Annotated in this window: 50 protein-coding genes and 1 tRNA gene (2 of these 51 running past the window's edge); 40 read left to right on the top strand and 11 right to left on the bottom strand. The window is 35.8% G+C overall.

Annotated elements, in window-relative coordinates:
- Positions 1-317 carry the final stretch of a DNA cytosine methyltransferase gene (locus P177_RS02695; protein WP_036151578.1) on the top strand. The gene continues 709 nt to the left of window position 1, outside the view, so only the last 317 of its 1,026 coding nucleotides appear in the window; its start codon lies beyond the left edge, outside the window; the stop codon is at positions 315-317.
- A gap of 109 nt (positions 318-426) precedes the next feature.
- Here P177_RS02695 and P177_RS02690 read toward each other — a convergent pair.
- A tRNA-Leu gene (locus tag P177_RS02690) sits at positions 427-506 on the bottom strand.
- A gap of 194 nt (positions 507-700) precedes the next feature.
- Here P177_RS02690 and P177_RS02685 point away from each other — a divergent pair.
- From P177_RS02685 to pth, 3 genes are all read left to right on the top strand, one after another.
- Positions 701-1,642: a ribose-phosphate pyrophosphokinase gene (locus P177_RS02685; RefSeq protein ID WP_036151576.1), complete on the top strand. Its 942-nt coding sequence runs from the start codon at positions 701-703 to the stop codon at positions 1,640-1,642.
- A gap of 41 nt (positions 1,643-1,683) precedes the next feature.
- The gene (locus P177_RS02680; protein WP_036151573.1) at positions 1,684-2,307 is read left to right on the top strand and encodes a 50S ribosomal protein L25/general stress protein Ctc; all 624 of its coding nucleotides are present in this window, start codon (positions 1,684-1,686) and stop codon (positions 2,305-2,307) included.
- Between the two features lie 86 nt (positions 2,308-2,393).
- Positions 2,394-3,023, top strand: coding sequence for an aminoacyl-tRNA hydrolase (gene pth, locus P177_RS02675; protein ID WP_036151571.1), 630 nt, complete (start codon positions 2,394-2,396; stop codon positions 3,021-3,023).
- On the opposite strand, the gene P177_RS02670 is transcribed toward pth, so the two are convergent.
- Positions 3,020-3,670: a hypothetical protein gene (locus P177_RS02670; RefSeq protein ID WP_245232993.1), complete on the bottom strand. Its 651-nt coding sequence runs from the start codon at positions 3,668-3,670 to the stop codon at positions 3,020-3,022. The genes pth and P177_RS02670 overlap by 4 nt on opposite strands.
- 32 nt (positions 3,671-3,702) lie before the next feature.
- Complete coding sequence (locus P177_RS02665; RefSeq protein ID WP_036151568.1) at positions 3,703-7,467, bottom strand: zinc-dependent metalloprotease; 3,765 nt, start codon at positions 7,465-7,467, stop codon at positions 3,703-3,705.
- Between the two features lie 53 nt (positions 7,468-7,520).
- On the opposite strand from P177_RS02665, the gene P177_RS02660 reads away from it, so the two are divergent.
- From P177_RS02660 to P177_RS02580, 17 genes are all read left to right on the top strand, one after another.
- Positions 7,521-8,447, top strand: coding sequence for a bifunctional riboflavin kinase/FAD synthetase (locus P177_RS02660; protein ID WP_036151566.1), 927 nt, complete (start codon positions 7,521-7,523; stop codon positions 8,445-8,447).
- Between the two features lie 2 nt (positions 8,448-8,449).
- Positions 8,450-9,781: an HTTM domain-containing protein gene (locus tag P177_RS02655; protein ID WP_036151564.1), complete on the top strand. Its 1,332-nt coding sequence runs from the start codon at positions 8,450-8,452 to the stop codon at positions 9,779-9,781.
- A gap of 80 nt (positions 9,782-9,861) precedes the next feature.
- A complete protein-coding gene (gene serS / locus P177_RS02650; RefSeq protein WP_036151561.1) occupies positions 9,862-11,133 on the top strand; it encodes a serine--tRNA ligase in 1,272 nt (423 codons plus the stop codon).
- Positions 11,134-11,378: 245 nt separating this feature from the next.
- Positions 11,379-12,920, top strand: a complete 1,542-nt coding sequence (locus P177_RS02645; protein WP_036151559.1) for an amidase — start codon at positions 11,379-11,381, stop codon at positions 12,918-12,920.
- Between the two features lie 103 nt (positions 12,921-13,023).
- Positions 13,024-13,866, top strand: a complete 843-nt coding sequence (locus P177_RS02640; protein WP_036151557.1) for an endo alpha-1,4 polygalactosaminidase — start codon at positions 13,024-13,026, stop codon at positions 13,864-13,866.
- Between the two features lie 44 nt (positions 13,867-13,910).
- Positions 13,911-14,237 carry a DMT family transporter gene (locus P177_RS02635; RefSeq protein ID WP_036151555.1) on the top strand — a complete coding sequence of 109 codons (327 nt, stop codon included), beginning with the start codon at positions 13,911-13,913 and terminating at the stop codon, positions 14,235-14,237.
- A 115-nt stretch (positions 14,238-14,352) separates the two neighbouring features.
- Positions 14,353-16,140, top strand: coding sequence for a tetratricopeptide repeat protein (locus tag P177_RS02630; protein ID WP_036151548.1), 1,788 nt, complete (start codon positions 14,353-14,355; stop codon positions 16,138-16,140).
- A gap of 75 nt (positions 16,141-16,215) precedes the next feature.
- Positions 16,216-16,848 (top strand): DUF4286 family protein, encoded by a 633-nt coding sequence (locus tag P177_RS20510; RefSeq protein ID WP_084684604.1) that lies wholly within the window; start codon positions 16,216-16,218, stop codon positions 16,846-16,848.
- 20 nt (positions 16,849-16,868) lie between these two features.
- Positions 16,869-17,735, top strand: a complete 867-nt coding sequence (gene rsmA, locus P177_RS02620; RefSeq protein WP_036151546.1) for a 16S rRNA (adenine(1518)-N(6)/adenine(1519)-N(6))-dimethyltransferase RsmA — start codon at positions 16,869-16,871, stop codon at positions 17,733-17,735.
- Positions 17,722-19,074 carry a magnesium transporter gene (gene mgtE / locus P177_RS02615; protein WP_036151544.1) on the top strand — a complete coding sequence of 451 codons (1,353 nt, stop codon included), beginning with the start codon at positions 17,722-17,724 and terminating at the stop codon, positions 19,072-19,074. Before rsmA ends, mgtE begins: the two co-directional genes overlap by 14 nt.
- A gap of 95 nt (positions 19,075-19,169) precedes the next feature.
- Complete coding sequence (locus tag P177_RS02610) at positions 19,170-19,535, top strand: cupin domain-containing protein (protein WP_036151542.1); 366 nt, start codon at positions 19,170-19,172, stop codon at positions 19,533-19,535.
- 10 nt (positions 19,536-19,545) lie between these two features.
- Positions 19,546-20,490, top strand: a complete 945-nt coding sequence (locus tag P177_RS02605; protein WP_036151541.1) for a 2-hydroxyacid dehydrogenase — start codon at positions 19,546-19,548, stop codon at positions 20,488-20,490.
- Between the two features lies 1 nt (position 20,491).
- Entirely contained in the window at positions 20,492-20,947 is a 456-nt protein-coding gene (locus P177_RS02600; RefSeq protein WP_036151539.1) for a DUF1801 domain-containing protein, read from the top strand.
- 6 nt (positions 20,948-20,953) lie between these two features.
- Positions 20,954-21,340 (top strand): VOC family protein, encoded by a 387-nt coding sequence (locus tag P177_RS02595; RefSeq protein ID WP_036151537.1) that lies wholly within the window; start codon positions 20,954-20,956, stop codon positions 21,338-21,340.
- Positions 21,341-21,396: 56 nt separating this feature from the next.
- Positions 21,397-21,792 carry a TM2 domain-containing protein gene (locus P177_RS02590; RefSeq protein WP_036151530.1) on the top strand — a complete coding sequence of 132 codons (396 nt, stop codon included), beginning with the start codon at positions 21,397-21,399 and terminating at the stop codon, positions 21,790-21,792.
- Between the two features lie 79 nt (positions 21,793-21,871).
- A complete protein-coding gene (locus P177_RS02585) occupies positions 21,872-22,195 on the top strand; it encodes an ArsR/SmtB family transcription factor (protein WP_036151528.1) in 324 nt (107 codons plus the stop codon).
- A gap of 10 nt (positions 22,196-22,205) precedes the next feature.
- Positions 22,206-22,706, top strand: coding sequence for a GNAT family N-acetyltransferase (locus tag P177_RS02580; RefSeq protein WP_036151526.1), 501 nt, complete (start codon positions 22,206-22,208; stop codon positions 22,704-22,706).
- Here P177_RS02580 and P177_RS02575 read toward each other — a convergent pair.
- The 3 genes from P177_RS02575 to P177_RS02565 form a co-directional block, all read right to left on the bottom strand.
- On the bottom strand, positions 22,703-24,529 hold the full coding sequence (locus tag P177_RS02575; protein ID WP_036151524.1) for a GNAT family N-acyltransferase: 1,827 nt from the start codon (positions 24,527-24,529) through the stop codon (positions 22,703-22,705). The genes P177_RS02580 and P177_RS02575 overlap by 4 nt on opposite strands.
- A gap of 80 nt (positions 24,530-24,609) precedes the next feature.
- Positions 24,610-25,857, bottom strand: coding sequence for an aspartate kinase (locus tag P177_RS02570; RefSeq protein WP_036151522.1), 1,248 nt, complete (start codon positions 25,855-25,857; stop codon positions 24,610-24,612).
- A gap of 36 nt (positions 25,858-25,893) precedes the next feature.
- Positions 25,894-26,376, bottom strand: coding sequence for a GNAT family N-acetyltransferase (locus P177_RS02565; RefSeq protein ID WP_036151520.1), 483 nt, complete (start codon positions 26,374-26,376; stop codon positions 25,894-25,896).
- Positions 26,377-26,484: 108 nt separating this feature from the next.
- On the opposite strand from P177_RS02565, the gene fbp reads away from it, so the two are divergent.
- Positions 26,485-27,495: a class 1 fructose-bisphosphatase gene (gene fbp, locus P177_RS02560; RefSeq protein ID WP_036151518.1), complete on the top strand. Its 1,011-nt coding sequence runs from the start codon at positions 26,485-26,487 to the stop codon at positions 27,493-27,495.
- Between the two features lie 49 nt (positions 27,496-27,544).
- Here fbp and P177_RS02555 read toward each other — a convergent pair whose 3' ends face one another.
- Positions 27,545-27,967, bottom strand: a complete 423-nt coding sequence (locus P177_RS02555) for a tellurite resistance TerB family protein (RefSeq protein WP_036151515.1) — start codon at positions 27,965-27,967, stop codon at positions 27,545-27,547.
- 103 nt (positions 27,968-28,070) lie between these two features.
- Here P177_RS02555 and P177_RS02550 point away from each other — a divergent pair, with 103 nt between their 5' ends.
- From P177_RS02550 to P177_RS02530, 5 genes are read left to right on the top strand one after another with little or no spacing between them, the layout of a single operon-like run.
- The gene (locus tag P177_RS02550; protein ID WP_036151513.1) at positions 28,071-29,096 is read left to right on the top strand and encodes a ligase-associated DNA damage response exonuclease; all 1,026 of its coding nucleotides are present in this window, start codon (positions 28,071-28,073) and stop codon (positions 29,094-29,096) included.
- Positions 29,093-30,706 carry an ATP-dependent DNA ligase gene (locus tag P177_RS02545; protein ID WP_036151509.1) on the top strand — a complete coding sequence of 538 codons (1,614 nt, stop codon included), beginning with the start codon at positions 29,093-29,095 and terminating at the stop codon, positions 30,704-30,706. The genes P177_RS02550 and P177_RS02545 overlap by 4 nt, the downstream gene beginning before the upstream one ends.
- A 50-nt stretch (positions 30,707-30,756) precedes the next feature.
- On the top strand, positions 30,757-33,228 hold the full coding sequence (locus P177_RS02540) for a ligase-associated DNA damage response DEXH box helicase (RefSeq protein ID WP_036151507.1): 2,472 nt from the start codon (positions 30,757-30,759) through the stop codon (positions 33,226-33,228).
- Positions 33,229-33,280: 52 nt separating this feature from the next.
- Positions 33,281-33,991 carry a ligase-associated DNA damage response endonuclease PdeM gene (gene pdeM, locus P177_RS02535; RefSeq protein ID WP_316930771.1) on the top strand — a complete coding sequence of 237 codons (711 nt, stop codon included), beginning with the start codon at positions 33,281-33,283 and terminating at the stop codon, positions 33,989-33,991.
- Between the two features lie 57 nt (positions 33,992-34,048).
- Positions 34,049-34,852, top strand: coding sequence for a hypothetical protein (locus P177_RS02530; protein ID WP_036151502.1), 804 nt, complete (start codon positions 34,049-34,051; stop codon positions 34,850-34,852).
- Here the strand turns inward: P177_RS02530 and P177_RS02525 are convergent.
- The gene (locus tag P177_RS02525; protein ID WP_036151499.1) at positions 34,849-36,198 is read right to left on the bottom strand and encodes a dihydrolipoyl dehydrogenase family protein; all 1,350 of its coding nucleotides are present in this window, start codon (positions 36,196-36,198) and stop codon (positions 34,849-34,851) included. The genes P177_RS02530 and P177_RS02525 overlap by 4 nt on opposite strands.
- Before the next feature lie 125 nt (positions 36,199-36,323).
- On the opposite strand from P177_RS02525, the gene mfd reads away from it, so the two are divergent.
- The 6 genes from mfd to P177_RS02495 all read left to right on the top strand — a co-directional run bounded on the left by mfd (position 36,324) and on the right by P177_RS02495 (position 43,493).
- Positions 36,324-39,692, top strand: coding sequence for a transcription-repair coupling factor (gene mfd, locus P177_RS02520; RefSeq protein WP_036151497.1), 3,369 nt, complete (start codon positions 36,324-36,326; stop codon positions 39,690-39,692).
- Entirely contained in the window at positions 39,692-40,018 is a 327-nt protein-coding gene (locus P177_RS02515; RefSeq protein ID WP_036151496.1) for a TerB family tellurite resistance protein, read from the top strand. Before mfd ends, P177_RS02515 begins: the two co-directional genes overlap by 1 nt.
- Positions 40,019-40,117: 99 nt before the next feature.
- Positions 40,118-41,131 (top strand): 3-dehydro-L-gulonate 2-dehydrogenase, encoded by a 1,014-nt coding sequence (yiaK, locus tag P177_RS02510; protein ID WP_209435178.1) that lies wholly within the window; start codon positions 40,118-40,120, stop codon positions 41,129-41,131.
- A 240-nt stretch (positions 41,132-41,371) separates the two neighbouring features.
- Positions 41,372-41,701, top strand: a complete 330-nt coding sequence (locus P177_RS02505; protein ID WP_036151492.1) for a hypothetical protein — start codon at positions 41,372-41,374, stop codon at positions 41,699-41,701.
- Positions 41,702-41,710: 9 nt separating this feature from the next.
- The gene (locus P177_RS02500; RefSeq protein WP_051941683.1) at positions 41,711-42,043 is read left to right on the top strand and encodes a tellurite resistance TerB family protein; all 333 of its coding nucleotides are present in this window, start codon (positions 41,711-41,713) and stop codon (positions 42,041-42,043) included.
- A 130-nt stretch (positions 42,044-42,173) separates the two neighbouring features.
- Complete coding sequence (locus tag P177_RS02495; protein ID WP_036151490.1) at positions 42,174-43,493, top strand: TlpA family protein disulfide reductase; 1,320 nt, start codon at positions 42,174-42,176, stop codon at positions 43,491-43,493.
- On the opposite strand, the gene P177_RS02490 is transcribed toward P177_RS02495, so the two are convergent.
- The gene (locus P177_RS02490) at positions 43,490-44,149 is read right to left on the bottom strand and encodes an aspartate kinase (protein ID WP_036151486.1); all 660 of its coding nucleotides are present in this window, start codon (positions 44,147-44,149) and stop codon (positions 43,490-43,492) included. The two genes, P177_RS02495 and P177_RS02490, sit on opposite strands and share 4 nt — an antisense overlap.
- A gap of 88 nt (positions 44,150-44,237) precedes the next feature.
- Entirely contained in the window at positions 44,238-44,597 is a 360-nt protein-coding gene (locus P177_RS02485) for a YraN family protein (protein WP_036151484.1), read from the bottom strand.
- A gap of 185 nt (positions 44,598-44,782) precedes the next feature.
- On the opposite strand from P177_RS02485, the gene P177_RS02480 reads away from it, so the two are divergent.
- From P177_RS02480 to metG, 3 genes are all read left to right on the top strand, one after another.
- On the top strand, positions 44,783-46,276 hold the full coding sequence (locus P177_RS02480; protein WP_036151482.1) for a DUF1800 domain-containing protein: 1,494 nt from the start codon (positions 44,783-44,785) through the stop codon (positions 46,274-46,276).
- An 11-nt stretch (positions 46,277-46,287) separates the two neighbouring features.
- A complete protein-coding gene (locus P177_RS02475) occupies positions 46,288-47,991 on the top strand; it encodes a DUF1501 domain-containing protein (RefSeq protein ID WP_036151479.1) in 1,704 nt (567 codons plus the stop codon).
- A 442-nt stretch (positions 47,992-48,433) separates the two neighbouring features.
- Complete coding sequence (gene metG, locus P177_RS02465) at positions 48,434-50,521, top strand: methionine--tRNA ligase (protein ID WP_036151475.1); 2,088 nt, start codon at positions 48,434-48,436, stop codon at positions 50,519-50,521.
- Between the two features lie 77 nt (positions 50,522-50,598).
- Here metG and P177_RS02460 read toward each other — a convergent pair whose 3' ends face one another.
- Positions 50,599-52,893 (bottom strand): hypothetical protein, encoded by a 2,295-nt coding sequence (locus P177_RS02460; protein ID WP_036151473.1) that lies wholly within the window; start codon positions 52,891-52,893, stop codon positions 50,599-50,601.
- 185 nt (positions 52,894-53,078) lie between these two features.
- On the opposite strand from P177_RS02460, the gene P177_RS02455 reads away from it, so the two are divergent.
- The 4 genes from P177_RS02455 to P177_RS02440 all read left to right on the top strand — a co-directional run.
- Complete coding sequence (locus P177_RS02455) at positions 53,079-55,202, top strand: Tex family protein (RefSeq protein WP_036157640.1); 2,124 nt, start codon at positions 53,079-53,081, stop codon at positions 55,200-55,202.
- Between the two features lie 8 nt (positions 55,203-55,210).
- Positions 55,211-56,113, top strand: coding sequence for a histone deacetylase family protein (locus P177_RS02450; protein WP_036151471.1), 903 nt, complete (start codon positions 55,211-55,213; stop codon positions 56,111-56,113).
- Positions 56,114-56,191: 78 nt separating this feature from the next.
- On the top strand, positions 56,192-57,025 hold the full coding sequence (locus tag P177_RS02445; protein ID WP_036151469.1) for a phosphatase PAP2 family protein: 834 nt from the start codon (positions 56,192-56,194) through the stop codon (positions 57,023-57,025).
- A gap of 184 nt (positions 57,026-57,209) precedes the next feature.
- Positions 57,210-57,671, top strand: the 5' portion of a protein-coding gene (locus P177_RS02440; protein ID WP_036151467.1) for a hypothetical protein. The gene runs 30 nt beyond the window's last position; 462 of the gene's 492 nt are visible here — the first part of the coding sequence; it begins with the start codon at positions 57,210-57,212; its stop codon lies off the right edge, out of view.

Below are 57,671 nucleotides of genomic sequence, written 5' to 3'. Positions count from 1 at the left end.
AATCTTTTACCATACAAGCAGGCGGCAGGCATGCACCTATACATCCGCAGGCACCAAAAATGAAGCTAATAGAAAAGGATGTTAGAGTTTTTGTACCAGGTAAAGAACAACTTTACAGAAGGCTAAGCGTACGAGAATGCGCCAGAATACAGACGTTCCCAAACGATTTTATTTTTCATTATAAAAAAGTAGCTGCAGGTTATAAAATGATAGGTAATGCAGTACCTGTCAACCTAGCAAAGTTTTTAGCCAAAAGTATTATGACTCAATTAAAGGCAAATGAGCATAAATTATCGAAAATTGAAAGGGTAAAATGAATGATGCTTTAAGGTGAATTCAATTATAATTAGCATAAACGTAGCCCTTTAAATTACCCCGTAAAATCAAAAAAACCCTCTTAATCAAATGATTAAGAGGGTTTAGAAGTACTCGAGGCGGGAATCGAACCCGCACTCCGAAGAACTGGATTTTGAATCCAGCGCGTCTACCAGTTCCGCCACTCGAGCATATTTCACCAGCTAAAACTGGCTTGTTATCAAAACAGGACTGCAAAACTAAATAATAATTTTCTATCCACCACTAAAAATATCAATATTTATGCAATAGCAACCAAAATTAATCTTTAAATTTGCACCTTCTAAAAAACAAGGTATTTAAACTGAATAACCAAGTAACTGTTTGGAAAACAATAAACAAAGATATGCCATACCAAGTTCCACAACCAAAAATATTTGCTTGTACCCAAAGTAAAGTCTTAGGGGAGAAAATTGCCAAAGCATATGGTGCCGAAATAGGCAAAATATCGTTTTCCCGATATAGTGACGGTGAATTTCAACCTTCTTTTGAAGAATCTATTCGTGGAACAAGAATATTCCTAATTGGCTCAACACACCCTGGTCCAGAAAATTTAATGGAAATGTTGTTGATGATAGATGCTGCCAAAAGAGCATCTGCACGTCATATTACAGCAGTTATGCCATATTTTGGCTGGGCAAGACAAGACAGAAAAGATAAACCTAGAGTACCTATAGCAGCTAAACTAGTTGCCAAAATGTTGGAAACAGCTGGTGCCACTAGAATTATCACTATGGATCTACATGCTGACCAAATACAAGGTTTCTTTGAAAAACCTGTAGATCACTTATTTGCATCTACATTGTTTTTACCTTATTTAAAAAATCTAGATTTAAAAGATCTTACTATAGCTTCACCAGATATGGGCGGTTCAAAAAGAGCTTATGCCTACTCTAAAGCTTTGGATAGCGATGTGGTAGTTTGTTATAAGCAAAGAGCCAAAGCCAATGTTATATCTCACATGGAATTGATCGGTGATGTAAAAGGTAAAAATGTGGTCTTAGCAGATGATATGGTAGATACTGCAGGCACCTTGACCAAAGCAGCTGACCTAATGATGGAAAGAGGCGCTTTAAGCGTAAGGGCTATTGCTACTCACGGTCTATTATCGGGAGATGCATATGAGAAAATAGAAAAATCAAAACTTACGGAACTGATTATTACAGATTCAATTCCGGCAGAGGTAAAAAGTGACAAAGTTAAAGTTTTAAGTTGTGCCGATTTATTTGCAGATGTAATGGATAAGGTTCATAACAATAACTCTATATCTTCTAAGTTCTTAATGTAAGATTAGAAGCAAAACAAGAATATTAATTTTTTATATATATAATGAAAGCAATTACAATTAAAGGATCAGAAAGAGAAAGCGTGGGCAAAAAGGCAACTAAAGCCCTACGTAATGCTGGAAAGGTTCCTTGCGTGGTATACGGAGGGGAAAAACCATTACACTTTTCAGCAGATGAACTAGCGTTCAGAGATTTGGTTTACACTCCAAATGCACACACAGTTGCAATTGAATTGGATGGCGGAACTTCAGTTAAAGCGATCATGCAAGATATTCAGTTTCACCCTGTAACAGATGCCATCATCCATATTGATTTTTATCAATTATTCGATGATAAAATGGTTACTATGAATATTCCTGTAACATTAGAAGGAAATTCTCCAGGTGTACGTAATGGTGGACGTTTATTGTTCAGAAAACGTAAACTTGCAATCAAAGCTATACCAAGCAAATTACCAGATTTCTTTAACGTCGATATTTCTAAATTGAAAATCGGTCAAAATATTTCTGTAGCATCATTGTTGAGTGAAGATTTCACCATCTTACACCCAGAAAGTCAAGTTGTTGTACAAGTTAAAACTGCTCGTACCGCTGTTGTGGCCGATGATGAAGATGAAGAAGGAGAAGAAGGAGCTGAAGGTGCATCTGAAGAAGCTGCTCAAGAATAGTCTTAAAAGTCTAAATTATACATTAAAGCATCCTGGTACTTGTATCAGGATGCTTTTGTATTTTTACACCCTAAATGAAACTACCCATGTTCCCGTTTTTAAAATCTCTTTTTAATAACCAGAACATAATTACAGAAGAAAAAGACCCCATGAAGAAATTTTTAATCGTTGGCCTTGGCAATATAGGAGAAGAATATGCAGAAACCCGCCATAATATAGGTTTTAAAGTACTGGATGAAGTAGCCAAAGTAAATGACTTTACTTTTGAAACCGCTAAACTTGGTGATATAGGTTCTTATAAAGTAAAAGGGAGAACAATTATTTGCCTTAAACCATCTACTTACATGAACCGAAGCGGTAAAGCTTTAAAGTATTGGATGGATAAAGAAAAAATACCTCAAGGCAATGTTTTAGTGATAACCGATGACATCAATTTACCATTTGGTACTATCCGCATAAAAACGAAAGGAAGCAATGGCGGCCATAACGGGTTAAAGGATATAGAGCTGTTTCTTCAAACCATTCTTTACAATAGGTATAGATTTGGCGTGGGAGCAGATTTTGGCAAAGGCAGACAGGTGGAATATGTTTTGGGACAATGGAACGATGAGGAAAAAGCTTTAATGCCTGAACGTTTAAAAAAATCGGCGGAAATCATTAATTCATTTGCACTAGCCGGAATAGTAAGGACCATGAATCAATTCAATAATTCTTAAAGCACTTTAAAAGTATACACCCCAGTATCTGATCTATTACCTTCTTCATCGATTACAATGACTTTCCAATAATATACAGTATCTGATGTCACTGAAACTTTTATACTTGTTACAGTCGATGATAGTTCTCTAATTAAATCTATTGGCGGTGTTTCTACTGAGAAATACACCTCATAGCTAGCAATATCATTGTCTAAATCAGACGCAGACCAAGATAGCTCCACCTCGTTGTTGATATCCTTAAACACATTTTCTGATGAAGCAGGAGTAATTATAGTTGCAGGAAATGGTGCAAATGTAGACCTAGAACCGGCATTGTAAAAATACCATTCTTGACTAGATACCGTTTCTTCGACTTCACCGTTTCTAGAGCGCACAAACCAAGAAAATTGCTCTCCTTTAGCCAATGGCAACTTAGCTGAACTTGAAGCTGACACAATGGTTTGAACTGTGCCTGTTGCAATATTGGTTACGCGCAATTCATAGGTCTCCGTATTATCTGCTAAATTCCACCTAAACTCTACTTGACTGGTTTCCTCTCCTAAACTAACACCTGTGGTACACTCAGAATTTTCTTCTGGAAACACCAAAAGAACCGCTTCTGGCGGATTGCCAGAACCTTTCTTTTTACAGCTTGTTACGGCCATAAACAAACATATAACAAGTACTGAAAAACGCATCATTCTTTAATTACCTTAGAAGTTCCTTTAATAGTTCTACCTTCATATTTCAGGTAATAAATACCTGTAGAAAGTGAACTCAAATCTAATTGCATTACCCCACCAATCACCATGATTTTTTTATTAAAAACATATCTGCCATCGGCACTAAAAACACTTACAGTTATTTCTTCTTGCTGTGCACCTAAATAGACCTCTACAATATCTTTCACTGGATTTGGGTACACTACCGGCTCTACATAAAAACCGATCTGTTCTTCATAAACGCCCTGACAAGGAATATCTGTGTAAACCTTTAACGTATTTAGTCCTTTATTTAAATTCAACTCTATTGTTGATTCTTCCGTTTGTACAGCTACGCCATTCAATTCTATTGTGTAAAATGATGAACCATTCATTTCAAGCGTTACATGAAAACCATCTGCTGCCACTCTAGAAGATACATTTAATGGCGAAGGCTCGGTAATCTGCACCTCAACACAATACTGTTGATAAGCTATGACACCATCTGTCCCTGTCATGCATAACGTATAAGTACCTGACGCTAGATTAGATAAGTTGAACGCATTTGAAAAGTTCTGGGTTAGATTTAATCCGTTACCGGTAACTACTACTTGATAATCAAGTGCCAATTTGGGTACTACAGATAACGAACCGTCATTATTATCTCTACATGTTTCACTTTCCAAACTAATAATAAAATTCTCTGCCGGAAAGCGATAGATAGCACAACCAGAAGCATCTACTTCTTGACCAGCCGGAGTACCTAGACACAAATCATCACCATCATCAAATACTCCATCATTGTCTGCATCTGGTCTAAAGTCTCCCTCAACACAAGCTTCAAGAACAAATGAATTTAAACTACCACCGTCAGAAGGGGCATTATCTTTAACCTCTAAAACCCACTCACCAAGAATAGACTCCCCGTTAAAAGAACTTAAACTCCCCAAAGGCTTCACCGAACCACTAATACCTGGACTTACAGAACACATAAAAGCTGGACTATCATCATCAAAAGTGGCATTGATATCTCTTGAATCTCCACAAGAATTTGAAACCAAGGTTACCGTTGTACCCGCAGGCGATGTAAGGCTAATGACCAAATCAGCCAAAAAGGTATGCTCTACATCAAGCTGTACATTAATGTCTGCAACTGGTAAATCCTCAAAAAACACGATTTTTGAAGTAATAACCGGTGTACCGCTACTTGATATGGCAATTGGCATACCTGAAGCACTTTTTGTAGCACAATTAAACTGTACCGTGGAAAAGCTAAACGGAGCACTAAAAACACCTTCACCACAATCGTTTTTTGGTTTTACCCTCCAAAAATAAGTGCTATTATTATCTATAAGTATAGGGGAGAACGAGCTTCCACTAACGGTACTCGATTCTATAATATTTGTAAAAGTAGCATCATCTGAAATTTCAACATCGTAAAGAGTGTTCCCTAAAGATGTTTCCCATTCCAGCATCACATCTGTAGAGGCATTCTCAAAACCATCTACAGGAGAAATTAGAACTACTTCTTCAAATTCATCGTCATAAATTCTTAACTGTAATGTAATTTCTTTTGTAACCGTATCTGCGCTAGACAAAACCCTAACAGGGTAAATACCGGCATCTACGGTAGAAATACCTTCAAAATCAACAGTAACCAACGTATCGTCAACATCAGCGACTGCAGGTGTAAAAGTGGCTGTAATACCTATAGGCAAATCAACCACACTAAACGTACTTTCTTCATCGAAACCCAAATCAGTTTCATAAGTGAAATCAATACTTAAATCATTGGGCTTGCAAATATCAAAAACTACCTCTTCAAAATTAAGTACGACTTCTGATGGGGTAATGGAAAAATTAGCATCATTGACAGCAAAGAAAATATTATTATCTGCCTTGATCATAATACGCCCTGTACTAGTGGTAATGTTTGGTATGATTACAACCTGACTACCATCATTCAAAGTATTCTCTTCTAGAACAATAGGAAAAGTGACCCCACTATCTGTAGATAAAAATATTGAAACATTTTCAGCGTTTACGGGTGATATATCTGTATTGGCAACATCCCAAGTAATGGTTTGTATAGATCCAGCTTCAAAAGACTCTTCTGTAGCTTGCGAACTTATTAAAAAAGGACCGGCTTCATTACTTACAGATACGGTCATTTCATCAGAATCTGACTGCCCGCCATTTAAAGCATTATCTCTTACCGTTAATGAAAAGTTTAAATCACGACCAATATTAGACAGCGTTTCCCAAGCAGAACCTGAGGTCGGTACTGTTTGCGTTAATTCGCCATTTAAAATTCTATTTAAACTGGGAAAATATCGTTCTGGAGTTAGTTTTGGCGGTAGAGACCTAAAATTTGCCCCTGCAGGGTTGTCTGGACCAAATGTAGCCTGCGTAACTATACCGTTATCGATCTGTTCCCAAGTATAGCTCAATACGTTTGTGGCATCAACATCGGTTGCCTCACCTGTAAGCACAAATGGTGTACCTTTAGGTATAACGTAATCTGTTAAAGGAGTAATGGTTGGTGGATTATTGGTAAGAATCACTGTCTCTCCACATGAAATAGTTTCAAGGTAATCCCTTATCTGAACTATACTCACGTAATGAAAATAATCATCACTATTTGAGGCAACATTATTTACACCGGTAATGCCTGCATAACCCATAATGGTAGTACCACTTGCAGGCTCTACTTGTACTGTTGTACCTTCTGAAATATGTGAAAAAGAGTGATTGGCCCCAAACTGGTGCCCCATTTCATGCGCAACCAAATCAATATCAAAAGCATCACCTACCGGTGAAGATAAGGTGGTATACCCACTACCCTTTCTACTATCTGTACAAACGGCACCTATAAAACCTGAATTACCATCTAAAGTATTGTCCTGTTGGTTAAAAAGATGTCCAATATCATAATTAGCCTCACCAATTACACTAGTTAAAGTATTTTGAACCTGAGAACTTAAACTACCCGTATACGGGTCCGTTTCAGGATTGGTATAAATAACCAGATCCGTATTTGCTATCAACTCTAGGGTAATCGCCAAATCGCGCTCAAAAACTGCATTAATTCTTGTAAGCGTAGCGTTAATAGCTGCAAGAGCATCTGCCTTTGTACCTCCATGAAACTCTGTATACTCGCCTGAAGCTGAAATTGCCACCCTAAACTTTCTTAATGTTTGATCGTCTACCAGTTTAGCCGTTAGGTTTTGCGAATATTTTTTGATCTCGGGCACAGTTTTACATACAAAATCCACATCGCGCTCATCTTGATCTGTTCTACGATACAATACATAGGTATCATCAGCAGATTTTTGCATAAACAAAGCTCCGTTTTCCCCAGAGGTCATCATGGTACTTTGTATCCCTTTACCCGAAACACTAAATCGAATCTGTTTAGTAGCATCATGCAAGGCAATACCCTTATAAGATTTTATAGATGGATATTTAAGTGCTAGTCCTTCAGAAAAAAGGTGTGCATCTTCTACTAAAAACGGAATAAGCTCACCAGTTTCATCCGGAAAATAAATGATTTTAGAAGCTTCTTTCTTTGTAATTGCTCTTATAAACTGTTGCTGATCAAGTGTAAAAGCCGTTCCTTTATTTACTCGCAACTGTTGCTTAGTGAATTGTTTAGCCTTATTGTTTAATTCCGTATTTTTCCAATATGCAGTTTGCGCCAAACCGGAAAAGGAAAGAAATACTATGGTAATTGTAAAAACTAGGCGTAATTTTGCAATCATTAAGAGGCTTTTAACTCAAAATCAAATATAAGTCTTTTTATTTTCTATCACAGGTGATTACAGTCCGCAACATTTCTAAGTACAAAGAAGAATATCCTACGGTCATTACCATAGGCACCTTTGACGGGGTACATATTGGTCACCTCAAAATACTTAGTAAAATCATTAATCATGCCAAGAATACCGAATTAAAATCTTCGGTACTTACATTTTTTCCGCACCCAAGAATGGTGTTACAAAAAGACACCAACATAAAACTATTAAATACCATAGAGGAAAAAATAGGCATCTTGGAGAAACTTGGTCTTGACATACTTATTATTCATCCTTTTACCAAAGAATTCTCTAGACTTACGGCAACCGAGTTTGTTCGCGATTTGCTCGTAAACACGTTAAAAATCAAAAAAGTGATTATAGGTTATGACCATAGATTTGGTCGCAATAGAAATGCCAACATCACTGATTTGATCACCTTTGGAAACACTTATGATTTTACGGTAGATGAGATACCTGCTCAAGAAATTGACGATGTATCAGTTAGCTCTACTAAAATTAGAAAAGCATTAGAAGACGGCGATATTGAAACCGCAAATAGTTACCTAGGCTATGAATATATGCTTACCGGAACAATCATTAAGGGTAAAGGGATCGGTAAGCAATTGGGATACCCAACAGCGAACCTTTCAATAGCTGAAGATTACAAGCTAATACCTAAAAACGGTGCATACATTGTAAACAGTATCTTGAACGGTAAAATTGTTTACGGTATGATGAATATAGGCTACAACCCAACCGTAAATGGCACAGAAAAATCCATAGAAATTAATTTTTTCGATTTTGATAGGGATTTGTACGACTTAAAAATTCAAGTTAATATTTTGGTTCGTTTACGAGATGAGCATAAATTTGAATCTATTGATGCTCTCAAAGCACAATTGGCAAAAGACAAAGAAAAATCTCTAGATTATATTAATAAGTAATTATGCTCAACAGGTTATTATTTCAACGTATAGATAATAGCCCCTTAATTGTCTTTCGTATATTTTTTGGTATTCTCGTTTCCCTTGAGTGCTTTGGCGCTATTGCTACTGGTTGGGTAAAGCGGAATTTAATCTCACCCAAATACACTTTCCCTTTTATAGATTTTGAATTTCTACAACCACTGCCCGGTAATGGCATGTATTTCTATTTTGTATTAATGGGGTTACTAGGTCTTTTCATTGCCGTAGGGTTCAAATATCGATTAAGTATCATATCATTTACCGTGCTGTGGACTGCAACGTATTTGATGCAAAAAACGGCTTATAACAATCATTACTACTTACTCATATTAATATCATTGATAATGTGTTTTTTTCCTGCGGAAAGAAGTCGGTCCTACGATGTTAAAATGAAACCCGAACTAGAAAGCAATTCAATGTACGCCTATGTAAAATGGGCAGTAGTGCTTCAATTGTTTATTGTCTACGTATACGCCTCAATTGCTAAAATGTATGGAGATTGGCTTGATTTTAGTACCATAGCCGTATTAATGCATTCTAAAAAAAGTTATTGGTTAGTTGGTACTATTTTACAAGAACCGTGGATACATAGTATAATTGGATCTGTTGGTATTTTGTTTGATTTACTTATTGTACCCGCCCTACTCTGGAAACCAACAAGGAAAGCGGCTTTCTTTATCTCACTTTTCTTTCATCTATTCAATTCCATCATATTTCAGATTGGAATATTCCCTTATTTATCCATTGCCTTCAGTGTTTTCTTTTTTGAGCCAGAAACCATTCGTAAGATTTTCTTCAAGACAAAACCGGCATTTGTATCATCCTATTCTTCAACACCAAATAACAGCAACACAATTCTAGTAACAGCAGCTATCTACTTCATAATTCAATTAGTATTACCTATAAGACACCATGCCATTAAAGATGACGTGCTATGGAGCGAAGAAGGTCATAGAATGAGCTGGCGAATGATGCTACGTAGCAGACAGGGTAAAGGCAGATATAAAGTAGTTGACAATGACACTAAAGAAGAGTTCATCATAAAACCTAAAGATTATGTATCTAGAGGTCAAGAACGCAAAATATTTGCCTACCCGGATTTTGCTTGGCAGTTTGCCCAATACTTAAAAAAGGAGTTTGAACAAGAAGATAGAAACGTTTCGGTATACCTAGAAAACTCTAAAATCAGTATTAACCGCAAACCATATGTACCCTTTATAGACGCTAAAACTGATTTGGCGGCAGAGACATGGTACCAAACAAAACATCACGACTGGATTCTCCCCTCTAACTTCGGAAAGTCCAAAAAGTAGTTTAATACAGGTTTAGTCCGTAAAAGTACCTGCTATAAATATAAGATTAACGTAAATTTGCAGTCAAATACAATTCAATAATGTTACAAATACAGACCATAAGAGATAATCAAGAAGATATTATCCTTGCCCTTGGAAAAAGAAATATTGATGCACAACCCTTAATTGAAAAAGTGCTTCAATTAGATGAAAACAGACGTGCTGCCCAAACAAGTTTGGACAACGTTTTGGCAGAATCGAATAAAATTTCCAAAGAAATTGGTGTTTTGTACAAAACTGGAAAAGTTCAAGAAGCAAATTTATTAAAAGAACAAACGGTAAAGCTAAAAGAAGAATCTAAACAATTAGGTGAAGATTTAAACGCGGCAGAAGAAGAGCTACAAAACCTTCTTTATCAATTACCGAATGCACCGCATGATTCTGTAAAAAAAGGTTCAACCGAAGAAGATAATGAAGAAATATTCAGCGAAGGCGATGTTCCTAAATTGGTTGAAGGCGCCCTTCCGCATTGGGAGCTAGCGAAGAAATATGATATCATAGATTTTGAATTAGGTGTTAAAATCGCTGGTGCCGGTTTTCCGGTTTACAAAGGTAAAGGTGCTCGTTTGCAACGTGCTTTAATCGCTTATTTCTTAGATAAAAATACCGAAGCGGGTTATACTGAAATTCAAGTGCCACATTTGGTAAACGAACTTTCAGGTTATGGCACAGGTCAATTGCCAGATAAGGAAGGTCAAATGTACCATGTAACAGCAGACGACCTTTATTTGATACCAACAGCAGAGGTTCCTGTAACTAACATATTTAGAGACGTTATTGTAAAGGAAAGTGATTTCCCTATTACCTACACGGGGTATACTCCATGTTTTAGAAGAGAAGCAGGTAGCTATGGCGCACATGTGCGTGGTCTAAATCGTTTACACCAATTCGATAAAGTTGAAATTGTACGTGTAGAACACCCTACTAAATCATATGATGCCTTAGATGGTATGGTGGAGCATGTTAAAAATATTCTACGAGAATTAAAATTACCATACCGAATTCTAAGACTATGTGGTGGTGATTTAGGTTTTACAGCTGCACTTACGTTTGACTTTGAAGTATTCTCAACTGCGCAAGATAGATGGTTAGAAATTAGCTCTGTTTCTAACTTTGAAACATACCAGGCCAATAGATTAAAACTACGTTTTAAAGATGAAAACGGAAAAAATCAACTAGCTCATACATTAAATGGTAGCTCTTTAGCCTTACCACGTGTTTTGGCAGGAATTCTAGAAAATTATCAAACTGCAGACGGCATTAAAATACCGGACGTATTAGTTCCCTATTGTGGTTTTGATATGATTGATTAATTTCTAAAAGTGTTTCTTTTTAGTAACTGATAGATTTTTCTAATATATAGTATTGAATAAAACGCCGTACAACCTCTGTTGTACGGCGTTTTATATTAAAAAAATATACCTAAAATATGGAAATGATAAAATCAATTTTTCATTACTAACGCTACCGCCTAACCACATCTATATTCACTATTTTAGTAGAAGGTTCAATTTTCATTAGAAACATAAATTGACAAAATTTTAAAACCTTCTTCATTATGAATTTTAAATTCAATTGCTGTTTATTACTTATAAGTATATTTTTTCTTGGCTGCTCTGATGAAAAAAGCATAAAAGAGAAAGAGATAAATATTGAAGAATTAACCATTTCCGATATACATAAATCATATCAAGATAAAACCTTCAATAGTGAACAGCTAGTGAATACCTATCTTGAAAGAATTGAAAATTTTGATAGCACTTTGAACGCAATTACTGTGGTCAACCCCCAAGCCCTAAAAATAGCAAAAGAACTTGATGAAGAATACAAACGAACAGGCATTTTACGTCCTTTACACGGCATACCGTTAATTGTAAAAGATAATATCAATACAGAAGGTTTACCTACTACTGCCGGTTCACTAGCACTGCAAAACTATATACCTGAAAAAGATGCTTTTATCATTAAAAAACTTGTTGAAGCTGGTGCTATTATCATTGCAAAATCTAACATGGCAGAATGGGCATTTAGCCCTATGCATAGCGAAAGTTCAACAGCTGGCACAACTAAAAATCCATATAACACCAATTATGTACCTGCTGGATCCAGTGGTGGTACCGGTGCTTCGATAGCAGCTAATCTTGGAACTATAGGACTAGGCACAGATACCGGAAATTCCATTAGAGGACCTTCATCTCACAATGCATTAGTAGGGTTTAGAACCACGCTAGGTTTAGTTAGTAGAAGCGCAATTGTTCCGCTTTATTTGAGAAATGATGTAGTCGGTCCTATGTGCCGTTCTGTTGAAGATGCAACTAAAGTTTTAGAAGTTATTGCAGGCATAGACCCTAAAGACCCACTTACAAAATATTCAGAAGGGAATACACCAACAGATTATACACAATTTCTTAAAAAAGATGCCCTGAAAGGTTCTAGAATAGGTGTTCTAAGAACCTTAAGTGATGACAATCCGCATCCTGAAATAAATCAATTATTTAATAATTCACTTGTCCAATTAGACTCTTTAGGAGCTTCGGTCATCGATTCGGTTATCGTACCTGATTTTCAAAACTTAAGACAAAACCAATGGTGTGCTACTTTTCGTGAAAATGTCGAGACTTTTTTATCCGATTACGTTAAAAATGATTCACTAAAAACTATTGAAGATATTATTGAAGTAGGAAGCAAGTCTAATTTTGCGAGAGAAAGGTTAGTAAGAAATGCCGCCCACACTGGAAGATGGGAAGAATCAAAAATGCCCTGTTTAGATGCCTATACAGATATACGCAGAGTTGCTTTTAGAGAAGCTATTGAAAACATGATGGATTCTTTACAACTAGATGCTATAGTCTATCCATCATGGAACAACCCGCCAGCACCAATTAATCAATTTCAAGAAGAATATAAGGGAGATAATAGTCAAATTATTAGTCCGCATACAGGACAGCCAGCTTTTACCGTCCCCATGGGTTTTACAAGTAAAAATTTACCTGCGGGACTTCAGTTTTTAGGCAGAATGTATGACGAGCCTGTTTTAATAGGCCTTACCTATTCTTATGAACAGGGCACCAAACACAGAAAAGCACCCGATTTAAAATAGCATCAACTTTCATATTAAGGTTCGAATAGGCTAATTCCTATTCTTTGGCGTATATAAACAGACAGTCTTTTATATGTCTTAAATTTTACCTTGAATACTTATTATGAAAAACCTTATCTTACTTTTAATGTTATCGGTCTTTCTTGCTTGCAGCAACCAAGATGACAATACTAATACCGAAGAGGTAAAGGAAGAAAATGAAAATTTCAACGCTATACCAGTTTACAACCACGCATATATTGAAAATTTTGAGGTAGATCAAGTTGCGTACATTGCTTTAAATGCAACTAATGCTTACGTATTGGTTGATCCGTTTGAAGATGATGTTGCAGAATCCATTGTTGAAATAAAAGCAAATGGAAATCAATTGGCGGCATATATAAGCATTGGCACAGGTGAAGATTGGAGAGATAATTTTAATCAACTTCAACCTTTTTTAACTACAGAACAATGGGCAGAGTGGTCAGGTGAATATTTTGTAAACACCACCACTACCGGAATAATCGATGTTATGAAAGCTAGAATTGATAAAATTGCCAATTTAGGTTTTGATTGGGTAGAGTTCGATAATATGGACTGGGCTTTATATGATGATACGCGAGAAACTTATGGCATTCAAGTATCGAAAGAAGATGGTATTGCCTACTATCAAGAGCTTTGTAATTATGTACATGAAAAAGGCATGAAATGTATGGCAAAGAACTTCGTTGAAAATGCCGAAGATTTTGATGGGGTAACATATGAATCATACAATGATGAGAAAAATTGGTGGGATACCTCTGGAGCACAAAGCTTTTTAGATGACGAAAAACTTGTAATAATAATTCATTATAACGAAAGCAACTGCAATCAAGTCTATGCTGATTACCAAGCTATTTACAATGAAGACCTTTCGTTTATCTGCGAAGACACTACACTTAAAAAATACCTACATTACAATGAATAGGTAGTAGAGATTATCGACCTTTAGTATAACTAAGTATTTGTATTATGAATTGGGCACTGTTAATAATCGCCGGTCTTTTTGAGGTAGCTTTTGCCTTCTGTTTAGGTAAAGCCAAAGAAACCACTGGCAATGAAATGTATTTATGGTATGTTGGTTTTTTAGTTGCTCTTGCCATAAGTATGATATTATTAGTGAAAGCGACACAAACATTACCCATTGGTACCGCATATGCCGTGTGGACAGGTATTGGCGCCGTAGGCACAGTACTAGTTGGTATATTCGTATTCAAAGAACCAGCTACTTTTTTACGTATTCTTTTTATTACAACATTAATTGGTTCTATTATAGGTCTTAAAGTAGTATCCCATTAATACCATAGTCATTACAAGATTTACTAACTAGAAATAAATACTATAACCGCATAAAATCAAGTGCTTGTTAGCATCTACTTAACAACAACTTACTGCATTCTATGTATCTTTGATTATGCGCTTTACCTTTTTCATAATTACATTTTTAGTTCTGTCAACATTCTGCTTTGCCCAGGATGATTTCTTGGCGAAGCAATATTTTGCTGATGGTGATTTTGAAAAAGCCGTAGTTTTTTATGAAAAACTAGTAGAAAAAAGCCCTAGAAGAACAGAATACGTACAAGATTTAGTTGCCTGCTATCAGCAATTAGAACGCTACCAAGATGCTGAAGATTTTTTAAATCAGCGTTTAAAAGACCGAAATCCGTATCCTACATTATTAATTGATCTAGGTTATAATTACAAGTTACAGGGCAATGAACAGATGGCACAAACGTATTACAACAAAGCGTTAGATATTATCCCTAAAAACCCTAATTACGGTTACGCCTTAGGTCTTCAATTTCAAAAATACAGCCTGCTGGACTTAGCGATTAAAGCTTTTAAAAATTCAATGGAATTGAATCCTGCTTTAAACTTCAATTTTCAACTTGCTAGAATATATGGAGAGCAAGGTAATGTTGAAGCCATGTACAACTCATACCTCAATCTTGTTATTGATGGTAAAACCTCTAAATCTAACATTCTAAGAAGTATAGATGATTTTATCTCTGAAAAAGCAACGGATAAAAATAACATCCTATTAAAAAAGGTATTACTAGAGCGTGCACAGAAAAACCCAGATGTTCTTTGGAATGAGCTTTTAAGCTGGTTATTTGTTCAGCAAAAGCAATACGGTAGTGCGTTTAGGCAAGAAAAAGCCATTTTTAAACGTATGAACGGCAGCTCTACCACCAGATTGGAGAATTTAGGCAACGATGCCTTAGATAATGAAAAATATGACACCGCAAAAGATATCTACGGTTACATCATTGAGAACACCAGTAATAAGATTACGCAATTAGATGCAGAACTAAACCTTATTGATATTGATTTACTAAATGCTACAAACGGACAGTTAGATGCTATTCAAAAAAAGTACGATGCTCTTGTAGACATTTACGGATATAAATCGCAATCATTACAGCTGCAAGTTGCCTATGCAAATTTTCTTACGTTTAAAAAGAACGATCCCGCACCTGCAGAAAAATTGCTAAAGAATAGTTTAGAATTACCATTAAGCGATAGAGGTACTGCATATTTAAAACTAGCACTAGGCGATATTTTGGTGTATGACAAAAAGTTTAACGAAGCACTCATCTTCTTCTCTCAGATTCAGCAAAAATTAAAGAACGATGTTTTAGGTCAAGATGCACGTTATAAAGTAGCACAAACCAGTTTTTACAAAGGAGATTTTGATTGGGCATTAACGCAATTAAAAGTACTACGAAGTTCTACTTCTCAACTCATAGCAAATGACGCTATGCAGTTGAGCCTTTTGATATCAGACAATTCGTTGGAAGATTCCACGCAAACTGCCTTAAAAAAATATGCGAGAGCAGATTTCTTGGCCTATCAAAATAAAACCGACGAAGCCATTACTGCTTTAGGAGATATATTAGAAAATCATAAAGGGGAAAAGATCGAAGATGAAGCACTCTTAAAACAAGCTCAACTATTTGAAAAGCAAAAGAAATACGAAGACGCTCAGTTAAACTATCAAAAAATCATCACATTTTATGGCAATGGTATTCTTGCCGATGATGCATATTATGCACTGGGTGAACTTTACCGTAAACAATTCAATGACCCCATAAAGGCAAAAGAGCAGTACGAGAAAATCATCTACAATTATCAAGACAGCTATTACTTTCCTGAAGCCCGTAAAAACTTTAGAATTTTAAGGGGAGACGTCATAAATTAAAATCGCGACCTATCTAATTCGTTTTAAGCCCTAGTTGAACTAACTTTGCAATTCAAATAGAACTTGAAATAATACATGTACATATATAACGTTACCACCAATATAGAAGAAACGACCCATGATACTTGGCTGCAATGGATGAAAGAAACGCACATACCACAAGTTCTTTCAACCGGTAAATTCTTAAGTGCAAAATTCACTAAAGTTTTGGTAGAAGAAGATATGGGTGGCTATACCTATTCAGTTCAATACACCGTACCGGACAAAGCTACTTTAGACAGGTATTATGAAGAAGATGCACCGGCACTAATAGAAAGTATTCAAAAGAAATTTGCAGGTCAGTTGGTTTCTTTTAAAACAGAATTAGAAGTAGTAGATGAGTTCTTTGTACAAAGAGCTACAGCAACCCACTATTTATTCACCTACGGAACTTTACAGGAAAGAGAAGTACAGTTGGGAGTATTCGCAAGACCTTTAAACGGATTTGAAGACGAATTACCATTATATACAATATCAGATATAAAAGTAGCCGACCTATACCCTACACTACAACACACAGGATCAAAAGAAGATTCAATCAAAGGTCAAGTATATACACTATCTCATCAAGAATTACATAAAGCAGATAGATACGAAGGTGAAGCATACGAAAGAATTGAAATTCAATTGGCATCGGGGAAAAAAGCTTGGGCCTATATAGCAAAATAAACTGTCGCTAAAAGAGATTTATGGGAACGAAAAGAAAGAAGAACAAAAATGATAAGTATGCTCATAAAAAGCATCATGAAAAAGGTCCTGTAAAAGCGAAGAAACACTTAGGTCAGCATTTTTTAAAAGATGAAGACATTGCCAGGCAAATTGCCGAAACACTATTACAGCAAGATTTTAAAAATGTCATAGAAATAGGTCCGGGAACAGGCGTTTTAACCAAATACCTACTTTTACGAGATAGCAATTTAGTAGCAATGGACTTGGATACAGAGTCCATTACGTACTTAAACGAAACTTTTCCTTTAGAACACCCAAAGGCATTTGAGGGCGATGGTTCTTTTAAAGTGATAGAAGCAGATTTTCTAAACTTTGATATTTCCACTTTGTTCGGCGATGAGCAATTTGGTATTACCGGTAACTTTCCATACAATATATCTACACAGATCGTTTTTAAAATGTTGGAGCTTCGAAATCAAATACCTGAATTTTCAGGGATGTTTCAGAAAGAAGTTGCGCAGCGTATTTGTTCAGCAGAAGGCAGTAAAACATATGGCATTTTATCGGTTTTAGTTCAAGCTTTTTACAATGCCGAATATCTTTTTACGGTAGAACCAGATGTTTTTGACCCACCACCAAAAGTACAATCCGGAGTTTTAAGATTAACACGTAAAACCAACTTTGAACTTTCTTGTGACGAGCAATTATTATATAGAGTAGTAAAAACCGCTTTCAATCAACGTCGAAAGACATTACGTAACAGTTTAAAAACATTTTCATTATCAGATAATCTAAGAGAAGATACTATATTTGACCTTAGACCGGAACAGTTGGCGGTTGACGATTTTATAGCATTGACGAACAAAATTGCGGATGACACCCTTTAAGCTTACAGAAGAACTTGTAGTAGAGATAGAACAGCTCATTGAACAAAGCAATGATACTGAACTAAACGCTATGTTGAGTACTGTGCATTATGCCGATGTTGCTGAAATCATTAATGAATTGGATAAGGACAAAGCTACCTATCTAATTAAATTATTGGACAGCGATAAAACTTCCGATGTTCTTACAGAGTTAGATGAAGATGTTCGTGAAGCTATATTAAGCAGTCTATCTACAAAAGAAATTGCCGGCGAATTAGAGGAGCTAGACACCGATGATGCCGCAGATATTATTGGCGAGTTACCTAAAGACCAAATACAAGACGTTATCTCTAAAATTGAAGATAGAGAACACGCAAAAGATATCGTTGATCTTTTAAGATATGCAGATGATTCCGCAGGTGGTCTTATGGCAAAAGAGCTCGTAAAGGTCAATGAAAACTGGAATGTACTTACTTGTGTTAAAGAAATGCGCACACAGGCAGAAAATGTAACCCGCGTACATTCTATTTATGTGGTAGATGACGAAGACAAGCTAAAAGGCCGGTTATCGTTAAAAGATCTATTAACCACTTCAACCAAAACACATATTAAAGATGTTTTTATAAAGAATGTAGATTCTGTCAACGTTAATGAAGACCCAGAAGAGGTAGCAAGAATCATGAGTAAGTATGATTTGGAAGCCATACCTGTAGTTGATGAAATTGGTAGATTGGTGGGTCGTATTACTATTGATGATATCGTTGATGTCATCAAAGAAGAAGCTGAGCGCGATTACCAAATGGCAGCCGGTATATCTCAAGATGTAGAAGCTGATGATAGTATTTGGGATCTTACAAGGGCGCGTTTACCATGGTTGATCTTAGGTCTATTTGGTGGTGCAGGTGCCGCTTTGATCATGGGTGGTTTTGAAGAAATGTTTCGTGAATACACTGTACTCTTTCTATTTACGCCATTAATAGCTGCAATGGCAGGTAACGTTGGTGTACAATCTAGCGCCATAATAGTACAAGGTTTGGCAAATGACGATATTAAAGGAAGTATAAGTAGTAGATTAATCAAAGAAATGCTTTTGGCATTATTGAACGGCGTTATACTTTCCTGTTTATTATTGATTTTTACATGGATTTGGAAGGGAGATTTCCTTACCTCATTGGCAATTTCCATTTCATTGATCGCAGTGATTGTTGTTGCCGGATTCATAGGTACTTTCGTGCCATTATTTTTAGACAAAAGAGGTATTGATCCCGCCATTGCAACCGGACCATTTATTACCACAAGCAATGACATTTTCGGTATTTTAATCTACTTTTCTATCGCCAAGTTAATTTTGGGCATATAATAAACTACTACTCTTCTTTTTAGAATACTGTGGTTTCCGTATATTACTCTATTAATTTCCTTTCACCGCTAATTTAGAATCGAATATATACGTCCATGAAAAGCATTAATCTTAAAGAAAAATATGATTTGGTCAATGGGTATTGGCATCCACATCAAATAGGTGTTGTAGATAATATGCAGGTTTTATTAGCAAAGCTGAAAGGTGAATTTGTATGGCATTCACACGACAATGAAGATGAGCTTTTTCAAGTAGTAAAAGGTACTTTGCACATGCAATTTAGAGACCGTACGGAAGTAGTACAACAAGGAGAGATTTTTATAGTCCCCAAAGGCATTGAACATTGCCCAATAACGAAGAACGATGAAGAAGTACACGTCATGCTTTTTGAAAAATTAAGTACTGCCCATACCGGCAACGTTTCAGACGAAAAAACAAAAACAGATTACCCCGAAATATAATTAAGCATAAATGAAAGTATTACACGTAGATATAAATCACCCATTGATTATTGAACAATTCGCTGAATTAGGTTTTCAGAACGATGAAGATTATAGCTCGACCAAAGAACAGATCGAAGCCAAAATCGAAGACTATGACGGACTCATAATTAGAAGTAGATTTTCTATAGATGCTGCATTTTTAGACAAAGCAAAAAACTTGAAATTTATAGGTAGACTAGGCGCAGGTTTAGAAAATATCGATACAAAACACGCAAAATCACTAGGTATTTTTCTAGCTGCTGCACCAGAAGGCAATCGTAATGCCGTTGGTGAACATGCGTTAGGTATGCTTTTATCATTATTTAATAAATTAAATACCGCCGACAAGGAAGTTAGAAATGGCAAATGGGATCGTGAAGGTAACCGTGGTATAGAGCTAGAGGGCAAAGTAGTAGGTATTATTGGTTATGGTAATATGGGAAAAGCCTTTGCTAAAAAACTAAAAGGTTTTGATGTAGAAGAGGTTATTTGCTATGACATACAAGGTGGTGTAGAAGATGAAAATGCACGCCAAGTAGGCATTATGGAATTCCAAAATAGAGCTGATGTTGTTAGTCTACATGTACCACAAACAGAATTGACCATTGGTATGGTCGATGCTGAGTTTCTAGAAAAATTCAATAATCCTATTTGGATTATTAATACAGCCAGAGGCAAATGCATTGTAACTACGGATCTGGTCGATGCCTTAAAATCAGGAAAAGTTCTTGGTGCAGGTTTGGATGTACTGGAGTATGAAAAAGCCTCTTTTGAAAATATGTTTACAGATAACAATTTACCTAAAGCATTTCAATATCTAATTGACTCTGACCAAGTGATTCTAACACCACACGTAGCAGGTTGGACGGTAGAAAGCAAAATAAAACTGGCCCAAACGGTAGTAGACAAAGTGAAAGCAAAATTTTTAGAGTGATATGAAATACAAAGCCAACACACCAGACGAATATATTGCCCAATTACCACTAGAACGCAAAGAGGTTATTGAAAAGATAAGAGGTATTATTTTACAAAATTTACCAAATGGTTTTGAAGAGCAATTAAGTTATGGCATGTTGGGCTATGTAGTGCCACATTCTTTATATCCGGCTGGGTATCATGTACAAGCAGAACTACCGTTGCCTTTTATAAATTTGGCTTCACAGAAGAATTTTATCGCACTTTATCACTCCGGCATATATGCAGACCCTGCTATAATGAACTGGTTCAAGAACGAATACCCTATTCATTGCAAACGCAAGCTAGATATGGGCAAAAGTTGCGTTCGTTTTAAAAGTATGGATGATATTCCGTACAAGCTCATTGCAGAACTATGCACTAAAATGACTCCCCAAGAATGGATTAGTTTATACGAGAATAATATCAAAAAATAGATAACTATGAAAAATAGAGTAACAGGCTTAGGCGGATTCTTCTTTAAAACAAAAGACCCTGACCATTCTAAAAATTGGTATAACAAACATTTAGGACTGAATACAGATCAATATGGCTGTACATTTTGGTGGAAAGACAAAGAAGGCAACGACTGCTCAACACAATGGAGCCCAATGAACGCAGACACAGAATATTTCAAGCCTAGCCAATCAAATTTTATGATGAACTTTAGGGTTGAAAACCTAGTAGAGCTATTGGAAGTTCTCAAGGAAGAAGGAGTTACTGTTGTGGGTGATATCCAAGAATTTGAATATGGAAAATTTGGATGGATTTTGGACCCAGACGGAAATAAGCTAGAACTTTGGGAACCAATTGATAAAGCATTTCTATGATGTTTAAAATAATCGCTACATTTAACCCTTAATAATAACCACCAAACAACAAATAAATGTCAGAAGAAAACAAAGATTTCGGAGATAAGGCAGAAGAATCTGCAAAAGAATTTAGCGAAGGAGCTAAAAAAACAGCTAATGAATTTACTGCAGGAGCTAAAGAAGCTTTTAGCGGAGGTCCAGGAGGAGACAATAAAAAAGTATTAGCAGGATTATTAGCAATATTTTTAGGAGGATTCGGAGTTCATAAATTTATTTTGGGATATCAAAAGGAAGGATTTATTCTTTTGGGTGTTTCAGTGGCTGCCTGGGTTTTATCCTGTGTTGGGGTTGGTCTACTTTTCGTATGGGTTCCAGGAGTTATAGGATTGATTGAAGGTATCATCTACTTAACAAAAACCGACGAAGAATTTTACAACACATACCAAGTAGGCAGAAAACCTTGGTTCTAAACAACTTAAGCCAGATAAAACAATATCTGGCTTTTTTTATATATTTTATTATCGTAATATAGCAATATGTAAATACAAAATGGGAATTACCAAAACACAAATTTTCAATACAGAGCAGAATAAGTTGGCGGTCATTTTCAAGGTACTGTCCAACCCTGCACGTATTGCAATTCTACAATATATAAGTCAGCAAGATGCATGTATTTGCAATGACATCGTTGATGAAATAGGTTTAGCACAACCTACTATTTCACAGCATTTAAAAGAACTAAAGAGTATAGATTTAATTAGTGGTGAAATTGAAGGTAAAAAAGTATGTTATTGTATTAATTTACAAAAATGGACAGCGGTACAAGCACTATTAAATTCTTTCTTCGACGCCACCAAAAGCAATTGTTGTTAAAAAACTTTATATGAATGATATAACAATAAGAACAATGCTGCCCACAGATTGGGAATTCGTTGCTAATATTTACAAAGAAGGCATTGATACTGGTATAGCCACTTTTGAAACCAATGTTCCCACTTTTGAAACTTGGAACAAAGCACATATGAGCACTTGCCGTTTTGTAGTTGAAAGTGATAATGAAATATTAGGTTGGGTTGCACTCTCCCCAGTTTCCAACAGATGCGTGTATGGCGGGGTAGCAGAAATAAGCGTCTATATTTCTAAAAAAAGCAGAGGTAAAGGTCTGGGTAAATTATTATTACAACATGTAATAAGCGCAAGCGAAAAAGAAGGTATTTGGACACTACAATCAGGCGTATTCCCTACAAACTATGGCAGTATCAAAATCCACGAAGCCTCTGGGTTTAGAATGATCGGCAAACGTGAACGTATTGGAAAACTACACGGAAAGTGGGTAGATAATGTACTTTTTGAACGACGAAGTAGTATTGTTGGCGTAGATTAAATTTGCTCTTCTATCCCTGAATTTTGAGATTCCAATAACTTCCGTTCCAATTCTGCCTGAAATTCTTCCATTACAGGTTTTACAGTACTCTCTGGTAAATCGGCTATCTTAATGTACATTAATCCGTCTACCGAATTATTGAATAATGGATCAACGTTGAACGCGACTACTTTTGCATTTTGCTTAATATACTTTTTGATTAAAACCGGTAAACGAAGACTTCCAGGTTCTACCTCATCTATTAACCTATCAAACTTATTTAAATCGGCTTGCGTTTCATCAAAAACGAATTCCTTATCCGCATCATTAAGTTTCACTTTAAATTCCTTTTTAGGTCTAATATACTGAGCAACATATGGATCCCAATAGTTAGACTTCATAAACTCGATCATCAATGATTTAGAGAAGTTAGAAAATTGGTTACTGATACTAACACCGCCAATTAAATACTTATGCTCAGGAAACCGCAATGTAGTATGCACAATCCCTTTCCAAAGTAAAAATAAAGGCATTGGTTTTTGCTGGTATTCTTTGGTAATATAAGCACGACCCATTTCTATGGAATTTTGCATCATACCGTACAATTCTGGCTCTACCCTAAAGAGATCTTGAACATAAAAACCATTAATACCGTGTTCAGGAAAAATCTCTGATCCCATACCCATCCTATAGGCGCCAACAATACATTTTGCTTGATTATCCCAAAGAAAAAGATGGTGATAATAACTATCAAAGCTATCTAAATCAATAGCTTTATTAGTCCCTTCGCCTATTGCTCTAAAAGTTACTTCGCGCTGTCTACCAATTTCTTTTAAAATAAACGGCATGTCTTTTTCTTTCGCTAAAAAAACCTCGTAATTCTTACTTTGAAGTAAGCGGCAATCTTTTTCCCTAAGCTTTTCTATTTCCCCTTCCATCACCTCTTTACGTACAGCCTCAGCAATCTTCTTGGGTTGTTTAGGTATTTTAAGAGATGTAGGTATTTGATCTATTAAACGCTCTTTTTCATATGCATTAGACAACATATAGGTTTTACGACGCAACAGGTCTGTATACTCCTCTAAACTTTCAATCTCTTTTTGGGCATTTACAGAAATTGGCTGTCCTATTCTCACTTTAATAGGTCTATTTCTTTGAGAGAATACTTGTGACGGAATCATTGCCGTACGTAAAGAATCGCCTAATTTAGAAATGCGATAAAACAAAGAACTATTCTTTGCATGAAAATAAATAGGAACTACAGGTACATTTGCCTTTCTAATCAATTTTATAGCTGCCTCTTCCCAAGGTTTATCTACAATGAGTTTACCGTCTTTATAAGTAGAGACTTCACCAGCAGGAAAAACACCTAATACATGACCATTATTTAAATGTTCTAATGTTCTTTTGAATCCGGCAAGATTACTTCTGGCATCTTTATGTTCACTGAACGGATTTACAGGAAGAATATAAGGCTCTAACGGCACCATTCTTTGTAGTAGAAAGTTCGCCATTATCTTATAGTCTGGACGCTGCTTTACCATTAATTTAAATAGTAAAATACCGTCAATAGCTCCTAATGGGTGATTACTAATAGTAACATACGGACCTTCTTTGGGTAAACGTCTAAAATCCTCCTCAGGAATTTCGTAATCAATTTCAAAATGTTCTAGAATGGCATTTGCATAGTCTTCACCTTCTAAATGGGCAATAGAATCATAGAATCTATTAATGGCAGATAATCTCGTAATCTTCAACAACACCCAACCAATAAAAGTACCAAACACTCCGTATTTAGAGAGGTTGATAGCCTTGGCAACTTCCTTCGCGGTAACTAAACCCATAAATCATCATCGATTAGACTGTAAATATAGGAAAATAGCCCTTGTAGGTACCTATTAAAATTATTGCAATGATGTTGAAATTACTTCACTACTAGCTGAACAGTTTCCGTACCGCGTTGCTCCAATAACAACTCATGCCCGTTCTGTAATGATTCTAGCGCTTTAGTATTAAAGTGCCTAATGGTATACAAGGATACATTTTCATGATGAGCAACTTTAAACTTACTTTTCAATTGTTGTAAAAGTTTTTCTAAGCCTCCAAATTTATTGTCGATACAAACAGAAAAACTAATAGCGGAATTCTGGATTAAGTCTACCTTAATTTTATGCTGATGAAACAATTTAAAAAGTTCGCTAATACTGTCTTCTACTATAAAAGAGAAATCTAGCGATGATAATTTCATTAATACCTGATTCTTCTTAACGATGAAACAAGGAACTTTTGGTTCTATACCAACTCCCTTACCTACCGTTGTTCCTTTACCTTTAGGATTAACGAAAGATTTTACATGAAGCGGAATCTCCTTACGTTGTAATGGTTGTAATGTTTTTGGGTGAATAACCGATGCACCGTAGAATGCCAATTCAATAGCTTCTCTGTAAGAGATATTATTAAGCAATTGTGTTTCCTCAAAATATCTTGGGTCTGCATTTAAAACGCCAGGTACATCCTTCCAAATGGTTACAGAATCCGCATTTAAACAATACGCCAATATAGCTGCGGAATAATCCGATCCTTCACGACCTAATGTCGTAGTAAAGTTGTTATCATCACTACCTAAGAAACCCTGTGTTATGTTCAACACCTTTTGATCAATTTTAGTAACGTTCTCTTGTGTACGCTCCCAATCTACAGTGGTATCTCTATAATTACTATCGGTTTTAATGAAGTTTCGTACATCTAACCAATTATTTGTAATACCAACTTCTTTAAAATAGGCACTGATTATAGTGGTAGAAAGTAATTCTCCGTAGCCAACAATTTGATCGTAAACAAAATTATAGTTGGGCGATTTATTCCAAACTAAAAATCCGTTAATCTCATCGACCAATACTTTTATTTCCTTGTAAATAGCGTGCTGTGCATTAGGAAATAATTCTGAAATAATACCTAAATGGTAATCTACCATCTCAGCGACCTTAGACGGTATTTCTTTTTTATCTTCAAAATAGGCGTTTATGATATCTTCCATAGCATTGGTGGTCTTCCCCATTGCCGAAACAACCAATAACGTATTTTCATACCCTACTTCTTGCAAAACCTTCACTACATTTTTAACAGCATCTGCATTTTTAACAGATGCTCCTCCAAATTTAAAAACCCTCATACTCAATATCTATCTAAATTTTTTGTTCTTTTTTAATTAAGCCAATGCGCTTAAGTACTCCTTTATTCCGGTTTCATCCAATTGAACCACATCCCAATCTCTCATGACATTAGCCCCTTTACTTTCATAGAAACCAATGGCAGGCTCGTTCCAATCTATTACCTCCCAGCTTATCCTCTTCACTCCTAATTCATCACCATATTTAACTACCTCGTTTAGCAGTGCGGTACCTAGACCAGTACCACGCATTTCTTTGGTGACGATTAAGTCCTCTAAATGTATTACAGGACCTTTCCAGGTAGAATATCTTGGGTATACTAAAGCCATACCAACAATTTTATCACTCTTTTCTGCAACAAAACAATGAAACAACTTCTGTTTACCAAATCCGTCTTCCTCCAAATCTTGCACACTTACCTCTACTGCATCATCTTCCTTCTCAAAAGTGGCTAATTCTTGAATTAATTGAAGCACTTGCTTCATATCTTCTCTCTGGGCAACTCTAATTGTATAATTCATAATTGTTACAAATAAAACACAAAGTTATAAATTTAAAAAATGTAATTAAAATGAAAATGAAACGTTTAACAAAATACACGATATTTGTATATAACCATAAACTAAAAAATGTCTCCAAAAAGAAATCAGACCCTAGGCGAGTTTATTATTGAAAATCAAGATTCATTTCAATACTCTTCAGGTGAATTATCAAAACTTATTAATGCTATTAGATTAGCCGCTAAAGTAGTTAACCACGAAGTTAGCAAAGCAGGACTAATCGATATTCTGGGCGGAGTTGGTGAAACCAACATACAAGGCGAAGACCAGCAGAAATTAGATCTATTTGCTAATGATAAATTCATTCAAACATTAAAAAATAGAGAAATTGTATGTGGTATTGCATCTGAAGAAGAAGATAGCTTCATCAGCATTAATAGTAACGATGAAAATCATCAAAATAAATATGTAGTTCTTATTGATCCTTTAGATGGTTCTTCTAATATTGATGTAAACGTTTCCGTAGGTACTATTTTTTCTATTTACAGACGTGTAACTCCGGTAGGTACACCAGTAACTATGGAAGATTTTCTACAACCTGGTAACAAACAAGTTGCTGCAGGATATGTAGTCTATGGCACCTCTACCATGTTAGTTTATACAACAGGTGATGGTGTAAACGGCTTTACTTTGAACCCGGCATTAGGTACGTTCTATCTATCTCACCCAAACATGAAGTTTCCAGAAAATGGCAGAATCTATTCTGTAAACGAAGGTAACTACGTGCATTTTCATCAAGGTGTAAAAGATTATATCAAGTATTGCCAAATGGAGGAAGATGACAGACCTTATACTTCTAGGTATATAGGCTCTTTAGTATCTGACTTTCATAGAAACATGATCAAAGGTGGTATTTACATGTACCCAAAGAGTAGTGTTAGCCAAAGTGGTAAACTTAGATTACTATATGAATGTAACCCTATGGCTTTTTTAGCCGAACAAGCAAACGGATTGGCTATTGGCGGTAAAAACCGAATCATGGATATTGAACCAACAGAGCTTCACCAACGGGTTCCGTTTTTCTGCGGAAGTAGAAACATGGTTGAAAAACTACAAGAATTTTTAAATAAATATCATTAAAAAAAGGGAGCAAATTGCTCCCTTTTTTATTTCTAAATATTATAGGTTTTTATTTACTAAGAAGATACAAATAATCTTCAAAATCGAATTTACCACCAAATATGGCTACAGAACGTTCAATAACTTTATCAGCCTTCTCTCCTGTAAAACCTAATCCTATAGCGTATTTTTTTATTAAAATTCTTTCTTCATCATCAATTTCGTGATCAGAATATACAATTCTGAATAAATCGAATAAACGCTCTAGCCTCTTTTCAGAATCAGATGTAGAATCAATTGGGTACTTGTTTTCTTTTTTTATCACCTCTTCGTACTCAGATCTCGTAATATCCAGTTTCGTTGCAAAACGATCCAACATTTTTTTCTCCTCTGTACTAATTTCACCGTCAACTGAAGCTAAAGTTGCTAAAGCGGCAAAGTGAGCCAAATTTCTTCTATGCTCCCCACTTGTATATAAATCTGCAAAAGACATATTTTATTTTTTAATTATTTGAGCAAATATAATTTTTTTAGAGGTCATAGTTTCTATTGTCATCAACTTTGTTTGTAATCATAATTTGTAACTTGACATTGCTATGAAAACTCCTCTATTACAATTTACTAGCAATGGTATCTATTGCGAAAAAGCCGGTGTATACCTAGACCCATGGAAACCCGTTGACCATGCCATAATATCACACGGTCATGCAGACCATAGTAGATATGGTCATAAAAAGTATATAACACATCATAAAAATGTTCCTATTATTCTACACAGATTAGGAGAAATTAATGTTACCGGAAAGGAATGGGGAGAAACATTTATCATTAATAATGTAACTTTTAGTCTTCATCCAGCTGGTCATATTATTGGCTCATCTCAAATACGTGTAGAACATAAAGGTGAGGTTTGGGTGTTTACAGGCGATTATAAAACCGAAAATGATGGCATTTCTACTCCGTACGAACCCATAAAATGCGACACCTTTATTACCGAATGTACTTTTGGACTTCCTGCATTTAAATGGACGCCACAAGCAGAAGTGCTAGAGAACATAAATAATTGGTGGGCAGAAAATAAAGCTGAAGGCAAAACCTCTATACTTTTTGGCTATAGTTTAGGTAAGGCGCAGCGTCTATTAAAATATTTAAATACGGACATTGGTGAAATTTACACCCATGGCGCCATTGAAAATATGACAGAGGTATTGCGCCCTCTTGTAGATTTTCCAAAAACGACTTTGATTACCAGGGAAACAAAAAAAGAGCAATTACTGGGCAATATTGTATTAGCACCGCCAAGTGCACATGGCAGTACTTGGATCAGAAAAATGGTACCTTATGTAACTGCTTCCGCAAGCGGATGGATGACCTTTAGAGGAGCTCGCAGAAGAAGAGCCATAGATAAAGGTTTTGTATTAAGTGATCATTGCGATTGGCCTGGACTTCTACAAAGTATTGAAGCAACAGGAGCGGAAAAAATTATCTGCACACACGGGTACACAGATATATTCTCCAAATATTTGCGAGAACAAGGTTATGATGCACGAACTGAAGCTACACAATACGGTGAAGAAGAAAACGAAACCGCACTGGCTTCAAAATCTACTGCAGCCATATGAAAAATTTCGCCCAGCTCATAAAGACACTAGATAGCACCAATAAAACTACGGTTAAGGTTCAAGCGTTGACCGATTACTTTTTAAAAGCCAACGATGCCGATAAGGTATGGACAATAGCTATTTTATCTCATAGAAGACCACCAAGACCTGTCAACACCACTCTTTTAAGAACTTGGGCTTCAGAATTGGCAAATATACCCCTGTGGTTATTTGAAGAGAGTTATCATATTGTAGGTGATCTAGCCGAGACCATAGCATTGGTCATTCCTGCAGCAAATGAGTCATCAGATAAAAGCCTAACGGTATTTCTGCAAGAAATGATCGCTTTAAAAAAGAAGACGGATGAAGAAAAGAAAAGGTACCTATATGAAAACTGGAAAGTATTAAACTACTATGAACGTTTTGTATTTACAAAATTGATAACTGGCGGTTTCAGAATTGGTGTAAGTCAAAAATTAATGACCCGGGCATTAGCCAAAGCTACCGAAATAGATGAAGATATACTAGCCTATAAACTTATGGGAAATTGGGACCCGAACACTATATCTTTTCAGCAATTGGTTCTTGAAGAAAATGAAAGTGATTACCTATCTAAACCCTACCCATTTTATTTAGCCTATGCAATAGAAGGTGAAGCTTCTGACTTAGGCGATATTCATGACTGGTCTGCTGAACATAAATGGGATGGCATCCGCTCACAAGTTATCCTTAGAAATGATGAACTTTTTGTGTGGAGCCGTGGTGAAGAATTGGTAACGGATAAGTATCCCGAATTTGAAAAATTTATAAGCGTAATTCCCAATGGTACTGTTATTGATGGCGAAATTCTTCCTTATCCTAAAGAAACAATTGGAACATTTAACGATTTACAAACTCGTATTGGGCGTAAGAATGTAACCGCGGCGCTTATGAAAAAAGTGCCTGTTATTTTAAAAGTCTATGACCTTTTAGAATGGGAAGGAAAAGACATTCGACAGTTACCTTTTATGAAGCGCAGGGAGATTTTAGAGAAAATGTTTAACGATATCACCGAACGTAGCCAAAACGAAATACCGCTTCACATTTCTGAAACAATGCATTTTAAATCATGGGATGAGTTGGCACAAGAAAGAGATCGCTCTCGTGAAATGCATAGCGAGGGATTGATGCTAAAAAGAAAAGATTCTCCTTATTTAGTAGGACGAAAAAAGGGTGACTGGTGGAAATGGAAAGTTGACCCGTTAACTATTGACGCCGTACTTACCTATGCCATGAGAGGACATGGAAGGCGCAGTAATCTCTTTACAGATTATACCTTTGCCCTTTGGAAAGACAACGAGGAAGGAGAAAAAGAACTGGTAACTTTTGCAAAGGCTTATTCCGGATTAACAGATGCGGAATTTAGAAAGCTTGATGCATGGATAAAGAAAAATACGCTAGAAAGATTTGGACCTGTAAGAAGTGTTACACCACATCACGTTTTTGAAATTGCTTTTGAAGGTATAGCATTATCTAAACGACATAAAAGTGGAATAGCCACTCGTTTTCCCAGAATGTTACGATGGCGAAAAGATAAGAACATTCATGAAGCAAATACGCTATCAGATTTAGAGGCGCTAATACCCAACTAAACAATACGAAAAAATAACTTATATAAACAGATTGCTTCGCTTTGCTCGCAATGGTAAAAAGACAAGAACTATACGATATCGCCGAAAATTGGTTTCAAGAACAAAATTGGAAACCGTTTAAATTCCAAAAAGATACTTGGAAGGCATTTCTACAGGGTAAAAACGGACTCCTAAATGCACCAACAGGTAGTGGTAAAACTTATGCATTGTGGTTTCCTATTGTATTGAATTACATTAAGAATAATCCTAACTATAAGACAAAGCACAAAAAGGGATTAAAAGCAATTTGGATTACACCACTACGTGCGTTATCCCAAGAAATTAAACAATCCGCAGAACGTATTACCTTAGATTTAGGCACGCAAATGACCGTTGGTATTCGGTCTGGTGATACCACCACGAAAGAACGCGCGAAGCAAAAAAAGCAAATGCCAGATTTGCTGATCACTACACCAGAAAGCCTACAACTACTTTTAGCATCAAAAGGTTATGAGAAAATTTTTAAAGACTGTTCGGCAATTGTCGTTGATGAGTGGCACGAGATTCTCGGTACCAAACGGGGTGTACAAATGGAGCTTGCACTATCTCGCTTAAAAAATGTCTCACCACAATTACGCATTTGGGGAATTTCCGCAACTATAGGTAATTTAGAACAAGCACGAGATGTACTACTAGGTATTGAATCTCAAACTCTTGAAAATTCCGTTCTCATTAAAGCCAACATCAATAAAAAAATTACGGTAAAAAGTATTATTCCTAAAAAGATGGAAACCTTTCCTTGGCGTGGGCATTTGGGGCTACATTTGTTAGAAGATGTAATACCTATCATCAATAATAGCAAAACCACTCTACTTTTTACAAATACTAGAAGTCAGTGCGAAATTTGGTTTCAGAAAATACTGGAAAAACACCCTGAGTATGCAGGTGAAATGGCAATGCATCATGGTAGTATAAATAAAGAAACACGGGTTTGGGTAGAAAATGCCATTAGAAATGAACAGTTAAAAGCTGTTGTGTGTACTTCTAGTTTAGACTTGGGTGTAGATTTTGCTCCCGTAGAAACTGTAATTCAAATTGGCGGACCAAAAGGGGTTGCCCGATTTCTACAACGAGCAGGGCGTAGCGGTCACAGACCTGGCAAGGAAAGTGTTATCTATTTTTTACCTACGCATGCCATTGAACTTATAGAGGCATCGGCATTGCAAAAAGCAGTAAAGCAGAATACCGTTGAAGACCGCATGCCCTACCTCAACAGTTATGATGTGCTCTTGCAATACTTAACCACTTTGGCGATTTCTGAAGGATTCTATCCTAAAGAAATTTATCAAGAAATAAAGCAGACATTTTGCTACCAAGCACTTACTGAAGAAAAGTGGCAATGGTTATTGAATTTTTTGGTGATGGGCAGCCAGAGTTTACAGAGTTATGACGAGTACAAAAAAGTACAAATCGAAGAAGATGGCAAGTTTAAAGTGAATAATAGAGGCGTAGCAATGCGTCACCGTTTTCAAATAGGCACTATTGTAGGTGATGTAAATTTATCTGTCAAGTACCAAAAAGGAGGCTATATTGGATCTATTGAAGAATTCTTTATTTCTAAACTAAATAGAGGTGATGTATTTACGTTTGCGGGCAGAAACTTAGAATTCATTCGGATAAAGGAAATGACCGTTCAGGTAAAAAACTCGAACAAAAAAACCAATAAGATATCTAGTTGGATGGGGAGCCGATTAACACTATCCGCCCAAATGTCCGAGTTACTTAGAAACGAATTATACAGTTCTAGTGAACCTATAAAAAATCAATCTGCAGAAATACGGGCATTGAAACCTCTTTTTGACCGACAACGAAGAGATAGTATTGTACCCAAACCATCGGAATTTTTAATTGAAACCTTTAAAACTCGCGATGGCTACCATCACCTCTTCTACCCTTTTGAAGGTCGCTTTGTACACGAAGCCATGGGAAGTTTACTGGGCTATCGCATTAGTTTGCTCTCCCCTATTACTTTTTCATTAGCATTCAATGATTACGGTTTTGAACTTTTATCAGACCAACCCATAGATATTCAGCAAGTATTGGATAATGATCTGTTTACGACAGATTATATGTTAGATGATTTGCAAAAAAGCTTAAATGCTACTGAAATGGCACGTCGACGGTTTAGGGATGTTGCCATTATTAGTGGAATGGTCTTTACCGGCTATCCTAAAAAGGGAATAAAAATGAGGCATTTGCAAAGTAGTTCTCAATTGCTATTCGATGTATTTAGAGATTATGAGCCAGACAATTTGTTATTTCAACAAGCTTTTACCGAGACTTTTGAACACCAGTTAGAAGAAGGTCGTTTACGATTGTCCTTAGAGCGAATTGCAACACAAGAAATCGTTTGGAAGGCGTGCGACCAACCCACACCATTTTCTTTCCCTTTAATTACCGAACGTGTGGGACGCGAAAAATTATCGAGCGAAAAATTGGCTGATCGAATTAAAAAGATGGCTGCACTATTGATGAAGAAATAAAAAACCTTGCCCTTTAACCACCAAAGAGGGAATTTCTGTTCTTGAGGTCAAAATGAATTTTAAATCCGGACTTTCTTGTAATTTTGCATCAATGACCCATTCCATCATCCTTCATAATCAAACTTTTGAAATGCATTTCTCTGGCGCATTGTTCTGGTCAGAAAATTCAACGCTATTAATCAGCGATGTGCATTTAGGCAAGGTTTCTCATTTTAGAAAATATGGCGCTGCAGTACCGCAACAAGCCGTAAAGCAAAATTTTGACGCTTTAACTGAAGTTGTAGACTATTTTAAACCTAAAACAATTATTTTTTTAGGTGATTTATTCCATTCCTCATTAAATATAGAATGGGCAATTTTTGAAGAATGGGTAAAAACCATATCAGCTGAAATTATTCTTGTAAGCGGCAATCATGATATTATATCGCCATTAAAATATGAAGCTTTATCAATAAAGGTAATTCCCGAATTGATAATCGATTCTTTTCTTTTGACCCACCACCCAGAAGAACGAGAAGGTTTTTTTAATTTTTCGGGACATATACACCCCGCCATTAAATTAAGTGGATTAGGTAGGCAATCTGTTCGATTACCTTGTTTTTATAAAACCGAGCATCAAATGATAGTGCCTGCATTTGGCGAATTTACGGGCACCTACACCTTAGAACCTTGTGATGGCTGTGAAATTTATGCGCTTTTAGGAGATGCAGTACTACCTGTTCCAATAAAAGAGGTGAAAAAGAAGCGTAAATACCGAAAATAGTTCGTTTAATGTGCTAAAGAGCATAACTTTATAAGATAACCGCTATAGTTTTACATTATGAAAAAGAAGCTATCCGTTCTCAACTTAGTCTCCGTTATTTTGGTCATTCTAGTGAATTACATTTCACAGGCTTTTTCTTTAAACGATACCACAATAGGTGAAATGAGCGCCAAGTACGCTAATTTGTTTACTCCTGCAGGATATGCTTTCGCCATTTGGGGTGTTATATTTTTGAGCCTACTGGCATATGGTATTTTTCAAGTAAAAAGAGCTTTTTTCAGTGCTAAACAAAGTGATTTTATTGAACAAACAGGTTACTGGTTTGTCTTGGCGAATGTTTTAAACTGTTGTTGGGTAATTGCATTTATGTACAATTACACAGGACTTTCAGTTATAATTATGTTAGGTATTCTGCTTTCGCTCATAAAAATTATTCTGAACACAAACATGGAAAGATGGGATGCACCTATAGAAGTATTGGCTTTTGTTTGGTGGCCCATTTGTTTTTATAGTGGATGGATATCTGTTGCCACCATTGCCAATATATCAGCATATTTAAGCAAGCTAGATTGGAACGGTGGTATTTTATCTGAACAAGCCTGGACGATAAATATGATAGTAGCAGCCACAGTCATTAATCTATTAATGATATGGAAAAGAAACATGAGAGAATTTGCCCTTGTAGGCGTTTGGGCATTGGCAGCCATTTTTGTAAGACATAATGGCTCTAATATGTACATTGCCTATTCAGCAATGGCAGGTGCTATTATTCTTTTTACCACTATTGCAGCACATGGAATAAAAAACCATAAAACTAGTCCGTTCAAAAAACTTCAAGAACGGTTAAAGGAGAAATCCTAGACCATACTTTTTATATCATTAGACCAAGATGGATAGGAGAAAATAGTAGACTTTATATCCCTATCCGTCATTCCATGATTAATTGCCATGGTAAAGATATTTATTGTCTCACCAGCACCTGGCCCTAACAAATGAGCACCAACAATCTCATTGGTTCTTTCATTTAAAATCACTTTATAAGCATATAGCGGAGCATTAATTCTTTTAGCATTGAACCAATCTGTCGCTATATCAAATTTGACATGTACATTTTTATATCTAGCTCTTGCCTCATCTTCAGAATAACCTACGGTTGCCAAATTAGGCAATGTAAATACCACTGACGGTATCACTGGAACTTCCAATTCCTTCTTATTACCATTTAAAATATTTTCAGCCACCACATAACCTTGTCTACCCGAGAGCGGAGTTAGCGGTAAATTCTTATCAGATACATCTCCACAAGCATATACATTAGGGTTACTTTTACTTTGCAAAAAGCTATTTGTTTCAACACCTTTATCACTAAAATCAACATTGCCTTTTTCAAGATCTAAAGCCGCTAATGCTGGTACACGACCGGCAGTATTATAAAATACATTAGCTTCTATCGTCTTTTCTACACCTTTAATTTTATACGTCAGCGTACGTAATTTTCGCTTCTTTTTCAAAGAAATCGGTGTTGCTTCAAAAATGAATTTTATACCTAATGACTCAGAATATTTTCTAAGCTCTTTAACTAAATCTTCATCAAACGCATGTAAAGGTCTTTTACCGGTATCTATAATAGTTACTTCGGCTCCAGCTCTTACCGCCATGTGAGCGAACTCCATTCCTATATACCCTGCACCCACAAATACAACTTTAGAAGGTAGCTTTTTTAGGTTTAAAAAATCGTCGCTAATCTTAAAATGCTTTGCCCCGGGTATTGTTAGTGTTCTTGGTATTTGCCCCGTTGCAATTACGATCTTTTTTGCAGTAATTTTTTTACCTTCTACTAACAGACTGTTTTTGTCAATAAATTTCGGGGATTGATGAAATAGAACTATTCCCTTTTCTTTTAAAATACGCTCGGTAGAAACGGGAACATTGATCGTAAAATTTCGCTTATATTTTTGCAGTTGTTTCCAATTGATTTTAGCAGGTTTACTAATTCCCTTTCCTTTTAAATTTTCACTTAATTCGTATGCCTCCATGGCACCCAGCAAAATTTTCTTTGGATCGCACCCTCTATTGGCACAGGTACCACCAAACTCACGGTTATCCGCTATTGCTACTTTCATACCAGCTTTTACACAAGCTTTCGCAACGGTTTGCCCCGCAATTCCGCTTCCTATTACAAAAACATCAAACTCCTTATCATCCATAAAACAGTACTTTTTATAATACTACACAATTTGCGACTTTTTACGGGCAATATGTAGCCCATTTGTGATAATAATGAGTGGTATCCATTTCTTAGGTATCCGTATATTTGCAAAAACTTAAACTGTTGAGTCATTCTTCAATACAACAACGGTATAGCCAGTCTCCCCAAATAGGGAAACTGCAAAACGCTATTTCCGATTCTGAAAATTCAGGCAATAAAAACGTTCAATTAAAAGGTCTTGTAGGGTCGTCGTTATCCTTTGTACTTTCAACCATCTTTCAATCAGAAGATCGCCCGTTCTTGGCAATCTTCAATGATAAAGAAGAGGCTGCGTATTATTTAAACGATTTGGAACGACTAATTGGTGAAGATAAAGTTCTTTTTTACCCAGGTAGTTATAGAAGACCTTATCAAATTGAAGAAACAGACAATGCCAATGTACTTTTACGTGCAGAGGTGTTGAACAGAATAAATTCAAGAAAAAAACCCGCGGTAATAGTCACTTACCCAGATGCACTTTTTGAGAAAGTAGTTACCAGAAAAGAGTTGGATAAGAATACCCTGAAAATGAAATTGGGGGATACACTTTCATTAGACTTTTTGAACGAGATTTTATTCGAATATAAATTTAAGCGTGTCGATTTTATTACCGAACCAGGTGAGTTTTCTGTTCGTGGGGGTATTGTAGATGTATATTCATTCTCTCATGACGAACCCTATAGAATTGAGTTTTTTGGTGATGAAATAGATAGTATTAGAACTTTTGACGTAGAAACACAGCTATCTAAAGAAAAGGTAAAGTCAATTACCATTGTGCCCAACATGGCAGATAAATTTCTAATTGACAAAAGACAGAGCTTTTTAACTTATGTATCCTCTAATACCTTAGTTTTCGCTAAGAATACTGACTTTTTATTTGATAGATTAGATGATTTCTTTGAAAAGGCGAAAGAAGCTTTTACAAAATTGTCAAAAGACATTAAACATGCCGAGCCTGAAGAATTGTTCATGGGCGGTAAAGAGTTTAACCAGCAATTATCTGGCTTTACACTTTTAACCCAAGATGCCAAGCGCGACGCTCCCAACCTAATTGAATTTCATTCAAAACCTCAACCTTCTTTCAATAAAAAGTTCGATTTATTAATCGATAATTTAAACGGCTATAAAGATAAAGGCTACACCAACTATATTTTTTGTGCCAGTGAGCAGCAAGCCAAACGTTTTCATGACATTTTTGAAGAGGTGAACAAACAGGTTCACTACCAAATTATAGTCTCTCCGCTATTTCAAGGTTTTATTGATGATGACCAAAAATTGATTTGTTATACCGACCACCAAATTTTTGAGCGATATCATAAATTCCATTTAAAGAACGGCTATGCAAAAAAACAGGCCATAACTTTAAAAGAGCTGAACAAGCTTGAAATTGGTGATTACGTTACCCACATTGATCACGGCATAGGTAAATTTGGAGGCTTACAAAAGATAGATGTTGAAGGTAAAAAGCAAGAAGCCATAAAATTAATGTATGGCGAACGTGATATTCTTTATGTAAGCATACATTCATTACACAAAATTTCCAAGTTCAATGGTAAAGACGGTGCACCACCAAAAATATACAAATTAGGCTCAGGTGCATGGAAGAAAATTAAGGACAAGACCAAGTCCCGCGTCAAAAAAATCGCCTTTAACCTTATTAAAATTTACGCAAAACGTAGACTGGAAAAGGGGTTTCAATATAGTCCGGACAGTTACTTGCAAAATGAACTAGAGGCTTCTTTTATTTATGAGGACACGCCTGATCAAAGCACCGCTACCGAAGATGTAAAAAGAGACATGGAAAGTGAGCGACCTATGGATCGTTTAATATGTGGCGATGTTGGTTTTGGAAAAACGGAGATTGCCATTCGTGCAGCATTTAAAGCTGTAGACAACGGTAAGCAAGTAGCAGTTTTAGTACCAACAACCATATTGGCATTTCAGCACCATCGTACTTTTGCCGAGCGTTTGAAGGACATGCCGGTAACGGTAGATTATCTGAACAGATTTAGAACGGCAAAAGAGAAAAAAGACACCATACAGCGATTAAGTGAAGGTAAAGTAGATATTATTATTGGCACCCATCAATTGGTCAATAAAAATGTTAAGTTCAAAGATCTTGGACTTTTAATTGTTGATGAGGAGCAAAAATTTGGCGTTGCGGTAAAAGACAAATTAAAGTCCATTAAAGAAAATGTGGATGTATTGACCTTAACGGCAACACCTATACCAAGAACCCTTCAATTCAGTTTAATGGCGGCTCGTGACCTTTCTACAATTACTACTGCCCCACCAAATAGATATCCAATTGAAAGTCAGGTAGTACGTTTTAATGAAGAAGTCATAAGAGATGCGGTCAGTTATGAAATTGAACGTGGCGGTCAGGTTTTCTTTATTCACAATCGTATTGAAAATATTAAGGAAGTTGCCGGTATGATCCAAAGATTGGTACCAGATGCCAAAGTAGGTATTGGTCACGGTCAAATGGAAGGTAAAAAACTAGAAGCTTTAATGCTTGGCTTTATGAATAGCGAGTTTGATGTGCTAGTTTCAACCACCATTATAGAAAGTGGACTGGATGTTACCAATGCGAATACTATCTTCATTAACAATGCGAACAATTTTGGGTTGAGTGATTTACACCAAATGCGTGGGCGTGTGGGTCGTGGAAATAAAAAGGCATTTTGTTACTTTATTACTCCGCCGTACGAAGTAATGACAAACGATGCCCGTAAAAGAATTGAAGCACTAGAGCAGTTTACGGAATTGGGTAGCGGATTCAATATAGCTATGAAAGATTTAGAGATTCGTGGTGCGGGAGACTTATTGGGTGGAGAACAAAGCGGATTCATTAACGAAATTGGGTTTGAAACGTATCAAAAAATACTAGCCGAAGCCATAGATGAGTTAAAAGAAAATGAATTTAAAGACCTATATGAAGAAGTGGAAGGCAAACATGAGAAGGTCTTTGTAAAGGAAACACAGATAGATTCTGACTTTGAGTTGCTCTTTCCTGATGACTACATCAATAATATAACAGAAAGACTAACGTTATATACAGAGTTGAACCAAGTAAAAGACGAAGCAGCGCTTCAAAAATTCGAGGCTCAATTGGTAGATCGTTTTGGCGAATTACCGGAAGAAGCTCAAGATCTATTAAATTCCGTTCGCATAAAATGGATAGCAAATAATATAGGTCTAGAGAAAATAGTAATGAAACAGGGTAAAATGATTGGGTACTTTATTAGTGACCAGCAATCGGCATTTTATCAAACTGCAACATTTACAAGAGTATTACAATACGTGCAGTCACATGCACAGCAATGTAAAATAAAGGAGAAAAAGACCCGTAATGGTTTACGATTGTTATTAGTATTCGAAAATATACGATCTGTAGACAGGGCATATTTGGCATTGAAGCCATTTGAAATTAAAGAAAAAACAACTGCATAATGGAATTTGAAATACCAGAAAAATTAGCGATTGTGCATCTTATTGATTCAGTTATTATAGCTGATGGCGAGGTTCATAAAGGCGAAATAAATGCGTTAAGCAAATTGATGCCTATTATTGATTTTGATAGTAATTTTTTGATTCAAGCACGTACCATTGATATTGACCAAAGTGTACATATACTTAAGGGTATGTCTGAGGCTAAAAAAAGTAGACTAGCAGAAATTCTAGAAGATGTAGCCATATCTGACGGTTATATTCACGAAAAAGAGAGTGAAGTTATACGTCATGTCTTTTCAGAAATAGGAGTATCTAAAAAAGCGTAGTTTTATCATATTTGTAGCCGTTCTGCTACATTGACCTTCGTAAAGTTTACCGAGCAAAACAACTTATGTATCTTAACGGTTGAATTTAAACAAACTGTTGTGAGCGAAATAAAAGTTTCATCTGAAGAAATGAAATCTGTTTTAGAGTCTTTGTTCATCAAACACTCTTTCACAAAAGCACAAGCATCCCTACTAGCTAAAATTCATACTGAAAGCACTTTAGATGGTGTTTACTCCCACGGAATAAATAGAGTACCCGTATTTATAGAATATGTCAATAAAGGCTTAATCAAGACAGACGCCATAGCAACAAAAACAGCTTCAATGGGGAGCATGGAAAGATGGGACGGTAATCTAGGATCAGGAGTATTGAACTCCCTAAAATGTACAGACCAAGCAATAACCTTGGCAAAAACTCACGGAATGGGTTTAGTCGCCCTTAAAAACACCAATCATTGGATGCGTGGCGGAACATATGGTTGGCGAGCAGCGGAACAAGGTTGTATTTCAATCCTATTTACCAATACCATACCCAATATGCCAGCTTGGGGAGGAAAAGAGAACAGATTAGGTAACAATCCGTTAGTCATCTCCATCCCTAGAAAAGAAGGTCATGTTGTTTTAGATATGGCACTCTCACAGTTCTCTTTTGGAAAAATGCAAAGCTTGGATTTGAAAAATGAAGAACTTCCATTTCATGGGGGCTGGGATAAAAACAATACACTGACCAAGCAACCTAAAGACATTATAGAAACTGGACGCGCTTTACCGGTTGGGTATTGGAAAGGGTCTGCACTCTCTATGGTATTGGATATGTTGGCTACTTTATTATCTGCAGGGAATTCAACTTACAAAATTGGACTCAAAAAAAATGAAACAGCGCTTTCACAGGTATTTATGTGTATTGACCCAAAAACATTTTCTGATCAAGGACTTCAAGAAAATCTACTAAACGAAATTATTCAATTTACACACAACGGACCTTCAATTAATAAAGGGGATAGCACATTTTACCCAGGTGAGCGCACGTTGGCGACAAGAAAAAGATCTGAAGTGGCGGGCATGCAAGTCAGTACAAAAATTTGGAAAGAAGTACTTAGATTATTAGCTTAACGTGTCATGCATATAAAAATCATGAACCCATAGTAAATATCTTAGATGGTAACTTTAATCCCCTTTTAATACCAAGCCATTTAATTAGGTAAGAACCCGCAAAAAATCATAAGCGCCCTATTTAGCGTTAATCTTCTTCAATTCTGAAAAAATAGCATTCTATTTTAGTGAATAAGTAGTCGTTAAAATCGCTGTAATATACTATTGTTTTTTATATCTTTCAGCTCCTAAAATTATAGTATGGAGTTTGAAGAGTTTGTAAAAGCAGCCTTTGTTAAAATGATTTATGAAGTTATTGAAGCAGACGGTAAAATACACCCTGGCGAACTAGAAACGTTGAACAAACTGAAAGTAAGTATTGGTTTTGATGACGCATTCTTAGAACGAGCAAAATTATTGAATTATGACAATGCTTTAGTTACGCTATACAATATACCACATGAACAAAAAACAGCTCTAGCAGAAATTCTTGATGAAGTTGCCATTTCTGATGGCGCTATTCACAAAAAAGAAATGGAGCTGATCATAGAGACTTTTATCAATATAGGATTAGGAGAAGAAACAGAGTAAATAAAAGGTATGACAGAGTACACAAAAGAGGAGAAATTGGCTATAGTTAAAATGGTAGATTATGTTATTCTAGCTGATAGCAAAGTAGACCCTGCAGAAATGCGCTACCTTACTCAACTTATGGTTCGTTTGTCTTTTGATAGTTTTTTCATAGGTGAAGCTAGAAACTTAGATAAAGAAAAAGCCTTTAAGATATTAAGCTTAATGTCATTGCCTAAAAAAAGAGAACTCGCGAAACTTTTAGATGAAGTGGCTATTTCTGACGGATTTGTACATGAAAAAGAGGTTCTAAAAATAGCTGAGGCCCTAGATCATATGGAGATTGAAAAAGAATTTTCATAAGCTTTTCAAAATTAAGCCCCACAATTGCCTTCTGAATATTACTTTTATTGATTTAATAGTATTCTTCATTACATCAGTACTTTATAAAGTATACTATTCATATTGGTCCGATAATTGTTTTTAAAATTATATGAAAGTTCTCTTTAATATTTGCCTCTTATTTATTTCAATAAGTTCTATAGCCCAAGGTTCCATTGCCGGAAACTTTTCACCTCCTAAAGATTTTAAATGGTTAATAGCCTATGAACTTACACCAAACGGTGAACGGTATAGGGTTGATACAGCAGTAAAAGACGGTGCTTTTAATTTAGAAATGCCTGCAACCTCACAAGCAGGGATGTATAGATTGGTATATGCCGTACCACAAGATGAGTTTTATATCGATGTCATTTACAATAAGAAAGAAGATGTAAAATTCAATTTCAATCTTCAAGATGGCTTGACCATTACTAATTCTGAAGAAAATAAATGGTACCGCGAGTACTTTTCTAAGATAACTGACGCACAAGATAAGTTGATAGAATTCTATGAAACCCAAAACGAACCTAACAGAGAATACAGTAATATTATAAAAGAGTTAAATACGATACAGACCTCTTTTGAAGAAAAACACGCTACTACCATTGCCCATAAATTCATTAAGGCTAACAGAAGTTATATACCTTCTGAATTTGAAAATTTAGAAACCTTTCTAAAAAATAAAAAACAACATCATTTTGATCATTTAGTAATTACTGACCCTATTTTACAAGGTTCTAATTTTTTAACCGATAAATTCGCTAGTTATGTCTTTTCAGCATTGCCTGCAAATATTACTACAAAAGAGCAATTAGCAGTTGAGATCAACAAAAACATAAAGACTACGGCAGAATTTATAAAAACTACACCTATCGGTTTTCAAGAAAAGGCTATGCATAAACTCTGGAAAATAGCTGAGGTAAATAGTATGTCTGTGGTACAAGACTATATTTTTAAAAATTATTTAAAGAAACTTGCCGTAACCAACAACAACCAAAAATTAGTTGATGAAATAGAAATGGCATCACGATTAAGAATTGGAGCCATATCTCCAGATATTACATGGCAGGCAAATGGCAAGAAACATTCGCTTTTAACCATGGAGGCAGCAGATAACTACCTCCTTGTTTTTTGGAGCAGTACATGCTCGCACTGCTTAAAAGAACTACCTCAACTTCATAAAGAAGTAAAAGATTATGAAAATCTTAAAATAATAGCTGTTGGTTTGGAAGATGACGATGTTAATTGGAAAGAAGTTTCTGCAACATTACCGGCTTTCAATCACGCCATTGCATTAGGTAGATGGGAAAGTGACTATGCACATACTTTTGGCATACAAAGCACACCTACCTATTTTATACTAGATAGCGAAAAACGATTTTTAGCTAAACCGGAATCTGATAAAGAAGTTGTAGAATTTCTAGAAAACTAAAGCGACTTTAAATCTTTTATCGTTTTAAACGCCATATCTACTTGCTCATCATTTACTAAAATGGTGAACTCATTGGTTGTAGAAATAACTTCATATAGAACGATACCTTCCCAAGCTAACCTTTGAAAGATAAAGTAATAGATACCAGGCACTGAAACATTCTCAGCAGGTAATTTTACGGTGATAGATGAAAGCTCCTCGGCCTTTTGAGTGCACTTTTCATCTTTAAACAGTCTTTCAACTGTTTTATCCATAATATTACTAATTACAATATTGATTTCGTTTACACCACGACTAGAGGTATAGAAAACATCTTGATTGTTATTGATTTCTTCAAGCAATTTAGCTTGGTGTACCAATATTTTATCTGAAGCTAAAAAAGTATAGTCGGTTAAAGAAGACCGTACGGTTATCTCACCTATATTCTTTAACACTTTTAGAATTTTGTGCGTAGCTCTAAACTCTAGGTCGTCAGAAAGACGTTTCAACGCCATAACAATTGCGCCATTACGTATGTCTTTACCTAATTCATGTTCAATCTCTGGTTTTACTATTCTAGATAGTGATGTAAGATTGATGATGCCTTGTGCTAGAGCACTTTGTAAAAATGGCTTTTTCTTGATGTACTCTTCAACGACTGATGATATTGTTTTCATTTTACTGTATGGTTGTTGTGCAAATATAACAACTTGTTACAAATAAAACAAAATGTTTTTTAATAAATCTACCAATTTAGTAGAATATTTAGAAATGATAAAAGGCAGATTCTAAATGTTCTAACTCAAATTTGCTCTTGTTCTTTAGTATTGTAATGATATCAAATCGCACTTCTACATCAAGATTATTATCGGTTACATAGTGATCAGCAGCCATAACCAAAAGTTTAATCTTTTTGGGTGTAACTGTTTCTGCAATGTTCTCTATGAAATCTGAACTTCTAGACCGCACTTCAACAATGGCAAGAACATCATCTTTTCTTGCGATAATATCTATTTCTGCTTTAAGGTACCTGTAATTTTTATAGGTAATGGTATATCCTTTCTTTTTAAGATAATCTACTGCTATCTGTTCCCCTTCTTTTCCAAATTCATTGTGTTTTCCCATGATATAGTTAATAGATTATGCAATTCATCGAAAATATAGGAATTACAACGCCTTTTTATCAATAAATTTCGTTATTTGAAATCTAATAACCGAAAATAGATAGTTTTAAATACTATACCTAAATTCCTAGCGTTTAGCATAGAAGCCCCAACTCTACGAACGTAATACAAATGCCTATTTAAGATATGGAATATTTCATTAATTGTAATACTTCTACTCTTGCTCCGTACACAGCTAATTTAGATCAGCTAAGAGCAGCTCATTTATACCGCCGACTAGGATTTAGTGCCTCTGTGGCTACTATTAACCAAGCAACGGGTCAATCTGCCGGTGCACTGGTAGATAGCTTGATAGATGAAGCTCTAAATATGCCAGAAATAGCTACCCCTACCTGGGCAAATTGGAACAATGATAATTACCCAGCAGATAGTGATGCAAGCAATCAACTAAAGAGAGAACAAAAAAATGAGTTTCAGTTAGCCTATGCAAATAGTCTTCTGAACAACAATCTACGAGATCGATTAAGCTTTTTTTGGAGCAATCATTTTGTAACAGAATTAGAAGTTTATAACTGTAACGCCTACTTGTATGATTACATAGATTGCTTACAACGCCACTCTATCGGGAATTTTAAAACCTTCACTAGTGAAATTGGGTTGACCAATGCCATGTTATACTACTTAGATGGTGTTTATAACAATGGTAATAATCCTAATGAAAACTACGCTAGAGAATTATATGAACTTTTTACCTTAGGAGAAGGCAACGCCTATACAGAAGAAGATATTATTGAGACCGCAAAAGCTTTAAGTGGTTATGTAGAACGTGGCGAAGTTGGTTGTTCTCCTGTCGCTTTTGATGCTACAAAACATGATGCGGGACCTAAAACCATACTAGGTCAAACAGGTAATTGGGGTTATGATGATGTCATCAATATACTTTTTGAACAAAGAGCTCCAGAGATAGCAGAATTCATTTGCAGAAAATTATATGAGTTTTTCGTTCATCCAGATTCTAGAGATGACGCCAATAACGCACAAATGATTATTGACGGCATGGCGGCCACATTTGTAACCAATGATTTTGAATTGGCACCTGTATTAAGACTTTTATTTAAGAGTCAACACTTTTTTGATGACGAAGCTATTGGTGTGATTATAAAAAGTCCGGTAGACTTTTATTTTAATACACTGAACGAATCTAACTTTAGCTATACTGACACGAATGTTGCCGAAATGGTCAACTACAGTGCATTATTAAGTCAAGAAATATTTGAACCATTTGACGTTGCCGGTTGGCAAAGAGACCGATCTTGGATCAACACAAACTTTATGATCGGCCGTTGGCTGACCATTGAAAGTATTCTAGAAGAATTCTATATGGCAGACAATGAGCAATTTCGCTCATTTGGTCTTGAAATATCAGGTAATGAAGGGTTAACCAATTCAAATCCGGATGTTGTTGCAAGACTAATTATAGACTTCATTTTAACGAAGGGACTTCTAAATGAAGAGGAATATGCCAAAGCATTTGCCATATTCCGAAGTGATGTAGAAGATGTTTACTACGAGGGTGGTAATCAAGAATCATGGACATTGGCTACTTGGCCACAAGGTCCGTTTCAAGTATATCTACTTTTTCAATATTTAGCGAGACAACCTGAGTTTCAATTAAAATAACACCTACTTCTATGTGCAATACACACCATACCCCATTTAAAGGCCTACAACACGAAGGTCATGATGAAGAACATAAAACATGGAGCAGACGCTCGTTTTTACAAGCCATGGGCATTGCTGGCTCTGGCTCTATGATGCTAGGATCAAATATGCTATCGGCATCTGCGCCATCGCCTTTATCTGCGGCTATTTCAGGAGCAGAAACAGATAATATTCTTATACTAATTCGCCTATCTGGCGGTAATGACGGTTTAAGTACGGTAATACCTATTGAACAATATGATAGTTATGCCAATGCAAGACCTAATATCTATGTCCCAGAAAGTAAGGTTTTAAAATTAACCGATGAATTTGGCGTACCATCTTACATGAGTGCATTGGCGCCAATGTGGGAAGAAGGTCAATTTAAAGCGGTACATGGTGTAGGTTATGAAGGTCAGAGTTTATCTCACTTTACAGGATCAGATATTTTTGCAAATACAGATATAGAAACTACAGGTTTTAGTGGTCTAAACACCGGATGGATGGGAAGGCACTTTGAAAGCATCTACCCAGATTATTTAGTAAATCCCCCAGCAGCACCGGCGGCCATTCAAATTGGGCAGTTTGGTAGTTTAGTTTTTCAGGGTGATGAAACAAACTATGCATTTGTAACCTCAAATGTAGACCAGTTAGAGGAAATTGCAGAATCTGGTGTCGTATATGGTTTAGAAGATAGTTTATTTAATGACTGTATGTATGGTGACCAACTTAAATTCTTAAGAGGGGTTGCCAATACAACATATGAATATTCCGGTATTATACATGATGCTTATACACGTGGTCAAAACCAAGTTGAATATCAAGATAATAGCTTTGCACGCCAATTGGCACTTATTGCAAGGTTGATAAAAGGCAATCTAGGCACTAAAGTATATATGATATCAATGGGTGGTTTTGACACGCATGGCAATCAACCACAGGCACATGCTGAACTTATGACAAAATTATCTGTAGCGGTAAACAATTTCTATGAAGATGTAGCTTTTACCCAGCAAGATGACAAAGTATTGAGCATGACATTTTCTGAATTTGGTAGACGTATTTTCGAGAATGGATCCAATGGTACAGACCATGGTAAAGCAACGCCAACGTTATTCTTTGGTTCTGGTCTAAATGGTAGCGCCTTTGTTGGTGATCACCCAACGTTAGACGATCCAGATGGTAGAGGTAATCTAGAATACACTATGGATTTTAGAGACCTGTATGCAACAGTTTTAGCCGAATGGTTATGTGTAGACGTACCTTTGGTTGAAGCTCATTTATTGAATTATAAACCTTATGTACCGGTAGACTTAGGCTTTAGTTGTAGTGGTGAGGCTTTTCCTGACATTGTATATAGCGATGGCGAAGTTACTCCACCAGTATACCCAGATGAAGAAGCAGAAACACCGTTTAATCCAGACTTATTGAATGCCGTTGTTCATAAACCATTTTATCCAACGGATAGTACACCACATATCTATTTAGAGATGCCATTTTCGGCACATGTAGATATTCAACTTTATAATATTCTTGGTCAGAAAGTAGGCACCGTTTTTAACGAAATGATGTTTGAAGGTTCTACCGAAATAAATATACGAGAGCGCATGCCCGAACAGCTATCAACAGGTAAGTACATTTATCGTATCAATGTACAAAACCAAAAAATGAGTAAATCAGTGATGGTAGCTTAATTTGTTTCCCAAATGTAAAAAGCCCTATTCAATATTTTGAATAGGGCTTTTTATTTATGTCAATTTGGAGTTGTTCATTTTAGACTCGAACCTCAATTCCTTCATGACACGGTGATTTTTATCTTTGTGTAGAAGAGCCATATTTTTCATGTGTTCTTCAACCTTTTTACCTTCAATATCTAATTTTTCTAGATCTTTATCAAGCTTTATTTTTTTTGAATTCCCAACCCCCATATTTTAAAATTTAAATTAAAAAATCAGTTTTTTCTTACAATAGAACTAAAATTGATGCGTTTTATTATATTTTTTCAGCTGTAATTTAACTTTAAGCTTCATTTCTAAAAAAAACCGAAACAAATTCACTTTTCTACAAGACCACAATTGCGAAGTAATTAGTAATTCTCCCCTCAAATTCTGTATTTTTGCAGCCTAATTTATTTTGATGTCCGATATTAAAACACCTTCTAGATATACGATTACTGCTGCATTACCATACACAAATGGTCCAATACATATAGGTCATTTGGCCGGCGTATATGTTCCAGCAGATATTTATGCTCGTTACTTAAGATTAACAGGTAAAGACGTTGCTTTTGTTTGTGGTAGCGACGAACATGGTGTTGCCATTTCAATGAAGGCTAAAAAAGAAGGGGTAACACCCAAAGATATAATTGATAAATACCATACGATTATTAAGCAGTCTTTTGTCGATTTCGGTATTACGTTCGATAATTATTCAAGAACCTCTGCGCAGGTACATCATGACACTGCATCAGAATTTTTTGTGAATCTTTATGAAAAAGGAGATTTTATTGAAGAAACTACGGCACAATTATATGATGAAGAAGCACAGCAGTTTTTGGCAGATCGCTTTGTAATAGGTACTTGCCCTAAATGCGGTAATGAAGAGGCATACGGAGATCAATGTGAAAATTGTGGGTCTAGCTTAAATGCGACGGATTTAATTAATCCGAAATCAACAATCACCGGAACTGTACCAACAACCAAAGAAACAAAACATTGGTTTTTACCTCTAGACAGATATGAGGATTTTCTAAGAGAATGGATATTAAAAGGACATAAAGATGACTGGAAACCCAATGTATACGGGCAATGTAAGTCTTGGATCGATGGCGGCTTAGAGCCAAGAGCGGTAACCAGAGATTTAGATTGGGGAATACCCGTACCTGTAGAAGGTGGAGAAGGCAAAGTTTTATATGTTTGGTTTGATGCACCTATTGGATATATCTCTTCTACCAAAGAATGGGCAGCACGAGAAGGAAAAGATTGGGAACCTTATTGGAAAGATGAAAACACCAAATTAGTCCACTTTATAGGAAAAGATAATATTGTTTTTCACTGCATTATTTTCCCGTCTATGCTGAAAGCGGAAGGAAGCTATATTTTACCGGAAAATGTACCAGCAAACGAATTCTTGAATTTAGAAGGCAACAAACTTTCTACCTCAAAAAATTGGGCAGTTTGGTTACATGAGTATTTAATCGATTTTCCTGAAATGCAAGATTCGCTGCGTTATACGTTAACAGCAAACGCACCAGAAACAAAGGATAATGATTTCACTTGGAAAGATTTTCAAGCACGTAACAATAATGAACTAGTTGCCATTTTAGGTAATTTCATTAATAGAGTCGTAGTATTGACAAATAAATATTACGATGGTAAAGTACCCGCTGCAGGTAGCCTAACCGATGTTGATACCGAGACACTTGAACAATTAAGAAAGTACCCAGAAATAATTTCAAACTCTATTGAACGCTATCGTTTTAGGGAAGCAGGTCAAGAATTAATGAATCTTGCCCGTTTAGGAAATAAGTACTTAGCAGATGCAGAACCTTGGAAGGTAATCAAGGTAGATGAAGAGCGTGTAAAAACCATTATGAACGTTGCTTTACAAATAGCAGCAGGTTTAGCTGTTTTAAGTGAGCCATTTTTACCGTTTACTTCTAAAAAGCTAAAGAATATCTTAAATCTATATTCGTCGGAGACTGAGCGTAGTCGAAATCTAAATTGGGATAATGTTTCTTCAAAGGAAGATTTGCTTGAAGCAGAGCATCAGATAAATAAAGGAGAACTGCTCTTTAGAAAAATAGAGGATAGTGAAATTCAAGCGCAACTAGACAAACTAGAGGCAACAAAAAAAGCGAACGAATACGAAAACAAACAAGTAATGCCACAAAAAGATACCATTACATTCGATGATTTTTCTAAACTAGATATGCGTGTAGGTACTATTATCGAAGCTGAAAAAATGGCAAAAGCCAAAAAACTTTTAGTTTTAAAAGTAGATACAGGTTTAGATGTTAGAACTATTGTTTCTGGTATTGCAGAAAGCTTTAAACCAGAAGACATTGTAGGTAAGAAAGTAACCGTATTGGTCAACCTAGCACCTAGAGCATTACGTGGTGTAGATAGTGAAGGCATGATTCTAATGACCGAAAACGCAGATGGAAAATTGGTGTTTGTCAACCCAGATGAAGACGGTGTTGGAAATGGTGAAGGGATAAATTAATAAACAATTTTTATACATTTAAAAAGCCTAGGTGAATATTCACCTAGGCTTTTTATTTTATCATATTATGTCATCGTTTAATACTGTTCTAGCATGCGCTTGTCTTTAAGAGCATACTTAGATTTAATGATACGCTTAACCGATTTAGATTCGTAAATAACATGTAACCTTTTAGCAGCGTCTAATTTTAAAGATGCTAAACGTCTATTTGCTTGAACGCTAAATGACTTTCCAGTAGAGGTATTAGTAAGGTTACCGTCTTCATCAAAAAACTCAGACCTTACATAAATACCATCTTCATAATACTCAATTAAATATAGCTGACCGTTTGCCAAATAGCCATCAACGGTTATTAGAATATTGTTCTCATAGTTATAATTGTAATATTCCTCTAGAACTCCTTGAACATAATACTCTTCATAAGAAACATAACCTAAATCATTATAATAATATGCGACAGACAAGGTTCCATTCGCATCATAACCTTCAGAACTTAATCTATTACCATTTTCATCGTTTTCATATAGATACGTATAGTCAACAGCTCCTAAATAAAAATATTCAGCTTTTATCCAATAACCATTTTCGTCATAATAATCGATCCAATTGAGTTCGTTAAAGGGGTCATAAGATTTCGTTTTTTTTCTAACTCCGTTATCATAGAACTCATAAATCAAATAACTAGTTAAAATTCCGTCTTCATCGAAATATTCTGTCTTATTAACCACATAAGTTCCCATAGAATTCAAAGCCCAACTATTAGCATATGAAAAAGAAATCTCTGAATTATCGTCATATTCAAATCCAGTTTGAACATATGAACCGTCAAGTGCATAAGTTGTATCATAATTTAAAAGACCATAATTATACTCAATGACTCTGGTTAAGACTCCTGCTTGATATGTATATTCGCGAAGTTGTTCAAAAGAATCAGTATAACTTAACTTTATTAAAAACTCATTCTCATCAAAAATATATTCGCTTGCAGATGTAAACAAGCTATCATCATTATTGATTCTGTTACCAGTAATCGTCATTTCTTCTAAAGTATTATTATCCCTATATTTTACGACCAACAATTCATCTGTAGACGAATTAAACTCATTCACATCTCCTCCTTCCAATTGCCATGAAGAGCTATAACTACCGTTAGTTGAAATTTCTGAAAAGTTACCTGCGTCATTATAATTGTAAGTCTTTGCAACTTCAAGTTCAGTATTAGAGTAATAACCATTTTCAGCATCATTACTTTCAGTTATTACACCTCTGGTTCGTGAAATCAATTTACCCTCATTAAAAGCATTTAAAATTGTAGTTGTTACCTTATAAGCATCTATATCTTCTACATAAATATCTTGATATAAAATCGGTCTATTTTCCTCACTCCACTCACTAACAAGAATATATTGTTCTCCATCATTCAAGGAATTCTCATACACTATTCTTTCAACTTGATTACTGCTGTTGTACGATAAACTAAATTCAGATATTTGTGTGTTCACAGGTGAATTAAAACTACCTCCTAATAAAACGGGGCTGATAGCCGACCTACTAAATTGAGAAGGCAATCCATTTTCATTAAAACCTGAAAAGTTAAATTCCATTGATACCCTACCCGAGTATCTATAAATTACTTGTGTTGAAATCAATATACCATCTGTGTTAAAAGAATTTTTATAAACAGCTGAACTTGGAACATCTGCGGCATAATATGACTCAAAAAATGGTAGTAAATGTGACAATGCCAAATTCTCTTGTGGCGTATACTCCAACTCTAACGCAGTTGCCATATTAGCAGCAGCTATTTCAGGATAAACAATCTCTAAATAAGCACCCGTTTGTTGAGAAACATTAATGACTATATCTGCAAGAGTGGATGATACGCTACTAGAAAAATCTATGCTTTGTAGGTCCACTGCAGCAATAACATCTGCCGTTAAATTAATACCGTTAGCATGATCTTGATCATCATCCAAAGTTTGTAAAAAAGCCGCTATGTTTTTGGAAATTGGGCTTTCAAGATTCGCACTAGGATCTGTCACCTGAGCAATATCTATTGGTGTAATTTCCTCTTTTGCAACTACAGAGCCTAATATTACTTCACCTACCTTAAAGGTAATTTCTTCACCTTCAACATAATTAAATTCTCCATCTGCGTTAGTAACTCCTTCTTGGGTTGCAGTTTCAAAAGTTAGTCCTTGTACTGCGCCATCAATAAATTTACCGGTTAGTACCGTAACAGAAGTAGGTTCATTGGGCAGCTCTTGCTCTTCTGGTTTTTCAACTTGTGTTTCTTCTACTGTGTCATCGTTTTTACTACACCCAATGGTGAGCAAGATTGCACAAAAAATAGTAAATACTTTTACTTTCATAATGGTTTGGTTTTGGTTAATGATTAATAATATATAGAATCAGTTACTCCATCACAACTGTGCTATTTTAAATGCGAACCGGGGGAGAATTATTAGGGGAGAATATTATTGACAAATAAATACCTAGATCAGCTTGATTTCAATACCTAATAATGGGTATTTTTAAAAGTTCTAAACGATTTTACATGCAATTACTGCCTTATATACTAAAACATACCCAATTGCCAGAGAAGGGAATTCAAAATACTATTGAGCTTTTAAATGCCGATTGTACCATACCTTTTATTTCTAGGTATCGTAAAGAACGTACGGGCAATTTGGATGAAGTACAAGTAGGTGCAATAGTTAAATTCAAAGAACAATATGAAGCCCTTGATAAGCGTAAAAAAGCAATTATAAAGGCTGTAGACGAGCAAGGAGTATTAACTACTGAATTGAAACAGAAATTTGAAAAGGCTGAAGATCTCACCCAATTAGAAGATTTATACCTCCCATTTAAAAAGAGTAAAAAAACCAAAGCCGAAGTAGCCCGTAAAAACGGCTTAGAGCCGTTAGCAAAAATCATAATGGCGCAACGTGATGACAATATTGATTTCACAGCATCCAAATATCTCAATGCAACCATAGAAAATGAAGATGATGCTTTAGAAGGAGCACGCCATATTATTTCTGAGTGGATCAATGAACGCACAGATATAAGAAGTTCCATAAGATCTCAATTAGCGCGATTTGCCATTATTAGCACCAAAGTAATAGGTACTAAAAAGGACGATGAAAAGGCTCAGAAATTCAGAGATTATTTTGATTGGAGCGAACCTTTGAATAAATGTCCGTCTCACCGATTACTTGCCATTTTACGTGCCGAATCCGAAAAATTCATAAGGGTTAAAATTGAGTTGGATGATGAACGCTTATTAGATAGAATTGAAAATAGAATCATAACAACAAACAATGCCTGTGGACAGCAAATTGAACTAGCCCTCGCAGATGCCTATAAAAGATTGTTGTTTCCGTCCCTATCCAATGAATTGCTCAAGGGAGCAAAAGAAAAAGCGGATGATGAAGCTATTGCTGTTTTCTCCAATAATCTAAGACAATTATTACTTGGCGCACCTCTAGGCGAAAAACGTATTCTTGCCATAGATCCAGGTTTTAGAACGGGTTGTAAAGTGGTTTGCTTAGATGCACAGGGCAATTTAGTACATAATGAAACAATTTATCCACATGCACCACAAAATGATGTTGCTGGGGCGATAAAGAAATTAAGTTCATTGGCAAATGCCTATAAGATAGAAGCCATAGCCATTGGTAACGGTACGGCATCAAGAGAAACAGAACAGGTTGTGAAAAAAGTGATTTTTAACAATCCTGTTGAAGTATTCGTAGTCAGTGAAGCCGGTGCCTCTATTTATTCCGCCTCTAAAATTGCAAGAGATGAATTCCCAAATTATGATGTTACCGTACGTGGTGCCGTTTCTATAGGCAGACGTTTGGCTGACCCACTTGCCGAACTGGTAAAAATTGATCCAAAATCTATTGGTGTAGGGCAATATCAACATGATGTGGACCAGGGCAAATTAAAGACCTCGTTAGATACGGTTGTTGAAAGTTGTGTAAATTCTGTGGGCGTGAACATCAATACAGCTAGCGTTCCTTTATTGAGTTATGTATCTGGTATTGGTCCTAAATTAGCCGAGAATATTGTTACCCAACGAAAAGAAAAAGGAGCTTTTAAAAGCAGGAAAGACATAAAGGATGTCCCGCGATTAGGCGGTAAGGCATTTGAGCAAGGTGCAGCGTTTTTACGTATTAAAGATGCTGAAAATCCGCTAGATGATTCTGCCGTACACCCAGAAAGTTATGGAATAGTCAAGCAGATGGCGAAAGATAAAGGAACAGAAATTCTATCATTGATCGGAAATAAAACGTTGCTCAAAGAAATTGATATTCAAAAATATTGCACCAATGATGTTGGACTGCCAACTTTAGAGGATATTCGTTCGGAGTTGGAAAAACCAGGGTTGGACCGTCGTGAGAAAGCAAAAGTGTTCACCTTTGATCAAACCATTAAATCTATTACTGATTTACATAGCGGTCAATTGTTACCAGGCATTGTAAATAACATTACCAACTTTGGTTGTTTTGTAGATATAGGTATAAAGGAAAGTGGACTAATTCATGTTTCCAACCTTTCTGACTCTTTTGTAAAAGATGTAAATGAACATGTGCATTTACATCAGCAGATTATTGTAAAGGTTTTAGATGTGGATGTTACGAGAAAACGTATTCAATTAAAGTTGCATAAATAATTGAACTGATGCTGAAAATAGCAAATCATCCTATATATAAACATCCGCTACCAGAAGGGCATCGCTTCCCTATGGAAAAATATGAGCTATTACCGCAGCAATTAATTCATGAAGGCACCTGTACAGAAGATAATTTCTTTGAACCAGGCATTCCAAATGACAAGCATATTGTAGCTGTTCACGACCCTGAGTATTTCTATGATTTGTTGAATATGATGATTTCGCCCAAAATGGCTCGTAAAATAGGCTTTCCCCTCTCAGAAGATTTAGTAGAGCGAGAACGTATTATTGCCGATGGAACGATAAAAGGATGCGATTTTGCCTTAGAATATGGAATTGCCATGAACATTGCCGGTGGAACCCACCACGCCTATAGCGATCATGGGGAAGCATTTTGTATGTTGAACGACCAAGCAATTGGCGCTCAATATTTATTAAACAAAGGTTTTGCGAAAAAGATTCTCATTGTAGATTTAGATGTACATCAAGGTAACGGAACTGCAGAAATATTTGAAAAGAATGATGCAGTATTTACATTCTCCATGCATGGCGAAAGTAATTATCCGTTTAAAAAAGAAAAGTCGGACTTAGATATTCCTTTGCCAAAGGGAACTACTGATGACACCTATCTTTCTATATTAAAAGAAAATTTACCAAAACTAATAGATACCGTTAAGCCCGATTTCATCTTTTACCTCTGTGGTGTTGACATTTTAGAAAGTGATAAATTAGGCACTCTTGCTCTAACATTAGAAGGTTGCAAAAAGCGGGATGAATTTGTTTTAACAACATGCCATAATCTAAAAATACCCGTGCAATGTAGTATGGGTGGTGGTTATTCTCCTGACATCAAAATTATTGTTGAAGCACATGCCAATACCTTTAGAATAGCTCAAAATCTATTTTTTTAAGGTCGTTGAAAACGTTTTAGGCAAAACATTGATCTAATTTGATTATATTCTAAACAATCAGAACTTTAAATTTGCGCCATGAAAAAAATTTCTACCCTCCTATTTCTAGCCTTTTACATTTCAGCAAGCGCACAAGATATAAATAATGATTCTACAGAAACTCGTTGGAACATGTTCAAATATGACGTGGGAAGTATGTTTAAGGGAGTTGGGTATTCTTACGCACGCCCTTTTCATTGGAAAGGTGATCAATGGGCTCAATTTGGTGCTGTAGTTGGTGGTACTGGTTTAGTTTATTTAATAGATGATGAAACATCTCGGTTTATTAGAAACAATAGAGAAGGTGTACCTCAATTTCTTCGTGATTATGGTGAATTTTATGGCAGTCCCTCAAATAATTACATGGCTACTTCTGGAGTTTATGCAGTAGGACTAATTACAAAGAATGAAAAATTGAGAAGAACGGGGGTGCTGTTAATATCATCGGCCACCTCTGCAGGTCTGTTACAACAGGTGTTAAAATCTGTAGTAGGTAGAGCAAGACCAGTAGCAAATTTGGGCAAAGATACTTTTGACCCTTTTAATTCAAGTAGAAACTTTCATTCTTTCCCGTCTGGGCATGCATTACTTGCCTTTACCAATGCCTATGCTATTGGTAAACAATTTAAGAATCCGTGGGTAAAAGCTGGTATTTACACCTTAGGTGCCATTCCGGGTATTTCTCGAGTATGGGATGGTCAACATTATTTAAGTGATATGGTATTTGCCTTCGCTATAAGTATTGCTACTGTAGAATCTATTGATAGATACCTAGATAGGAGGTATGATGAAAAATACAACAACCAAACAAAAATGGTAAGTTGGAACCTTAATTTTGGACCAGGGCAATTGGGCGTTACTGTCAATTTCTAATTAAGTTTTAATATTGAAAATTACTTAAATATTCAATGAGTAAATACAAATACAAAAACGTATTTATATAAGATTATTCTTACAACATATTTATAGGGTTTCATGTGTCTTTTCTTACATTTTACAACAATATTTCATTCACTGATCTATTAATCAGTTATTTAGTATCGAATATAATTCGATAATGAAAATAACTAAAACTTACATTTTATTTTTATCAATTTTTGGACTAACATCTACTTTAACAGCACAAGTAAAAATTGGTGACGATATCAATTCTATTGATGAAACATCTATATTAGAATTAGAAAGTACTTCTAAGGTCATGGTACTTACGCGTATGACCAATGATCAAATGATGGCTTTAAATCCATTGGCCGGTGGTTTGGTATATAATATAGATACCGGTTGCATTCATTCCTATAATGGAACCAGTTGGATAAGTCTCTGCGAGGAAACTAATACAGAACAGAATCAAGAACAAACAGTAATTACTGCAAGTACCGGTCAAACCCAATTTACCACACCCATTCCTATAATTGACGATAACAAAGTAGAGGTATTTAGAAACGGTGTAAAAATAGCTTTTACCACTCTAAACGCTAACACAATTCAACTAGAAAGCGGCGCGACGTGCTATCAAAAT

Source organism: Maribacter forsetii DSM 18668 (genome assembly GCF_000744105.1).
Classification (GTDB): domain Bacteria; phylum Bacteroidota; class Bacteroidia; order Flavobacteriales; family Flavobacteriaceae; genus Maribacter; species Maribacter forsetii.
This window is presented reverse-complemented; position numbering and strand designations above follow the sequence as displayed.

What these genes read in the sequence shown, in the direction of transcription:
- pth (WP_036151571.1), top strand. Translation starts at nt 2,394, where the DNA reads ATGTTCCCGTTTTTAAAATCTCTTTTTAATAACCAGAACATAATTACA.
- P177_RS02580 (WP_036151526.1), top strand. Translation starts at nt 22,206, where the DNA reads ATGAATGATATAACAATAAGAACAATGCTGCCCACAGATTGGGAATTC.
- P177_RS02635 (WP_036151555.1), top strand. Translation starts at nt 13,911, where the DNA reads ATGAATTGGGCACTGTTAATAATCGCCGGTCTTTTTGAGGTAGCTTTT.
- P177_RS02495 (WP_036151490.1), top strand. Translation starts at nt 42,174, where the DNA reads ATGAAAGTTCTCTTTAATATTTGCCTCTTATTTATTTCAATAAGTTCT.
- P177_RS02665 (WP_036151568.1), bottom strand. Translation starts at nt 7,467, where the DNA reads ATGATTGCAAAATTACGCCTAGTTTTTACAATTACCATAGTATTTCTT.
- mgtE (WP_036151544.1), top strand. Translation starts at nt 17,722, where the DNA reads ATGACACCCTTTAAGCTTACAGAAGAACTTGTAGTAGAGATAGAACAG.
- P177_RS02630 (WP_036151548.1), top strand. Translation starts at nt 14,353, where the DNA reads ATGCGCTTTACCTTTTTCATAATTACATTTTTAGTTCTGTCAACATTC.
- P177_RS02525 (WP_036151499.1), bottom strand. Translation starts at nt 36,198, where the DNA reads ATGGATGATAAGGAGTTTGATGTTTTTGTAATAGGAAGCGGAATTGCG.
- P177_RS02680 (WP_036151573.1), top strand. Translation starts at nt 1,684, where the DNA reads ATGAAAGCAATTACAATTAAAGGATCAGAAAGAGAAAGCGTGGGCAAA.
- pdeM (WP_316930771.1), top strand. Translation starts at nt 33,281, where the DNA reads ATGAATTTTAAATCCGGACTTTCTTGTAATTTTGCATCAATGACCCAT.
- P177_RS02500 (WP_051941683.1), top strand. Translation starts at nt 41,711, where the DNA reads ATGACAGAGTACACAAAAGAGGAGAAATTGGCTATAGTTAAAATGGTA.
- P177_RS02645 (WP_036151559.1), top strand. Translation starts at nt 11,379, where the DNA reads ATGAATTTTAAATTCAATTGCTGTTTATTACTTATAAGTATATTTTTT.
- P177_RS02610 (WP_036151542.1), top strand. Translation starts at nt 19,170, where the DNA reads ATGAAAAGCATTAATCTTAAAGAAAAATATGATTTGGTCAATGGGTAT.
- P177_RS02475 (WP_036151479.1), top strand. Translation starts at nt 46,288, where the DNA reads ATGTGCAATACACACCATACCCCATTTAAAGGCCTACAACACGAAGGT.
- rsmA (WP_036151546.1), top strand. Translation starts at nt 16,869, where the DNA reads ATGGGAACGAAAAGAAAGAAGAACAAAAATGATAAGTATGCTCATAAA.
- P177_RS02540 (WP_036151507.1), top strand. Translation starts at nt 30,757, where the DNA reads ATGGTAAAAAGACAAGAACTATACGATATCGCCGAAAATTGGTTTCAA.
- P177_RS02555 (WP_036151515.1), bottom strand. Translation starts at nt 27,967, where the DNA reads ATGTCTTTTGCAGATTTATATACAAGTGGGGAGCATAGAAGAAATTTG.
- P177_RS02455 (WP_036157640.1), top strand. Translation starts at nt 53,079, where the DNA reads ATGCAATTACTGCCTTATATACTAAAACATACCCAATTGCCAGAGAAG.
- metG (WP_036151475.1), top strand. Translation starts at nt 48,434, where the DNA reads ATGTCCGATATTAAAACACCTTCTAGATATACGATTACTGCTGCATTA.
- P177_RS02480 (WP_036151482.1), top strand. Translation starts at nt 44,783, where the DNA reads ATGGAATATTTCATTAATTGTAATACTTCTACTCTTGCTCCGTACACA.
- fbp (WP_036151518.1), top strand. Translation starts at nt 26,485, where the DNA reads ATGTCTCCAAAAAGAAATCAGACCCTAGGCGAGTTTATTATTGAAAAT.
- P177_RS02670 (WP_245232993.1), bottom strand. Translation starts at nt 3,670, where the DNA reads ATGGCCGTAACAAGCTGTAAAAAGAAAGGTTCTGGCAATCCGCCAGAA.
- P177_RS02485 (WP_036151484.1), bottom strand. Translation starts at nt 44,597, where the DNA reads ATGGGAAAACACAATGAATTTGGAAAAGAAGGGGAACAGATAGCAGTA.
- P177_RS02600 (WP_036151539.1), top strand. Translation starts at nt 20,492, where the DNA reads ATGAAATACAAAGCCAACACACCAGACGAATATATTGCCCAATTACCA.
- P177_RS02460 (WP_036151473.1), bottom strand. Translation starts at nt 52,893, where the DNA reads ATGAAAGTAAAAGTATTTACTATTTTTTGTGCAATCTTGCTCACCATT.
- P177_RS02545 (WP_036151509.1), top strand. Translation starts at nt 29,093, where the DNA reads ATGAAAAATTTCGCCCAGCTCATAAAGACACTAGATAGCACCAATAAA.
- P177_RS02595 (WP_036151537.1), top strand. Translation starts at nt 20,954, where the DNA reads ATGAAAAATAGAGTAACAGGCTTAGGCGGATTCTTCTTTAAAACAAAA.
- P177_RS02570 (WP_036151522.1), bottom strand. Translation starts at nt 25,857, where the DNA reads ATGAGGGTTTTTAAATTTGGAGGAGCATCTGTTAAAAATGCAGATGCT.
- P177_RS02605 (WP_036151541.1), top strand. Translation starts at nt 19,546, where the DNA reads ATGAAAGTATTACACGTAGATATAAATCACCCATTGATTATTGAACAA.
- P177_RS02515 (WP_036151496.1), top strand. Translation starts at nt 39,692, where the DNA reads ATGGAATTTGAAATACCAGAAAAATTAGCGATTGTGCATCTTATTGAT.
- P177_RS20510 (WP_084684604.1), top strand. Translation starts at nt 16,216, where the DNA reads ATGTACATATATAACGTTACCACCAATATAGAAGAAACGACCCATGAT.
- P177_RS02490 (WP_036151486.1), bottom strand. Translation starts at nt 44,149, where the DNA reads ATGAAAACAATATCATCAGTCGTTGAAGAGTACATCAAGAAAAAGCCA.
- serS (WP_036151561.1), top strand. Translation starts at nt 9,862, where the DNA reads ATGTTACAAATACAGACCATAAGAGATAATCAAGAAGATATTATCCTT.
- P177_RS02445 (WP_036151469.1), top strand. Translation starts at nt 56,192, where the DNA reads ATGAAAAAAATTTCTACCCTCCTATTTCTAGCCTTTTACATTTCAGCA.
- P177_RS02585 (WP_036151528.1), top strand. Translation starts at nt 21,872, where the DNA reads ATGGGAATTACCAAAACACAAATTTTCAATACAGAGCAGAATAAGTTG.
- P177_RS02550 (WP_036151513.1), top strand. Translation starts at nt 28,071, where the DNA reads ATGAAAACTCCTCTATTACAATTTACTAGCAATGGTATCTATTGCGAA.
- P177_RS02590 (WP_036151530.1), top strand. Translation starts at nt 21,397, where the DNA reads ATGTCAGAAGAAAACAAAGATTTCGGAGATAAGGCAGAAGAATCTGCA.
- P177_RS02530 (WP_036151502.1), top strand. Translation starts at nt 34,049, where the DNA reads ATGAAAAAGAAGCTATCCGTTCTCAACTTAGTCTCCGTTATTTTGGTC.
- P177_RS02655 (WP_036151564.1), top strand. Translation starts at nt 8,450, where the DNA reads ATGCTCAACAGGTTATTATTTCAACGTATAGATAATAGCCCCTTAATT.
- P177_RS02640 (WP_036151557.1), top strand. Translation starts at nt 13,024, where the DNA reads ATGAAAAACCTTATCTTACTTTTAATGTTATCGGTCTTTCTTGCTTGC.
- P177_RS02685 (WP_036151576.1), top strand. Translation starts at nt 701, where the DNA reads ATGCCATACCAAGTTCCACAACCAAAAATATTTGCTTGTACCCAAAGT.
- P177_RS02565 (WP_036151520.1), bottom strand. Translation starts at nt 26,376, where the DNA reads ATGAATTATACAATTAGAGTTGCCCAGAGAGAAGATATGAAGCAAGTG.
- P177_RS02575 (WP_036151524.1), bottom strand. Translation starts at nt 24,529, where the DNA reads ATGGGTTTAGTTACCGCGAAGGAAGTTGCCAAGGCTATCAACCTCTCT.
- P177_RS02505 (WP_036151492.1), top strand. Translation starts at nt 41,372, where the DNA reads ATGGAGTTTGAAGAGTTTGTAAAAGCAGCCTTTGTTAAAATGATTTAT.
- P177_RS02450 (WP_036151471.1), top strand. Translation starts at nt 55,211, where the DNA reads ATGCTGAAAATAGCAAATCATCCTATATATAAACATCCGCTACCAGAA.